This window comes from Leucobacter sp. cx-328, assembly GCF_014530035.1.
Taxonomy (GTDB): domain Bacteria; phylum Actinomycetota; class Actinomycetes; order Actinomycetales; family Microbacteriaceae; genus Leucobacter.
Genome location: NZ_JACVMX010000002.1, coordinates 344,769 through 402,439 on the forward strand (window position 1 = coordinate 344,769; position 57,671 = coordinate 402,439).

The window sequence follows — 57,671 nt, forward strand, 5'->3', positions numbered from 1 at the left end:
AGCCTTGCGCTGCGGCGCGCACGACTGCGATTCATTCGCTTGGTCGACCCGGTGCTTGGTCCGTTACGTCGCCTGTGGCGTCACTCGCTCATGGTGCGCACCATGGCAACGACGGGTGTGCTTACCGGCCTCATCGTTGTTGTCACTGGCGCAATCTTGCTCGCGAGTATCAGCACCGACCTGTACAGCTCTCGCAAAAGTCAGTCGCTCGAAGATGCCGCACGAGCGACGCTTGCGGCGCAGCGTTTCATCGATGCATACGATGCGGCGGATCGCGGCGGTCTCTCCACCCTCTCAGCGTCGGTGCGCCGAACGGTGCAAGACACTTCGGCCAGCCAGATGATTTACGTGCGCCGGCAACCTGGCCAGGCTCCGTTCCTTGAAGCACCGCAGGAGTTCAATACGAACTCTGCGCTGATGGACGCGGTTACGCCCGAGCTCGCGGAGGCGTTGAGCGACGGGAACGATCCGCAATATTTGCAGCCCGTGACGTTCATCAATCAGGACGGGACGCAGTCACCCGGTCTGGTAGTCGCTTCGACACTGGTGTTCCCCGCTGGCGCGGGAACCTACGACCTATACATCGGGTACGACCTCTCTAATACGCAGGAGACGCTCGCATTCGTGCAGCGTACGTTCTTGCTTGCCGCTGTCGGCATGATGCTGCTGATTGGTGCACTGGTGTGGACGATGAGCCGGATCGTGTTCCGCCCGATCCGCTCGGCTGCCGAGGCGAGTAAGCGCGTTGCAAGCGGTGACATTTCCGCGCGTATGCCGCGGCAGAACGACTACTACTTTGATCAGCTCTCGACGCGCTTCAACGAGATGGCAGACACGATCCAGGCGCGTATTCGCGAACTCGATGAGCTGTCTGCGATGCAGCAGCGGTTCGTGTCTGACGTCTCGCATGAGTTGCGGACGCCGCTCACGACGATCCGCCTCGCGAGTGCCGTGCTCCAGGCGCAGCGCGAGAGTTTCGATCCATCGCAACAGCGCGCAGTCGAAGTAATGGAAACGCAGCTCGTGCGTTTCGAATCTTTGCTCGCAGACCTGCTTGAGATCTCGCGGTACGACGCAGGTCACGTGACGCTCGAACGTGAGTCGACCAAGATCGTCCCACTCGTGGAAGAGATCGCTGACCAGCTGCGCCCGCTGTCATCGAGCCTCATTGAAGTGCGCCCGATCGGAGGCTACACGCCGATCGAGGTTGATGCGCGACGTATCCGCCGTATCATCTCGAACCTGGTCGGGAACGCGATCGAACATGGCGAGGGCAAGCCCGTCGTCATCACGATCGATTCGAACGAGAGCGCAGTCGCGGTCTCGGTGCGTGACTGGGGCGTCGGTATGACGTCTGACGCGCTTGAACACGTGTTTGACCGATTCTGGCGCGCGGATCCCTCGCGCAAGCGCACCCTCGGTGGAACGGGCCTCGGTCTCGCAATTGCGTTGGAAGACGCGACTGCGCATCAGGGATCGCTCGAAGCCTGGTCAGCACCAGGAGAAGGCTCAAACTTCCGCCTCACCCTGCCGCGCTCAACCCGAAAGGCTGTTGGCGTCTCGCCCTTGCCCCTCGTGCCGGAGGACGCAGCAGCGGAGGGCACCGTGCAGGTCACCGGTAACTGGCTCAAGCGTAAACTGCGCCGCGTAACGGGAACGTCGAAGGAGGAGCGCGCATGATCCGCCAACGTCGACTCAGCAAATCGGTACTGCCGATGGTGTCGGTTACACCCGTGACCTCTGCGCGTCGGTCGCGCCGCGTTGGACCGGCGATTGCGCTCACACTCGGCTTCGGGTTGCTCGCCGGGTGTGCAGCGATTCCCGCCCACGGCCCCGTCGAGGTTGGGCTTGCCGACCTCGCGCAGGGCGAGCAGCAAGTGCAATTCAACCCGTCTGGCCCACTCGTTGGGTCGAGCCAGGAAAACCTCGTGCGCGGCTTTGTGTTGGCTGCAACATCGAGCACTGACGACTATGCGGTCGCGCGGGAATTCCTGACGCCTGACTATGCCCAACAGTGGGATCCGTACGCCGGAGTCATCGTCGATGAGGGCACGCGTCCGTTCCGCAAGGGAGCTGATGACACCGGACTCCTGTCGGTTTCGCAATCCGCCGAGATTGACGAGTCAGGCACGATGACTCCCGCGCACCCTGGCCCGAGTGTCGACATGCGCTTCGAATTCGAAATGGTGGGCAATGAGTGGCGGATCGCGTCAGCGCCCGCGGGCATCATCGTCGACCGCGCGAACTTCTCCTCGATCTGGTCGGCACATCAGCTGTATTTCGTCGACCGTAACGGGCAGCTCACACCAGAGACGCGGTGGTTCCTCAACCGCGCAGCGTTGCCCACAGAAATTGTGACCGAACTACTCGAGGGGCCGAGCAGTCTCTTCGTCACCCAGGTCGAGAGCGCTTTCCCCGCTGGCACCGAGGTGCGCGGCGATACCGTCGTGGTTATTGATGGCATTGCTCAGGTTGACCTCACCGGTTTCATGCCGCCTACCCACGCAGACGAGCGCAAGATGCTCGACCAACTCCTCGCGAGTCTCCAAGCCGTGCCAGGCTGCTCAGGGGTGCGACTCTCGATTGATGGCGTCGTCATCGCTGAAGATCAAGAGACAGATCAGCAGTCGAAACCTGAGGCACGCGGTCGTCAACTCATTGGCGCGCGCGAGGACGGCTTTGGCCCGATCTCGAATGGGGTCATACACCCCATGGCAAACCTCAGCTCGGCCATCACCGAACTCGAACCCGATGCTGTCTCGCTCGGCAAGAATGACGCACTTGCCGCAGTGCGCCATCGAGGTGGAGTCAGCCTCGTGACGCAGGCAGAAACGATTCCTGTCGACAGCCGTGCACAACTGCTCGAGCCGAGCATCGACGACTGGGGCTGGGTGTGGACGGTTGCGGCTGACGCCCCCGGGCTCGCGCGTCTCACCGCAGACACGGGGGAGCAGAGCGACATTCGTCTGCCGTGGTCTGCCGAGGGTGAGGTTGCTGCGGTTCGGGTCGCGCCCGGCGGCAATCTCATTGCGGCGCTCGTTGAAGACGGGCCAAACAGTGTCGTCCTCGTCGCTGGTGTCACGCGCGATAAAGATGGCAAGCCCATCGGAATCGCTGAGGACGGCGTCGAAGAGATGTGGGCAACGGGCACACCGATCGACCTGGACTGGATCGATAACACCCGTTTCGTGACCCTTACCGGCACCGGCAGTTCGACCTCGAAGGTCACAGTTGGCGGCGTTGGTGTCTTCTCGTACGAGCAGAGCAGCGTGTCAGACGGTATTCAGGTGTCTGGCAGCGGTGGCCGTGCACAGATCCGCGTGCGCAGCACTGCTGGCTTTGTCTTTGCACCGCAGGGCGGGGGTTGGCAGCGCGTCGAAACCGACGTGCTGGCCCTCGCTACACGCGGCTAGTCACACAGAGTTCTCATACCCGTTGATTGTGGGGTCTTGCCAGGACTCAACTTTCGGCGGAGTATGAGGGCATGACTGAAACACGAGGTGTCCCGGCCCACGCCAATGTCGAAGAGCGCCATTCGGCGGTCTTGTGTGCAACCTTCCGTCTGAGCTCAACGCACCCGATGGTGCTTGATGGGCGCGATGTTGCCAGTGCTGTTCGCGAGCTAGATGATGTGGTTGCGAGCTTCGTGAGCGAGGGCGTCTCGCTGCGCGGTTGGTATGACGTGAGCGGGTTGCGTAATGACGCTGACCTCATGGTCGTGTTGCACGGCGCCGCGGTCGAAGACCTGCAGTGGGGCCTGCGCCAGATCCGCCGTACCGGCCTCATCCGTCCGCTCATCCGCAGCTGGAGCGCGGTCGGGCTTGCAAACGAGCCGGCAGCCTTCGACAGCGAACCGCTGCAGTGGCTCTCAGTTTCGCCGGCATCGCCAGGTCTCTTGGATTTCGCCGCGTTCGCCGAGTTCCTTGATCTTCCTGGCTTCGACGAGGACGATGCGCTGCTTTTCCCAGACGATATCGACGAACAGGGTGACGATGGTGACGCCGAAGACTTCGAGACACTCGACGGCGATATCGTGGTGCATCAGTTCGCCGGATACGGCCTCGGTGACTTCCCCTGGCTCCTCGCAATCGAGGCCGAGCGACTCGAAGATCTTTCCGGAGTCGTCGGTGAGCTGATCGCTGACAGCGACGGTCTGCTGCTCGAAGGCCCTCGTGTGACTGGTCGTCTTCTCGAGACCGCCGAAATCATCGAAGTGCTCCAGTAACTCACTCGCTCAGACACTTATCCACGTTCCTGATTTTCCGGGGTGCGGTTCAGTCATACATCGCCCGACAATCGGTGCATGACTGAACCTGCCCGATTTCTTGTGTTCATGCGCGAGCTCGCGCTCGACCTGCTCGCAGTAGTGTGGCCGACGCAGTGCGCCGGGTGCGGGCGCGCGGATCGCGACCTCTGTGGTCCGTGTGCCCGAGAGGTGCGCACCTGCACGGTCGGCAGAAGCGAGGTTGGCGGGCGGTGGCTCACACTGTCGTGCGGTGAGTATTCGGGAGTCGTGCGCGATCTGCTTGTGCGGTTCAAACACGGTGGCGAGTTTGGGCTGCACCGCGCACTCGGTGACCGACTCGCAGGTGGCCTTGCGGAAGCGTTGGCGGTTTCCGCGGCAGCGGCGCAGCACTCAGGGTCGGGAGCTCCAACGGCGCCCCTCATCGTGCCTGTACCCTCCCGGCGGGCGCGTGTGCGCAGCCGTGGCTACGCCCACATGACCGTGCTTGCACAGCGCGCACTGCGTCGGGTGAAACGGGCAAATTGGGCAGACAATGACCTCGCACGCGAAGCCTCGCGCGCACTCATCTACCGCGGACTCGTCACTACACGCGGTCGCACCGGGCAGGTGGGTCTGCGCTCGCAGGACCGCATACGAAACGCGCGGCGTGTACGAGTTCCTGCTCGCTGCGAGCGAATACTACGTGGCCGTCAGGTCATCCTCATCGACGACATTGTGACGACTGGCGCCACAATTTCCGCCGCTGCTGAGGCGTTAATTGGCGTTGGCGCACAGGTGACTTGTGTTTTAGCTATGTGCCGAGCTGAGAGAACCGACAGTGTCGAAAATTAGGGCTGGATTAACTCAAAGTGAACCGAGTAAGGTTCGGGTAAGGCGTTACGGTGCGTCAAACCGAGGCACCCGCCTGAGCTATCACAGGAGGTCACCATGGACGTGCACATCCGAGGAAAGAACGTTGGCGTTACCGATCGTTTCGAGGAGTATGTGAACTCGAAATCGGAGAAGGTTGCCGGTCTGCTTCCGAAAGCGCAGGCGTTTGAAGTCACTGTTTCACGGCTCAGCGACCGTAGTCCCAAGCAGGGCGACCGCGTCGAGGTAACGCTCGTTGGCCCCGGCCCAGTCATTCGTTCTGAAGCTACCGGTGGCGACAAGTACTCGGCATTCGACATCGCCTACGCGAAGGTGCTCGAGCGTATCCGTCGCCTGAAGGACCGCCAGACTGACCGTCGTGGCCGCGGCCGTCTTTCGCTCGGTGACGCAGCCGCAGCAGACTTTGCAGGCGTTGGCGTCACCCCCGCACCGGCTGAGGTAATCGACGCAGTTGCCACTGGCACAGTCCCTGTCGTTGCAACTGATGAAGAAGAGGCATACACGCCCGTCGTTATCCGTTCGAAGGAGTTCCCTGCTGAGAAGCTGTCGGTTGATGCCGCGGTCGATCAGATGGAACTCGTCGGTCACGACTTCTTCCTCTTCATTGAAGAGGTTTCGGGTAAGCCTTCCGTGGTGTACCGCCGCAAGGGTTGGAACTACGGCGTGATCGCGCTCAGTGAAGAAGAGTAACCAGATCAGGTAGGAACCGAGCGGGGTGGTGGATCAATGATCCGCCACCCCGCTCGCCCTGTTCAGGGCCGCAGACAAAAGTGTCGTGGAAATCTGAAGGATCAGTACAGCTTTCTCAGCTGCTTGCAACGCCCCTGGTTGCTAAGCTGAGATGAGTTGTCACATTTTGGCAACGACGGTGCCGTGTAAAGGCGGATCATCGCTATTACCGTACAGGAGACACACGTGGCGACAGTTTTCGAGAAGATGCTTCGGATGGGCGAAGGTCGTGTGCTGAAGAAGCTTCAGCGTCAGGCCAAGCTCATCAACGATCTCGAATCCGGCATTCAGGAACTCACCGATGAGGAACTGAAGAGCGAAACGGCCGAGTTCCGTGCCCGCCTTGAGGCTGGCGCGACCCTTGACGACCTGCTTCCCGAGGCGTTCGCAGTTGTTCGTGAGGCTGCCCGCCGCACGCTCGGCCTGCGCCACTTCGATGTGCAGCTCATCGGTGGTGCGAACCTGCATCTTGGCAACATCTCGGAGATGAAGACCGGTGAGGGTAAGACCCTCGTCGCGACCCTGCCTGCCTACCTCAACGCTCTCACGGGCAAGGGCGTGCACATCATCACCGTCAATGACTACCTCGCGACGTACCAGAGTGATCTCATGGGGCGCGTATTCCGTGCGCTTGGCATGACCACCGGCTGCATCATTGCAGGCCAGGACCCGGCAGAGCGTCGTGAACAGTACAACGCAGACATCACCTACGGCACGAACAACGAGTTCGGCTTCGACTACCTGCGCGACAACATGGCGAACACCGCTGGTGAGCGCGTGCAGCGCGGCCACAACTTCGTCATCATCGATGAGGTCGACTCGATTCTGATTGATGAGGCGCGTACGCCCCTCATCATCTCGGGTCCCTCGTCAGGTGAGGGCAACCGTTGGTTCGCTGAGTTTGCGCGCATCGTGAAGACTCTCGAGCCTGGGGTTGACTACGAGGTCGACGAGAAGAAGCGTACCGTTGGTGTGCTCGAGCCCGGCATTGAAAAGGTTGAGGACTACCTCGGTATTACCAACCTGTACGAATCGGTGAACACCCCGCTGATCTCGTTCCTCAACAACTCGATCAAGGCGCGCGCGCTCTTCACCCGCGACAAGGACTACGTCGTTCTGAACGGCGAGGTCCTTATCGTTGACGAGCACACCGGTCGTATCCTCGCCGGTCGCCGATACAACGAGGGCATGCACCAGGCCATCGAGGCGAAGGAAGGCGTGCAGGTCAAGGCTGAGAACCAGATGCTCGCCACCGTGACCCTGCAGAACTACTTCCGCCTGTACGAGAAGATCTCGGGCATGACCGGTACCGCAGAGACCGAGGCCGGCGAGTTCATGTCGACCTACAAGCTCGGCGTTGTTCCCATCCCGACCAACCGCACGATGCAGCGCAAGGACCAGCCTGACTTCGTCTTCAAGTCTGAAGAGGCAAAGTACGCTGCCGCAGTCGCTGACATTGCGGAACGTCACAAGGAAGGCCAGCCCGTTCTCGTTGGTACCACCAGCGTCGAGAAGAGTGAATACATCTCGCGTCTGCTTGCAAAGGCAGGCGTACGCCATGAGGTCCTGAACGCAAAGAACCACGCTCGTGAGGCATCGATCATTGCGCAGGCAGGTCGACTCGGCGGCGTCACCGTTGCCACCAACATGGCAGGTCGCGGTACTGACATCATGCTCGGCGGTAACGCTGAGTTCCTCGCAGTCCAGGAGATGACCGCACGCGGGTTCTCGACTGACGAAGATCCTGAAGCATACGAAGAAGCGTGGGACGACGTCTTCTCCGCGGTGAAGACAGCTGTCGCTGAAGAGGCAGAGAAGGTCATCGCAGTCGGCGGCCTCTACGTTCTCGGTACCGAGCGCCACGAATCACGCCGTATTGACAATCAGCTCCGCGGTCGTTCCGGCCGTCAGGGTGATCCCGGCGAGAGCCGCTTCTACTTGTCGCTCGCTGATGACCTCATGCGTATGTTCAACTCGGGCGCAGCAGCAGCGCTCATGGGGCGCGACGGCTTCCCCGACGATCTAGCAATCGAGTCGAAGGTTGTTTCGCGCGCGATCCAGAGTGCACAGAGCCAGGTTGAGGCGCGTAACGCTGAGATCCGCAAGAACGTTCTGAAGTACGATGACGTCCTCGACCGTCAGCGCAAGTCGATCTACGGCGACCGCGCACAGATCCTCGACGGTGAAGACATCGCTCAGCGCGTTGTAGATTTCCGCAAGCAGACTATCGACGCAATTGTCGATACTCACGGCGCAGACGGCAATTGGGACTTCGATGCGCTCTGGAACGACCTGAAGCAGCTGTACCCGATCGGCATCACTGCCGACGAGGTGCTTGCTGAGGCTGGTGGATCCGCCGCCCGCATCGACCGTGCGTTCCTGAGCCGTGAGATTAACTCCGACGCAGATGTTGCATACGCAAAGCGCGAAGAGCAGCTCGGCAGCGAGGCAACGCGTGAGTTCGAGCGCCGCGTTGTGCTCACCACGATTGACCGCCGCTGGCGCGACCACCTCTACGAGATGGAATACCTCAAGGAGGGTATTGGCCTTCGCGCGATGGCACAGCGTGATCCGCTGGTCGAGTACCAGCGCGAGGGATACTCGATGTTCGAGGGCATGATGGGCCAGATCAAGGAAGAAGCAACTGGCTTGCTCTTCAACCTTGAGGTGCAGGTCCGTCCCGCTACCGAAGCGCACGATCACGTACACCTCTCGGGTGGTGGCCTCGACGAGGACACCGCTCCCGATGCATCGAAGCTGAGCTACAGCGCTCCCACCGAAGACGGTGAAGCGAAGATTAGCGGCGCGGGCGCTCCCGCCGAGAAGTCACAGGCCGGCGGCCGTGGCGCATTCGGTCAGGCTACCGGCGACGCAAACCGTGCACAGCGTCGCGCAAACAAGAAGAAGTAACGACAACCCACCTAACCCGTAACTGTGGCCGTCAAGTTGGCGGCCACGGGGAGAATAGATATGTCTGATACCCAGAAGAAGCTCACGAAGAATGAGCGTCGTGAGCAGGCGCGTGAGCAGGCGCGCCAGGCTCGTGCTGCTGAGAAGCGTCGTGAGAAGCGTTCGCGCCTGTACATCCAGGGCGGCGTAGTTCTTGGCATTATCGCGGTCCTTGCAATTGTTGGCATCGTTATCTCGACCAGCATGAAGCCTGCAGGCCCCGGCCCCGCCAACATGGCGACCGGTGGCATCATCTTTGGCAAAGACCTCGAGGTCGTTAAGAGCAAGGCGATGCAGGATCCGACCTCGGAGCGTAAGGCGCCCGAGGTGAGCCGCGATGAACTTCCCATCGACATGACGATCTTCGTCGACTACATGTGCCCCGCGTGTGGCGCATTCGAGGGTCAGTACGGCTCGATGATTGAGCAGTACGTCGGCAGTGGTGACGTACAGCTGCAGGTATACCCTGTGACCTTCCTTGACCCGCAGTCGAGCGGCACTCGCTACTCGACACGTGCGGCGAACATGGTTGGTTGCGTCGTTGAAGAGCAGCCGGAGTACGCCTTCAAGCTGCACAACGCACTCCTGAGCGAAGACATCCAGCCTGAAGAAGGAACGACTGGTCTCACCGACCAGGAACTCCTGGATGTGGCAAAGGGTGTCGGTGTAGAGGCGACGAGCGAGCTGAAGAGCTGCATGAAGGAACAGCGATTCCGCGGCTTCTTCGACGCGAACTACAGCACGCTCAACGAGAACGGTGTTCCCGGCCTTGCTGAAGGCGCACTCCTCGTTGCTGACCCCAACACTGGTGCACTCCAGCCCGAGGGCAAGCAGGCACTGATCAGCACCCCCACCGTGATTGTCAACGGTCAGCAGTGGGTGTCGAATCGCGATGGCGATCTCGAGCAGTACATCCTGAAGCTCAAGAGCGAAATTGAGCAGAAGGCCGCGGCGAATGAGACAGCGACCGCCGAATAGCACTATGCTGTCAGAGGGCGATCAGCGATCGCCCTCTGTACGCCGCCTTAGCTCATCTGGTAGAGCAGCGCCCTTGTAAAGCGCAGGTGGTCGGTTCGAGTCCGACAGGCGGCTCCAACGAACCCCCCACTTCGGTGGGGGTTTCGGCGTTTCTGGGGTGCGGGTTTGTATGATTTCGCCACGGTCAGAGATCGAGCGTCGGTAAGACGAAGATCGCCGAAACAGTCTTACCGACGCTCGATCTCATACCGAAGCAGTGAGACCTGGCGTAAGCGGGAAGCGCGCCCAAGGCAAGGGTGGTCGCAAGACCGCCGGAGGTAGCCGCATAGCGAGGACTCCGCACGCACCGATCTACATAGTTGGGGCTGCCGAGGTGAGCCTCGCGGCTCACCTCGCCACTGGACAGTTGCCTCACAGCGCCTGGTATCCTGCGGGCGCAGGCTTTACCTACGCCTGCAAATCGACCGTCGTTATGGCGAATAAGACCCAAAACGTCTTACCGACGGTTGATTTGCAGACGAGGGCAAAACGAGGGCAAAACGGCCCGCCCGCACTCGAGCCAGTGAGCCCCAGAGCGATACGCTGAGGTAATGAACAGCGCCGCTCCTACACCTCGTGCGTCACGAACTCCGGTGTGGGCGGCGCTTCTGCTCTCGGGCTTCGCGGGCGTGCTGGTGGCGGCGCAGTCTCGCATGAATGGCCAACTGAGCGTCGAGCTCGGTAACGGTTACGTTGCAGCTGCGCTCTCGTTCACGATCGGTCTCGTGCTCGTCTCCGTGATCGTGGCGTGCTCGCCAAAGGGGCGTCGGGGCATTGGCCTCGTGCGCAAGGAGATCACGACTGGCAGACTCCCCGTGTGGGCGCTTTTCGGTGGGCTCGGTGGTGCACTCTTCGTGCTCGGGCAGGGCACCATTACGCCGATTGTTGGCGTCGCGCTCTACACAATCGGCATCGTGGCCGGCCAGGTCATCGGTGGGCTCGTGCTCGATACGACAGGTCTCGGCCCGGGTGGTCGCATGCAGACCTCACCGACCCGGCTCACCGGTGCTGTGCTGGTGATTATCGCGGTCGCGATTACTGCGTTCGCTGACGTGCACGACTGGATTGGGCTGCTGTGGTTGGTGCTGCCGGTGCTCTTTGGCGCCGCAGTGTCGATGCAGTCTGTGGCGAATGGGCTGGTGCGATCCGCCGCCCAGAGCGCGTTGACTGCGACGTTTGGTAACTTCATCGTTGGCGCCTCGACGCTCTGCGTTGCGGCGCTGGTCTCGGTACTGCTGAACGGGCTTCCCGAGAGCCTGCCTGTGACGCCGTGGCTGTACTTCGGCGGACCGATCGGCGTCCTCTTCATCGCCATCGCGGCCGCGCTCGTGCGCACCGCGGGCGTGCTCATGTTGAGCATGTCGAACGTTGCCGGCCAGCTGGTGGCTGCAGTCGCGTTCGAGGTGTTCTTGCCGCTCTCGGCGGGTGTGACGGTGTCGTTGCTGTGCGGCGCCGCGATCGCGCTGCTCGGTGTGGTCATTGCTGCACTGCCGAGCAAGCGCGCCGCGGGTTAGCTGCAGCGCGCGACGCGGCGCTACAGCTCGGTCAGCGCGCGATTGAGATCGAGCGCGCGCCGGAACTTCGGCCGATCTTCATCAGCAGGAATGCCACCGATGTAGAGCCAGCCGAGCAGATACTCTTCTGGCGCGAGTCGATGCGCGCGGTGCACGGGCGCGGATCGGGTATGCGGTCCGCTCCGCCAGATCGAGCCCCAGCCCGCCTCGTGGAGTGCGAGGCCGAGCAGGTGCGCGGCACCTGACGCAGCAGCTTCCTGCTCCCAGAGCGGCGCCTTGGGATGCGTGCGCGGACTCACCACGATCGCGAGCACGAGCGAGGCCCGCTGCGCCTTCGACAAGAACTTTGCGGTGCTCTTGAACTCCGCATCGGGGGAGAGGGAACTGGTGCGAGCCTCAGCCGCTGCCTCCGCGAGTGCGAATCCGAGCGCCTCGCGGGCGTCGCCACGCAGCTCGATGAAACGCCACGGACGGAGCGTTGCGTGATCCGCCACCGACGCCAGTGGCTCGATGAGAGCCTGCAGCTCCGCGGTCGTGGGTGCCTGCGGCGTCACCTTTGAATGTGATCGGCGGGCGCGGATCGCGGCAAGCGCCGGCGCGCTTTCGGTAACAACCGCGGGAGACTGTGCGGGGGTCACTCCGCCTCCGGGGTGAACGAAAGCGAAACAGAGTTCATGCAGTACCGGTCGCCGGTCGGGGTGCCGAAACCATCGGGGAAGACGTGGCCGAGGTGCGAGCCGCAGTTGGCGCAGCGAACTTCGGTGCGGACCATGCCGAGCGAGCGATCCTCAAGCAGTTCGACAGCACCCTCGCGGATGCTCTCGTAGAAACTTGGCCAGCCGCAGCCGGAGTCGAACTTCGTGCCAGCGAGGAACAGTTCGTTGCCGCACGCGCGGCAGGTGTACAGGCCAGCGCGTTCTTCGTCGAGTAGCTCGCCGGTCCAGGCACGTTCAGTGCCACCCTGACGAAGCACCTCAAACTCGGTCGCCGAAAGCTGGTTGCGCCACTCTTCGCCACTGCGCTGCAGCGGGTAATCGGCAGATTCGATTGGCTTGCTCATGTGTGTTCCTCCCCGTAGTGATGCATTCAGTGTAGGCGAGAGATGCCAGTCCCTGCCTCACGGATTGTCTCAAATTAGTGTGCGAACTTGCATCATCAGATGATATTCGTCAGACTAATAGATGGTTCAAGTGAGTAAGGGTAGCCTAACCACCCTCTGATCTTGAAAATCATCAGTCTCTAGCAGGGAGTTTCTTGCGCATGTTTGCCCGTTTGAAAGCGCGTGGTGCGGTCGCCGCGGTGCTTGTTTCAGCCTTGGTGGCCGGAGGTGCGTTCGTTGGTGGCGGAGCAGCCTACGCAGCCGAACCTGAGCCCACCGCAGTCAGTGAAGCTCCTGCTGCAAGCACTGAGGAATCGGTTCCCGCTGTAGAGGCCGAGACGGCTCCCGCGGCTGGCGAAACTTCGTCGCCCGAGGTGACCGAGGGTGACGCGCAGAACGAGTCGACGGATCAGGGCAGCGACGCAGCACCGGCCGAAGACGCTGGTGCGGTGACTGACGAGGCTCCCGCTACCGACGCCGAGGACGCTGCAGCTGCAGAAGACAAGGCAGTCACGACTGAGAAGCCCGCAGCGAAGACTGCCGCGCGTGCTGCGAAGGCTGCACTGCCTGAGTCGCTCGAGGCGCTCCGCGAGAACGGTGGCCAGTTGAGCTGGAACTTCCTCGATAGCTGGGCTGGCTATCTCCTTGGTTCTGGCGGTGCAATCACTCCTTACGGTGGTGCGACCGCTGGTGAAAAGGGTCTCATTAACTACCCCGAGGCTGCTTCAACCTCGTACAACCCCAAGACCGGTACTGGTGTGATTAATTACACCGGTGGTGTCGAGTGGAGCAACTCTGCACACGGCTTTGCCATTGCTATGCAGAACCCGCAGGTGAAGGTAGCTGCTGACGGTTCTGCCGTGTTGAGTGTCGAGATGAGCACCACGAACGCAAGCAGCGCAGGTAGCGTGGCACGTGCAGACATCGCTACGCTTCCCGCACTTGGTACTTCAGCTGACGCAGATGACCTTCGCGCATGGACTGCTGTCCCTACAACTTTTGCTGCTTCTCTCCCTCTCGCTGAATTCAGCCGCTACGCCGGTAAGGCTGCTTCGCCGATCACTCTTTCGACCTACGCACCGGAGCTTCCAACGAAGCTTGAGGATGTTCGTGTTGATGGTGGCGAGCTGAGCTGGAACTTCGAATCCAGCTGGGTTGGTTACCTGAACGCCTTCGGTGGCGCTGTGACTACTTACGGTGGAGCGACCGGTGGCGCTAACGGTCTCGTGAACTTCCCAGAGGCTGCATCGACTACGTATAACCCCAAGACCGGGGCCGGCGTGATCAATTACACCGGTGGTGTTGAGTGGAGCAGCCCGAAGCACGGTATCTACATTGCGATGCAGAACCCTCGTGTGACGGTGAACGCTGATGGTTCGGCGACGCTGAGTGCAGAGATGAGCACGGGGGATAGCACTGGCGCGGACTCGACTTCTCGCGTTGAAGTAGCAACGATTGCCGCCCTGGGCGCCGCAGCTGATGCTGATGATCTTCGCACTTGGACTGGTGTTGCGACTACGTTTGTGAACCCGCTGACCCCTGGTGGTCTTGGCCGTTACAACGGTAAGGCTGCTTCGCCGATCACGATGTCGGCATCAATGCCGGAGCTTCCCACGAAGCTTGAGGATGTTCGTGTTGATGGTGGCGAGCTGAGCTGGAACTTCGAATCCAGCTGGGTTGGTTACCTGAACGCCTTTGGTGGCGCTGTGACTCCCTTCGGCGGAGCAACTGGTGGCGCTAACGGTCTTGTGAACTTCCCAGAGGCTGCATCGACTTCGTACAATCCCAAGACCGGGGCCGGCGTTATTAATTACACCGGTGGTGTTGAGTGGAGCAGCCCGAAGCACGGTATCTACATTGCGATGCAGAACCCTCGTGTGACTGTGAAAGCAGATGGTTCGGCAACGCTGAGCGCAGAGATGAGTACCGCGGATAACGTTGGCGCGGAGTCGATCGCTCGCGTCGAGGTTGCAACGATTGCAGCTCTGGGCACTGCGGCTGATGCAGATGCTCTTCGCACCTGGACTAGTGTTGCGACCACGTTTGTGAACCCGCTGACCCCTGGTGGTCTTGGTCGTTACAACGGTAAGGCTGCTTCGTCGATCACCATGTCGACCTCGAGCCTGCCGAAGGCTTGGAAGCCGTCGATCGAGGTTTACCTCGGCGACTCGGAAACGCCTCTTCGCCAGAACGCAACCGTTTACAAGGGTGACGTTCTTACGATTAAGGGTTTGGACTTCGACCCCGAGGGAAACATCGGCGGCCGAGGGATGCCAATCCCGAACCACCTGCCTCAGGGCAGCTACGTCGTCTTCGGAAAGTTTGCTCAGAATTGGAAGCCCTCAGCTGGAGTGTCTTCGAAGGATCGGGCGAGAGGCCCGCAGGGATGGGCGTTGTCAGAAAATGTCATGAAGCAGCTCAGCGCCGAGACCCAGGAATCACTTAAGGGTGAATGGGTTGAACTCGCTGACGATGGCACCTGGACCGCGAAGCTTACGCTTAAGGACCCCGGAACTGCGGCATCGATTCTTCTCGGCGACTACGGCATTTACACGTTTGCAGCAGGCGGCGTCAACAACGCTGATCAGGAGCTGAAGCTTAAGCTCAACTACGTAGACAACGAACGCGCTATGGGCGCGCCCGAGTTCCGCGTCTACAAGGCTGACGGCAAGACCCCTCTTGGAAACGATCCTGTTTACGAAGGCGACAAACTCGTCATCAAGGGCAGTGGCTTTGACCCCTACGCGAACAAGGGCGGTATGGGGGAGCCGATTCCGAAGGATAAGCCACAGGGCACCTTCGTCGTGTTTGGCAGCTTTGCTGACAGCTGGGAGCCTTCGCAGGGAATCAAGTCCTCTGAGCGCACCTGGAATAAGGAAAGTCGTGCCTGGCTCCTCGCTAAGGACACTCTTGAAAATGATGTTCCCGAAGAGCACCGGCCTGCTGTCAAGGAACAGTGGGTTGAACTTGACCCGCTGAGCGGAAGCTTCGAGGCGACGATCACCGTGAAGCAGCCTACGAACCCCCTCGTAAGCGGCAAGTACGGCATCTACACCTACGCAGGTGGCGTCAACACCGCGAACGCTGATCAGGAGCTTCGTACCCTCGTGAACTTCAAGGGAACGAAGCCGGTTGAGCCCGAGGTGCCTAAGCCTGAAAAGACTAAGGGCGGCATGCAGTGGGGCATCAAGAAGAGCTTCACCGACTACGTCGTTAGCGCTGGTGGAACCATCACCCTCGATAAGAAGGGTGTTGCGAGCAAGAACGGCAACATTTTCAACTTCCCGCAGCAGACCGGTGGCAAGTGGAACGCTGCCAAGTCCACTGGCGAGGTTCGCTATGCCGGTAGCGTCTCCTTCAGTGCGCACGGTGGACTGATGTCGCTGACAGTTCAGGATCCGATCATCACTGTCAAGAACAGCAAGACCGCAGTGATGACTGTGATCACGGCTGACGGCAAGCGAATCCCGTTCGTTAACATTCAGCTCGGTGACAAGACGACCGACAAGAACGGGGCCGTCACTTGGCAGAGCGCTAAGACCACCATGCATGATGCTGCGTTTGACCTGTTTGGTCAGTACGACAAGAACGAGCAGTTCGATGACATCACCTTCACCGTAGGCCAGGGCGAGAACATCAAGCCCACCACCCCGACGAAGCCGAAGCCGACCAAGCCCGTCGTAAAGCCCAAGCCCATCGTGGTTCCCCAGAACAACTCGAAGCAGCCTGGTTCGCTGACCTGGGGTGTCTCGAGCGGATTCGCTGGCTACACGACCGGCAAGATCGCCAAGGGTTCGGTCACCTCTGATGGTGTCGGCCGTAGCGGCGGGGCGTACGTCTTCCCGCAGGCATCGAGCAGCTGGAACACCGCGTCGCAGACCGGCACCGTGCAGTTCTCGGGCGTGGTGACCTTCACCGGTCATCACGGTGCGATGGTGGAGTCCTTTAGCAACCCCGTCATCACGGTGAACAGCGCAAGCTCGGCAACCATGAACGCTGGCGGTCGTACCTTCACGCTCGACCTCGGTTCGGCAAGCAAGGTTGTTGGCTCGAACGGTGAAGTTACTTGGAGCGGTGTCCCCGTTGGTGGCGTCATCTCGGGTGGCGGATCAGCCGGCGGTGGCAGCGGCGCAGGTTCGTTCTCGGCCGATCCGCTCTCGTTCACGGTAGGTGCTGCGAACGGAACCAGCTACGGATCGACCGAGCAGACCTCGCCCTCGACCAAGCGCACCGCAGCTGACGCTCCTCCTGCGACGACGGGCATCACGCTGATCACCGACAAGAAGAAGCTCGTTGCTGGCGCAGAGGTTGAGTTTGAGGCGAGCGGCTTCGAGCCCAACGAGCGCGACATTCTCGTCGTGGTCTACTCCGATCCGATCGTCCTCGACGATGCGGCAGGCGCAGACGAAAACGGTGTGGTTCGTTGGATCGGTAACCTCCCCAAGGATCTGAAGCCAGGCGAGCACACGCTCACCCTTCAGGGCAGCAAGAACGCTGGTGTCAAGATCACCGTTCTCAGCAAGGAAGAGGCGAAGAAAGCCAAGGCCTCGGCAGGCAACGAGATCGTGACTGCACAGTCAGCCTCGGTCGAGAAGGCAGCTGCGGGCGACCTCGCAGCGACCGGCAGCATGCTGTGGCTCTGGTGGACTGCAGCGATCGTCCTACTGATCCTCGCAGTGGTGGGTGCGGCACTCGTCGTGCGCCAGCGCCGAACGATCGAATAACACCACATACAGCCTGGGGCCTGCTCGCGACAACGTGAGCAGGCCCCAACTGTTCGATACGATTTGTGTGACCGTCTGGAAGGACTCATCCTGATGAACAACAAGCCCAACACCCTGCGCCGCGCGACCGCGACCGGCACCAAGCTCGCAGTCGCCGCGGCCATCGCTGCAGGCGCGCTCGCGACCCCCGCTATGGCGACCGCGACCCCGCTGTCGACTCACGAGGGCCATGAGGCAAGCGCCGCGACCACGTGCACCGTCGAATCGGCGAACCTGCACTGGGGTGTGAAGTCACGCTTCCGCGCGTACATCAGCGGCACCATCGCCAACGGCGAATGGACCGTCAGCGATGACATGAAGTACGAGACTCCCGACTTCATCTGGGACAAGTTCGTTGGTGCATTCCCCAGCGACTTCGCCGACGGTCTCATCAGCTTCACCGGTGCCGTCCACTTCACCGGTCACGAAGGCGCACTCCAGTTCGATCTCGCTGACCCCGTCATCGAGTTCGACGGCGAAGACGCAGCCTACCTCGCACTGAAAATCGGCGCGACCGACAGCGGCGACGCAAGCGCGGTACAGGCGACCTCGGTGCGCGTAGCCAAGATGGACCTCACGACCTCGCTGTCGACCGAGGGCACCGAGCTCAAGATCGACGGTGCGGTTCCCCGCCTCACTGCCGAGGGCGCAGCAGCCTTCAACGGTGAGTACGGATCGTACGTTGCAGGCGAAGAACTCGACCCCATCAACCTCACCGCAACCATCTCCGGCTGTGAGCTCGGCTCGCACGTGGCCGAAGCTGCGCCTGAAGAGCCCACGACGACCGGTGACAACGCCGAGGTTGCAGAGCCCGCAGCTGCCGAGCAGCAGATCCCCTGGATCCCCATCACCATCGGCGGCATTGCGCTCGTCGTCATCGGCGTGACCGGCGGCATGCTCCTCGGTGGCCGTAAGAAGCAGGCACCCGAGGCACCCGCCTCGTCGGAGACTCCTGCAGAGTAACCTCTGACCGCACAAAAAGGCGGCCGGACCCAGAGATGGGTCGGCCGCCTTTTTGCGTGTAAGGGGCGGATCGCGGCTGCTCGGAACAGAGCGGCGCTGATCCGCCCCCCTACAAATCAGCCGCGATGCGGAAGGACGATGCCCTTACCGGTCACCGGATGCGGAATGACCTCAACCGGGGTCTCGTACACATCAGTGAGGATCTCGGGCGTGAGGATTGCGTCAGGAGTGTCACAGGCCACGATCTTGCCCTTGCGAAGCAGTGCGATGCGGTCAGAGTAGGCGGCGGCGAGGTTCAAATCGTGCAGCACGACGATCACCGCGTCACCCGCCTCGGCGCGTGCGCGAGCCAGGCTCAGCACGGCCTCCTGATGCTTGAGATCGAGAGCCGCGGTCGGCTCATCGAGCATGAGCATGCCAGAACGGCCAGCAATCACGCGCGCAAACGCGGTACGTGCGCGCTCGCCACCTGACAGCGACGGCACCCGACGGCTTCCGAGGTGCGCAATATCTGCGGCCTGAATGCCCTCTGCAATGGCCTCGTTGTCTTCATCTTCACGGACGGTACGACGCCACGGCGCACGACCCATCTCAACCACCTGGTGAACGGTGAAGGGGAAGAGAAGCTGGTTGTCCTGGAGCAGGACTCCGCGGCGACGTGAGAGATCGAGCAACGACCACTCAGAGATCTTCTTGCCGTGGAACTTGACTGCGCCCGCGTCAGGGTCGAGGTCGCCAGACATGAGGCTCAACAGCGTTGACTTGCCAGCGCCGTTCGGCCCGAGGAGCGAGAGTACCTCGCCCGCGCGCAGCTCGATGTTGACGTCGTCGAGTAGGCGACGACCGCCACGAATCAGCGAGACGCTCTCGGTCGCGCAGATGACCTCACCAGCGGGAACGGGCACGGGGAGTGCGATGTGACGGCCGGCCATTATCCCCACCCTCCGTTTCGCTTGCGCGTTCGTCGCAGGAGCCAGAAGAAGAAGGGGCCGCCGACGATGGCGGTAAGCAGACCGATGGGAAGCTCAGCCATGGGCACGATGGTGCGGGCTGCGAGATCCGCCACTGTCATCAGCAGTGCGCCACCGAGCGCCGAAGCGGTCACGAGAGGTAGATGTGCCGGGCCTATGAGGCCGCGCATAAAGTGCGGCACAACGAGGCCAACGAACGAAATGATGCCGGCGAACGCCACCGATGCGCCAACGAGCAGCGACACAACGAAAATCATGAGGATACGGAGCAACTCAACGTTGACGCCGAGGTGACGAGCGTTGCGCTCGCCCAGCGCGAGGAGGTCGAGTTTGCGCGCGGAGAAATAGGCCGCGAGCATGCCGACGAGAATGATCGGCGTGATGACGAGCACCTGCGACCAGCGGCTGCCCTGGAAGCTGCCGAGCTGCCAGAACACGATCTGCTCACGCGACTGGGTATCACCGAGGAAGGTGAGGAGTGCGATGCCTGCGCCGCCAATAGCGTTGACAGCGATACCGGTGAGGACGAGGGTGACGACCTCCGTGCGGCCTTCCGCGCGGCTCATTGCGTAGACAGTGAATGTCGCGGCGAGACCCGCGAGGAACGCGAGGATTGCCGTTGTCCACTCACCGAAGATGGTGAGGCCAAAGACGATCGAGAGGCCAGCGCCAACAGCGGCGCCTGAGGAGATACCGATGACACCGGGCTCAGCGAGCGGGTTTCCAAAGATCGCCTGCATGATGAGGCCAGAAACCGAGAGACCGATACCCACGAGCATGGCCATCGCGATGCGTGGGAAGCGAATGCCCCACAGCGTCGCATCACCAGCGGGATGGGTTGGCATCGGGAGGACGTCAATGCCGATCTTGTGCAGGATCGACCCAAGCACCTCAGACGGTGGGATGGCCAGCTGACCCGTGCCCGCGGAGATGAGTACCGCAGCGATAAGCCCCACCGTCAGCAGGGTGAAAAGTGTGGTGGTACGCAGCGAATGACGCGACACAGCTGTGCTGTCGGACGGCTTTTTTGGCACGAACGTCGCTTTCTAAACTGAGCGGATTGGCTGCAAGGGAGCCGATGTCAACAGAAACTCCAGGGGAATTCTCACTTCATCATATCTTCTAAAGGTTAGGCTTGCTGAGTTGCCTTTCGGAAGGGGATCATGTCCACCACAACCGCTGTTCGTCGACGTTTTACCGGGTCACTCGCGATCGTCGCAGCGCTGACCCTTGGGCTCACTGGCTGCCAGGTTGGCACTGAGGCCGGGACGACCGACGCGACCGTGCGTGAGGAGATCGCTCTTCCGCCGATGAGCGAGTTGACTCCGTTGGCGGATCCCACAAGCTACGTCGGCCCCACGAACGTGGTGGTCTCGGGCCCCGTTGTTGAGCCGATCAGCAATACGCCGGAACCAGAACTTCCCGTAACCGTGGTCTCGAAGGACCGCGGCGGCGATAAGGAAGTCACCGTCACTGATGACTCGCGGATCATCGCGCTTTCGCAGACCGGTGAGATTGCTGAGATCGTCCACACCTTTGGCCTTGGCGACAACCTCGTTGGGCGTGATGTTTCGACGGACTTCCCCGGCTCGGAAGATCTTCCGCTCGTCACCAAGGGCGGCCACGAGATCGACGCAGAGACGATCATGAGCCTGAACCCGACCGTCATCCTCACCGACGGCTCGATCGGCCCGCTCGACGTGCTGTTGCAGCTGCGTGACCTGGGCATCCCCGTGGTAATGGTGGATCGCGCAGTCGATCCGGAGACCTCCTTCAATGCGTCGAAGCAGATCGCTGCGGCGCTTGGCATTCCCTCGGTCGCTGACGAAGTGAACGAGAAGCTTGCTGCAGAAATTGCGGCAAAAGAGGCTGAGGTCGAGCAGCTCGTACCCGCTGATGAATCGAAGCGTCCCCGCGTCGCGTTCCTGTACGTACGCGGTACCGCCGGCATTTACTACCTCTTCGGTGAAGGCTCTGGTGCAGACTCGCTCATCAACTCGGTTGATGCGCTCGACGTTGCACAGGAAGTCGGCCTGACGGGTGAGAAGCCCATGACTGATGAGGCACTTGTTGCGCTCGACCCCGACGTAATCCTTGTAATGACCAAGGGTCTCGAGAGCGCTAACGGTGTTGAAGGCCTGATCAAGGCGCAGCCGAGTATTGCGCAGACCACGGCAGGCAAGAACAACCGCATCGTCGACATCGACGACACCCAGATGTTCTCCTATACTCAGCGCGCCAACGTCATCGATGGCCTCGCGCGTGCGCTGTACGCCCCCGATTCACTCGCGGGATTCGGCGGGAATAAGTAGCATCGTGCGCGGCTGCTATCTCGCAGCCGCGCACTGTACGCTGAACATACGCGACGGGTGTTCCCGTTCACATGAACCGTGCGATGGGGGAACAACCAGTGCCAAGCAATACCGAGCAGAAGCAGGCGACGACGCGTGCACGCCAGGAGTACCCGGCTGACCGCTTCGACGCTGTCGAACGCTCCGGTCGCGTTGGTGCTCACCGCGTGAACCCGCGCCCCCGCTTCGTGTGGCAGACGCTCATTGCGTGTGTGCTCGGAATTGCGGTCCTCACTACCGCTGGCGTGCTCTGGCTTACCCTGGGTTCTGGCTCGACGAGCACTGCGCTCAAGGGCGCGAAGGAAGCGACCGGTTCGACGCAGCAGGTGGCAGGCAAACTCGACCCAGAGGCGACCGTTGCCATTCTTGAAGGCACTGCGAATGACGGTGCACTAGCTGCAGCCGTCGATGTCGCTATTCGGACCGAAAAACTCGGTACCGTTGTCGGCGCAATCACCGCAGACACGAACGACATCAAGATTTCCGCTGTCTTCTACACAGACCCCGCTGACGAAGCAGCAGCAATCGGTCTGGGTAAGGAGCTGGGCGGTATTGCTGCCTACCAGAACGAGGCATACGCAGAGTACGACGCGCGTCTCGTTGTGCTACTCGGCGCAGACTACAAGGGGCCCGGTTCGGATACCGTGCCGCCTATCGCTGGCGCTGCAGCAGACGCCTCAGCTGAGCCTGCGGCCTAGCCCGCGTCGGCATCGACTCTGGAGCCAGCTCCGCAATGCTGGTTGTTCGCTGCCCGCGAGCGAGATTTCTTGCACTCGGCAGGTTCGAGTGCCAGAATTGGAGTTAGCAGTCGAATCGACTGAGTGCTAGAAGTGAGCGCGGGTACCCCCTGCGCCACGGGTTATCCACGAACGTCCAGGAGGGCGAACACATGGCAAAGATGATTGCGTTTGATGAGGAAGCACGTCGCGGACTCGAGCGTGGCCTGAACACGCTCGCTGATGCTGTCAAGGTGACGCTTGGCCCACGCGGCCGCAACGTTGTTCTTGAGAAGAAGTGGGGCGCTCCCACCATCACCAACGATGGCGTTTCGATCGCTCGCGAGATCGAGCTCGACGAGCCCTTCGAGAAGATCGGTGCCGAGCTCGTCAAGGAGGTCGCTAAGAAGACCGATGACGTCGCAGGCGACGGCACCACCACCGCTACCGTTCTCGCACAGGCAATCGTTCGCGAGGGCCTCCGCAACGTAGCGGCTGGCAGCGATCCCATCGCTATCAAGCGCGGCATCGAGAAGGCTGTTGCAGCTGTTTCGGCTCAGCTCCTCGCTAACGCACAGGAGATCGAGACCACCGACCAGATCGCAGCAACCGCTTCGATCTCGGCAGCTGACGAGCAGATCGGCGCGCTGATCGCTGAGGCTATCGACAAGGTCGGCAAGGAAGGCGTCGTCACCGTTGAGGAGTCGAACACCTTCGGTACCGAGCTCGAGCTCACCGAGGGCATGCGCTTCGACAAGGGCTACCTCTCGGCGTACTTCGTCACCGACGCAGATCGCCAGGAAGTTGTCTTCGAGGAGCCTTACATCCTCGTCGTCAACAGCAAGGTCTCGAACATCAAGGACCTCCTCCCCGTTGTTGATCCCGTCATCCAGTCGGGCAAGCAGCTCCTCATCATCGCTGAGGACGTCGAAGGCGAAGCACTCGCTACCCTCGTGCTCAACAAGATCCGTGGCATCTTCAAGTCGGCAGCTGTAAAGGCTCCTGGCTTCGGCGATCGCCGCAAGGCAATGCTCCAGGACATCGCGATCCTCACCGGCGGCCAGGTCATCTCGGAAGAGGTTGGCCTCAAGCTCGAGAACACCACGCTCGATATGCTCGGCACCGCTCGCAAGGTGATCATCACCAAGGACGAGACCACCATCGTTCAGGGTGGCGGCGAAGAGGACGCAATCCAGGGTCGCGTACAGCAGATCCGTCGCGAGATCGAGAACACCGACAGCGACTACGACCGCGAGAAGCTCCAGGAGCGCCTCGCAAAGCTCGCAGGCGGCGTCGCAGTCATCAAGGCTGGCGCAGCTACCGAGGTTGAGCTCAAGGAGCGCAAGCACCGCATTGAGGACGCAGTCCGCAACGCAAAGGCAGCAGTCGAAGAGGGCGTTCTCCCCGGCGGCGGCGTCGCACTGATCCAGGCTGGTAAGGAAGCATTCGCTACCCTCGAGCTCAAGGGTGCAGAGGCTGTTGGCGCGAAGATCGTTCAGACCGCTATCGAGGCTCCCCTCCGCCAGATCGCTCTCAACGCAGGCCTCGAGCCCGGCGTTGTTGCTGATCGCGTAGCAAACCTCCCCAACGGTCACGGCCTCAACGCTGCAACCGGCGAGTACGGCAACCTCATCGAGCAGGGCATTCTTGACCCCGCAAAGGTGACCCGCTCGGCGCTGCAGAACGCAGCTTCGATCGCTGGTCTCTTCCTCACCACTGAGGCAGTTGTTGCAGACAAGCCCGAGCCCGCAGGTGCAGCAGTTGCTGATCCCACCGGTGGCATGGACTTCTAAGTCTTAGACACTTTTGGCGGGGGTCGCACCGATTGGTGCGGCCCCCGCTTTTCTGTAGGCGCCCGACTCTCGAATCCCCTCGCCCCCCAAACCCCGCAAAATTCGCACCCTCACCGCGCACAACCCTGCAACCCGCCCCGCCCCGTGAATGACAAGAACGGCCGGTCGCTCACCGCGCCCGCGACCCAATCAGGGCGCCCAAGAATGGGCGCAGCTAAAGGCCCTCGTCGGCAAGGGCGGCGTAAGTCGCCCGCGGCAGCGCAAAACTAGCGCCACCCTGTGAATGACACGAATCAATGCGCAGCCCACGTCACCGCTGTGTACACGTGTAGCCCGTGGCTACCGTAGATGCACCGAACCGAACCACGCCAGATCATTCAGTAGACGGGCGCCCAAGAAACGTGTAATTACAACAATTGCTCATTTCGTGGCGGCGCGCTGCTCGGTGGGATCCTCCTGCTCATCACCTGCATCGGTGTGAGTTTCATCTCACCCCCGCGAAACGGGCCCGTTCACGCGAAAAGGGTAGTTATTCGCGTGAATAACTACCCTTTTCGGCAACAACGCCCATTCTCGCAGGGTTGCGCCACCTAAACGGCAGAGTCGACGAACCTACCGCTTGATCGAGCCAATCGGCACGGTGTCCTGAGACACGGGAGAGAGTGGCAGTTCCACGTGGAACGTGGCGCCACCACCTGGCGTCTCGCGCGCATCGACCTTACCGCCGTGCGCTTCAACGATTGACTTGACGATCGCGAGGCCGAGGCCTGAGCCACCGGTCTCACGGTTGCGTGAGGTGTCCGCGCGCCAAAAGCGGTCGAAGATCTTCTCACGAATCTGCTCGGGGATGCCCTCACCATGGTCAATGATCTCGAAGCACGCCACGGGAGCGGCGCCTTCGGGAACCTCAGGCGTCGAAATAGCAATTTCGATGGGACTGCCGTTGGGGGTGTGACGCATAGCGTTGCCGATGAGGTTGGTCATGAGTTGTCGCACACGATGTTCGTCACCGAGCACGTAGGGGTCCGTGGGATCTTCCACGACAGTCACCGCGCGATCGGGAGCTTGGGCCCCCGCATCGAGTGCAGCGTCGTGCGCAAACTGGTTGAGCGGCAGCGCGGCGAGCTCGAGTGGTCGACGCTCGTCGAGGCGAGCAAGCGCGAGTAGGTCCTCGACGAGCGAGGTCATGCGGATGGCTTCCTTCTCGATACGGTCCATCGCCTGCGCGATTTGCTCGTCGGTCTGTAGTGCGCCCATGCGGTACAGCTCTGCGTACCCACGCACCGAAACGAGCGGGGTGCGCAGCTCGTGGCCTGCGTCGCCGACGAAGCGACGCATACGGAGAATCGTGTGTTCTTTGTCCTCGATGAAGCCATCGAGTCTGTCGAGCATGGTGTTCAGAGACTCGCCGAGGTGGCCCACCTCAGTGTGTGGGCTCGTCACCATGATGCGCTTAGAGTAGTCGCCGCGTGAGATCTCGAGTGCGGTCTGCTCGACCTCTGCGAGTGGCAGGAAGGTCGTCGTGACGAGCACTCGGGTGAGCGCGGCGCCGAGCAGAATGACCGCGATGCCGAAGCACGTGAAGATCATGACGTACTGGGCGACCATCTGGTTGATGGCGGTTGTCGAAGCCGCGATGAGGAGGGCGCCGCCCGGTTCCTGATCGAAGTAGATCGGGATGGTGACAGCTCGCCAGTGGGTGCCGTCTATTGCTTCGAGCTCGAAGAGGTCGGTGGCGTGGTCGACGACCCAGGAGATGTTGAGGTCAGACGGGACGAGTGGCAGGTGCTTGCCGTCAACGTCGCGGCTGTTGTCGTATCGCACGGTGCCATCGGTGTTGAGGAGCGCCGTGTAGTAGCGCCCGTCAGCGAAGATGACATCGTTTTGGGTGAGCTGCCGAATGTCGGCACCTGTTGCGAGAGCGGCCGTTGGGTCCAGCCGAAGCTGGTTCAGCGTTGCGGTTTGGCTGCTGAGCAGCATCGGGCGGAGCACCCCGAGGGTGCCCACGCCCGCCACGATGAGGCCGAGAAAGAGAATGAAGACCGTAACGCCGGTGATCTTCGTTCGCAGTGAAACATCGGCCCAGCGCTCGCTGAACGTACGAAGAGGGTGCAATTACTTCGCTTCCGCCTTGAGCATGTAACCGAAGCCACGCTTGGTCTGGATGAGGGACTCATCGGTAAGCGGATCGAGCTTGCGACGCAGGTACGAGACATACGACTCGACGATGCCAGCATCGCCGTTGAAGTCGTACTCCCAGACGTGGTCGAGGATCTGCGCCTTCGACAGCACGCGGTTGGCGTTCTGCATGAGGTAGCGGAGCAGCTTGAACTCGGTGGGGGAGAGCTCAACGGGGGTGCCGCCGACGGAGACCTCGTGGGTGTCCTGGTCCATCGAAATGGGGCCGACCTCGAGCATCGACTCTTCGTCGTCCTGGATGGTGCGGCGCAGCACCGCGTTGATGCGAGCGATGATCTCGTCAAGGCTGAAGGGCTTGGTGACGTAGTCGTCGCCACCGACGTTCAGGCCTTCGACCTTGTCTTCGGTGTCGTCCTTCGCGGTGAGGAAGATGATGGGGGCGGTGTAGCCCGCCGACCGAAGGCGCTTGGTGACGCTGAAACCGTTCATGTCGGGGAGCATCACGTCGAGCACGATGAGATCGGGCTCTTCTTCAAGAACTGCAGAAATGGTTTGGGCGCCGTTGCCGACCGCTCGGACACCGAATCCAGCGAAGCGGAGGCTCGTGCTGAGCAACTCGCGGATGCTGGGCTCGTCATCGACGATCAGGATACGGGGGCCCTTGTGCTGAGTAGTCATGTTTTTAGTCTCTGACAATTTGCTATGAGGTTGCTGGAAGTCTGTGACTCCCTACAGAGGTTGCCGGATGCCTGTGACACTTTGCACAAGACATTCGGCAACCTCTGAAACAGGTGGTTCGCCTAGTTGCCGGTCACCCAGCCAGCCCAAGCGGTCGACATCGCGTCGTAGTTTTCGACCCAGAAATCGATGTTTGACACCTTGCCGGTTTCGAAGCGGGTACTTGCGAGCCAATCCGAGAGGAGCGGATCAACTTCGGGCTTCGCATCGACGTTGACGGGCGACATAGAGTTGAGTTCGGTCATTGCGGCCTGCTGATCCGCGCCGAGGTAATAGTTGATTGCGGCGTGTGAGGCCGCAACATCTTTTGCTCCCTTGGGAATGGCGGTCGAGTCGATCGCGACGAGCCATTCGTCCCAGACCGGAGCGATGGGGGCGCCGGCTTCGGCAGCACCGTAGCCGCGGCCTGACCAGACAAAGCCCATCACGGCCTCGCCCGACTCGAGCTGCTGCTGCGCCTGCGCTCCCGTGGTCCAGCCGATCATGTCGTCGCCGAGATCGCGGTACATGTTGAGTGCCTGCTCAATGTGTTCAGGTTTGAGATTCTCGAGATCGACGCCGGCGGCCAGAAGCGGGAACTCGAGGTTTTGTGGATCGACATAGGTTGTCTGTGGGACTGCACGCTTGCCAGGGAACTTCTTGGTGTCGAAGAAGTCGGCAGCGCTCTTTGGCGGGTTATCGCCGAAGACCTCGGTGTTGTACGCGATCACGAAACCGTACATAACGTTGGGGATCATGCACTCGTCAGTGAGCGTGCCCTCTGGCAGCTTCGACGTGTCGATGAGTGAGCGGTCGATCTTCTCGTACATGGTGCCGCAGCCTCTGGCTGAGTCGACCTGGGTCGTGTCGACGATGTCCCACGACACGTTGCCGCTGTCGACCATTGCCTTGAGCTTTCCGGAGTCGAACGCATCCATCTGCATGGTGGCGCCGGAGGTCTGGGCGAGTGGCTGCCAGATGGCCTCGTCCTGCCCCTCTTGGAAAATGCCGCCGGGGCCAGCGTAGGTGAGGGTGGTGCCCTCGAGGATGCCTTCCTTGATCTGTCCCGCGACGGGAGTGCCGAAGTCGCGGTCTGCTGTGGGGGCTGCGTCATTGCCGCCGCCTGAGCACGCCGTCAGCAGCAGGGCTGCGGCACCAAGAGTTGCGAGGAGACTTGTGGTTCTGATGGGGTTCGTCATTGAACTTCCATTTCTCTGTTGCGAGCGAACTCGCTGGAAAGTGGCGGTGCCGAAGCACCGCCACCGGGTAAAGAGCGGGGCTAGAGACCCCAGATTGAAAGGAACTCGTAGGCTACGTGCGCCGCTGCGAGCGACGTCACGTTGGCATGGTCATACGAGGGTGCGACCTCAACGACGTCTGCGCCGACCACCTTGAGGGGAGCGAGACTGCGGATAAGGAACAGGAGCTCGCGGCTCGAGAGTCCGCCTGGCTCGGGCGTACCCGTGCCGGGAGCGAATGCGGGATCGAGCACGTCGATATCAACTGAGACATAGACGGGACGATCACCGAGGCGGGCGCGCATCTGATCGGCGATGCCGTGCAGCCCGGTGGTGAGGAACTCGCTTGCGTGCACGGTCTGGAAGCCGAGCGCCCGATCATCGGAGAGGTCGTGGTGATCGTAGAGTGATCCGCGGATTCCAATGTGCATGCAGCCCTCAGGATCCAGCAACCCTTCCTCGGCCGCCCGTCGGAACGGGGTGCCGTGGTGCGTCGATGCGCCGAAGTACGTGCCAAACGTGTCGATGTGCGCATCGAAATGCAGCACCGAGATCGGGCCGTGCTTGTCGAAGAGCGTCTTGATCGACGGGTACGCGACCGTGTGGTCACCACCGAGAATGACCAATTTCCCCGCGCGCTCGCGCGCAGCAGTGAGGCCGGTCACCATCGCATCAATCGCGGTCTCGATGCCAAACGGCGTGACCGCAAGGTTTCCAACATCGGCGACCTGGTGCTTTGCGAACGGGAACGAGTCAAGTTCAACGTGATGGGGGCGGATCAGATGGCTTGCGCTGCGAATACCCTCGGGGCCGAAACGTGCGCCGGGACGGTAGGTGACGCCCGAGTCGAAGGGGATGCCGATGACACCGGCTGCTGACTCACCGACGTCGGCAAGGCGGGGGAGTCCCGCGAACGTGCCGGGGCCCGCGAAGCGCGGTACCTGCGAGAAATCTACCTGGCCAGTGATCTCGCGACCGTCTGGGCCGGGGGTGCGTACGTAGGGGATGTCGAGACTCATGCGTCTCCTCCTGGGTTCAGTGAATCGGCTTCAACGCGGTGGTCGGCAGGTGCCTGCACCACGATGACGGAAAGGCCCGGGCTAACGGTCGAGACCTTGATGGCGGCCTCGAGCTCCTCCGGGGTGGTCGGCTGAACGACGTGCGCGCCGAAGCCGCGCGCGATCATGCCGAGATCCTGTGCGGTCGTGCGAACGCCGGCCGGCATGATGTTGGTGCGGGCGAACGAGACCTCGATCTCGCGGTAGCCGCCGTTATCCCAGATGATGTGGGTGACGTTCGCACCGAGGTCGCGTGCGGTTGCGAGTTCGGTGAGGGTGAACAGCGAGCTACCGTCGCCGGCGAGCGAGATGATCGGGGTATCGGGCCTGCCGATCGCGGCACCAATCGCCATCGGGAGCGCGGGGCCGAGCGTGCCGTACCCGTAGGGTGCGAGCCAGCGACCAGGCTCGTCGAGCGTGAGGAAGTGGTGCGACTGGTAGGCGACCTGCGCCGAGTCCGCCGTGAGAATCGCGTTTGCGGGGAGCGCGCGCTCGATGGCTGCGATCCATGGGGTGTGCGGATCCGCGGCACGTGCCTCAGCAAGTCCCTGGCGCGCGACCGCTGCCCGTGCCATGCCCGCCGTCGACGCCTCGGGGGCGAGCATGGGCAGCTGCGCGAGCGCGTGCGCGAGGAAGTCACCGACGCGCATCTGCAGCGTTGGCCGGGTCTGGTCAGGGTGGGTGACCGTGGGGTCGATGTCGACGCGCACGATGTCAGCCATCTTAGGCTCGGGGGAACCGGTGAACAGCACCTCGAAGTCCGACAGCTCGGTGCCGAGACCAATGATGAGGTCGGCGTCCTCCACAAGTTCCTGCGTGCGAGGGAAAGGCATGCTGATGCCAGCGTTCAGCGGATGATCGGTCGTGAGCAGCCCCTTCGCATTGCCGGTCAGGATGAGCGGGGCCGCAATCTGCTCCACGAACTCCTGCACCGCAGGGCCGTCATGCCGAGCACCGCCGCCGGCGATGATGACGGGGCGCTTGGCTGCAGCGATCCGCGCCACTGCCTCGTCGATGGCCGCCGCAGTCGCGCCAGGAACCGGGGGAGCCGCCGCCGTTGCTCCTGCGGCGACCGACGCGCTCGCCGCAGGGCGGTGGATCTCGCCGACCTCTTCTTCAAGCATGTCACGTGGGATGCCGATGTAGACGGGGCGCGGGCGCTCGGTCTCCCAGCGGGTGAACGCCTCGTCAATGAGCTCGATCGCGCGCTCTGGGGTGGTGACGGTCTCACTGATGAGGGTGAATGGGCGGAGCACGTCTGCCAGGTCAGGGGTGTCGTGCAGAGTGCCACGGTGGGCACCGAGCTCGGGGCGGGTGACGGTCGATCCGATGATGAGCATAGGGATCGAATCGTGCCAGGCCTGTCCGATCGGTGTGAGCGCGTTGAGTACGCCTGGGCCGGTGATGAGGTAGCACACGCCTGGCTTGCCGGTCGTGCGGGTGTAGGCGTCGGCCATGAACCCTGCGCCCTGCTCGTGGCGAGGGATCGTGACGTTGAGTCCGCTCTTGTCGATATCGCGGAACAGTTCGAGCGTGTGCACGCCAGGGATGCCGAAGATGTGTTCCACACCGTATTCGGTGAGTAGTGAACTGATGGCCTGACCGAGTCGCATGTGACCCCTCCTGCGCAGACATCGTTGTCTGCAATCGATGTGTGACACAACCCCAACTGTTTTGTGTCACGTTACTCTTTGCAGTGATACTAAACACGCAGAGCGGGTTCGGTCAATCATCGATTTGTAACGAAGCCGTATGCTTCAGGTAGACACATCGGGGTAGATCACACGACGAGGAGCGATCGCATGACGGAGCTGACCACCGCGCGACCACCGTTGAATACCGGCACGGACCAGCTCACACAGATCGGATTCCGGCTTCGCGTCGCCCGTGAAGAGCGCGGCATGACAATCAGCAGCGTCGCCGACTTCACCGGGCTCACCAAGGGCTTCATCTCGCAGGTGGAGCGCGGCCTTACCTCTCCTTCCATCACGTCGCTTGCTGCGATCTGTGATGCACTGACGATGCCGATGGGGCGCCTGTTCGATCCGCCCACCGTGCACGTCAGCCGCAATGCAGAACGCGCGCCGTCGCACCTCATGGGGAACGGGCTTGAAGACATCATCCTCACGCCACCCGGGCAGAGCGGACTCCAGGTCATCGAAACCACCATCGAGCCCGGCGGCGGATCCGTGACCGAACCCTACCGACTCCCGGTAGACCGCGAGTTCGTGGTTGTGCTTGAGGGCGTGCTAGAACTGACGATCGAGAGTGACACCTACCTCATCGGGGAGGGCGACGCCGTCACCTTCGATGCGCGCCACGCACACACCTGGAGTAACCCCTCTGAGACCGACCGTACCCGCGTGATGTGGGTGTTGACCTCGGCGTAGCCGGGCACCAAAAGGGCGCGGATCGTGGCGTTGCTGCCGTGATCCGCGCCCTGACATGATCTAGATCTGGTCGGCGTCGAGAATCGTGTACGCGTACCCCTGCTCGGCGAGGAACCGCTGGCGGTTCTGCGCGAAATCTTGGTCGACGGTGTCGCGCGCGATGAGTGTGTAGAACGACGCCTTCACGTCTTTGCCCTTCGGGCGCAGCAGACGGCCGAGGCGCTGCGCCTCTTCCTGGCGCGAGCCGTACGAACCCGAGATCTGCACGGCGACCGAAGCATCGGGGAGATCGACCGAGAAATTGGCTACCTTCGAGACCACGAGGGTCTTGATCTCGCCCGTGCGGAACGCGTTGAACAGGTCCTCACGCTCGTTCACCGGGGTCTGACCCGTGATGAGTGCTGCACCGAGCGAGGCGGCCATCGACTCGAGCTGGTCAATGTACTGGCCGATGACGAGCACACTCTCGCCGGGATGCTTTGCGATGATGCGGCGCGCGATCTCTTCCTTCTCGGGGGTCGAAGAAGCGATGCGGTAGCGGTCCTGATCTTCGGCAGCTGCGTACTGGTAGCGCTCGCCCTCTGGGAGGTCGATGCGCACCTCGAAGCACTCTGCGGGGGCGATGAAGCCCTGCGCCTCGATGTCCTTCCAGGCTGCCTCGTACCGCTTCGGGCCGATGAGGCTGAATACGTCGCCCTCGCGGCCGTCCTCGCGCACGAGCGTCGCGGTGAGGCCGAGGCGGCGGCGCGCCTGCAGGTCGGCGGTGAGCTTGAACACTGGCGCGGGGAGCAGGTGCACCTCGTCGTAGACGATGACACCCCAGTCCTCAGCATCGAGGAGCGACAGGTGAGCGTACTCACCCTTCCGCTTGCTCGTGAGGATCTGGTAGGTCGCGATCGTAACGGGCTTCACTTCCTTGACCTGGCCCGAGTACTCGCCGATGTCTTCGGCCGTGAGGTTCGTGCGGCGCAGCAGCTCGTCGCGCCACTGGCGAGCCGAGACAGCGTTGGTCACGAGAATCAGGGTCTTCGCGCCGACCGCAGCCATCGAGGCAGCGCCAACGATCGTCTTGCCCGCACCACAGGGAAGCACGACAACGCCGGAGCCGCCCTTCTCGAAGGCGTCAACCGCGCGCTGCTGGTAGTCACGCAGCTGCCAGCCACCCTCGCCATCGCTCTGCGCGAGCTCGATGTCGTAGGGTTCGCCGGGGGTGTAGCCTGCGAGATCCTCTGCCGGCCAGCCGCGAGCGACCAGCTGCTGCTTGAGTTCGCCGCGCGCCCACGGCGCAATTACGTAGGTGTGCTCGTCGAGCTTCGTCTCGATGAGGGGTGCGATCTTCTTCGCGCTCACAACCTCGCGGAGGATGGTGGGCTCTTCCGAACGCAGGATGAGCGCGCCAGCGGTCGCCGCAAGCGCCTCCGTCGCCGAGGTGGGCAGCGGGGCAGCCTGCGCAGCGGCGATCTCTTCTTCGGTAAGTGGCTTACGCTCAATTGTGAGACGGCCGTAGCGGCGCATAGTGTCGCCGATCTCGCTCGCGACGCCCGACGGAACCGGGAACTTTGCGAACGTGTTCAGCGTCTCAAGGATCTCTTCGGCCGTGTGGCCAGCCGCGCGTGCATTCCACAGACCGAGCCGCGTGACACGGTAGGTGTGAATGTGCTCGGGAGCACGTTCAAGCTCAGCGAACACGGCCAGCGCGTGACGCGCCTCTTCAGCGTCGGGGTGTGCCACCTCGAGCAGAACGGTGTGGTCGCTTTGAACGATAAGAGGACCGAGAGTCATAACGACCTATTCTACCGGCGACTCCCGAACTTCGGCAGGGCGCGGCGTGGTTCGCTACTTGCCAGGGAGTTCAGCGGGTTCGGCAACCGTAATTGCGGCGACCGGGAACGTACGTTCCACACCAGCCTGCACGTCAAGCGCGCGCACGCGACCGGCCCCAATCGAGATCGGAGTCACCACGAAGTCGCGGCGATCACCGCGAATCTCCACTGTCACGCGCATCGTCAACTTGTCTTTGTGGGCGAGCGCAAGGCGGCCGGGAATGTCACCCAGACCGTCACTCTGCGAGTTCACGCTCGAGACACGGTCGACGAGCGCGGTGATGCTGTCGGTGGGTGCGGGCTCCATGTCGCTCGTCACCGGTGTCGCTGTTGCTGACGCTGCGGTCTCGGCCGTAGCTGCCTCGGTCGCCGAAGCGGCCTGCTGAGCGAGTGCGGGGTCAGTCATAAAGCTCGGTGCCATCGCGGGATACCGGGCCTCGATCAGCGCACTCAGCACGTGATCGGCGCGCAACTGGGAATACAGGGTGCGATTGTCAGGCTCGGTGGCCTCGCCGGGCACGGGCTCCGCGTAGTGCAGCTGTAGGTGGGCGAGCGTGCGGTCGACGAGCAGCGTCGCCGTGAGCGCAGGGTCGCGCACCTCCAGCCGCGCGCGACCGTTGAAGCCATCGTGTTCGTGCACGATGAGGCTGCCGGTGCGCGATGCCGCGGCCGAAATCAGGTAGTCAAGCGGCTGTGGGACGCCCGTGAGTGACAACCGCTCAAACGTGGCGCGGATCGTTGCCTCACTCACACCTCGGTCGAACGCGCTCATCATCGCTGCCTCGGTCACGCGAAGCGTCGAAGCGACGCCGATGTGCTCGGGGATCGTGCACTCCGCAAGCGCTGCCTCGTCAGCTGCCGCGAGCGGACCGGGCACGATCACGCTCAGGTCAGGCTGCACGTAGACGCCGGGAACCGGCGCGGGAAGTTCTTCGGCGGCCTCACGTGCTGCCGCAAGATCTCCCGCGAGCATGGCCTCGCCAGCCGCGGAAAGCTGGCCGTCAACAGTGACGCCAAGTGCGTCCCAGGTAGCAGCAGTGCAGGCAGCCTCGTCGCGGGTCGCCTGTGACACGAAGGGAAACAGCCGCGGCAGATCGGTGAGTGCGGCCGTCACATTCGTGCGATCTGCGAGCGCGTAGGTCAGAACCTCTGGGGCGGGGAGCGTCGCGGCAGCGAGGGTGAGCCAGCGCTCAGCCTGCGGATCCGCCAACCAACGTAGCCCAGCCGCCGCCGGTACGAGCGAATCAGCATCAGACGCGACGAGCAGGCTGGCCGCACGCGCGAGAGCGAGCACGGCGAACGCCTCATCTTCTGTGGTGCCGTGTTGCTCGGCGAGCCCACGAACCGCGGTGGTCTGCGGCTTTCCTGTGCGATTCAGACGCAGCGGTGCCTGAGACAGGGCGCGGATCACCGCAGCAACCTGCCCCATCATCGTCAGCGCCGGCACGTACCAGTGTTCGAGCTCAGACGGCGCCGCAGACGGAGAAGGCTCTGGCGCCTGCTGGCTTGCATCCCAGCCGTGCTCTGCACCGAGTGTTGCTAGGACAGCGTCAACCTCGGGGAGCTGAGCCGTCGGCTGTTCGGGGGAACGGCCGAGGAGGCCAAGCCGTTTCAGCGCCTTGATCTCAGCCGGACGCGCCTTCGCGGGATGCGCAAGCGCTCGCAGCTGGGCATGGTTGAGCGTGCGCAAGACGGTCTGCACCGACTCTGGCCGCAGGAGTGCCTGCGCAAGATCGATGCTGTCGTTGATCTGATCGGGATACCCGACGCGACGGGCGCGCACGAGGCACGTCAGGCCGTCACGATCGAGATCCGCGATCGTGGTAGCAAGCGCCAGGGTTCCGCTCATAGTGCCGAGTTCCTTGTGCCGGTTCCGAGTTCAGAGGCTGTGTCGCGCAGGACTACGCCTTGCGCGACTTCTTCGCTGCGCGGCTCCGGCGAACCTGCGCGGTAGTTACTAGTGCAATGAGCATGGCAAAGCCGGCGGGCAGACCGTAGATAGTCATGCCATACACGTACGGCCAGAAGCCTGCAGCAAGGTCAGCGGTGCCGTTCAAGCCGGCAGCAAGCGTCACAAAGAACGAGATAAGCGCGATAGCGATGATCGCAATAGTCGCGTACGCGAGGACGCGCTCGATCACCGAAGCGGAAGAATTGTCGGTATCCATCCGCACCATTCTACCGGCGATGGGTGAAACTGCCCAGGGCGATGCTGGGAATTGCGCGGTAAGCTTGACGAGATATGCCGGTTGACCGGCAGGTGGACGATTGTTCTGCCCCTTATCCGCGAGACGTTGGTCGTGTGCAGTGATATGACCGATCCGCGCTCCCGCGAATCAGAGACGAAACAGGAGTGTCAAGGCATGCCGAACGGCAAAGTCAGGTTTTACGACGAAGAAAAGGGCTTCGGCTTCATCCAAGGCGAAGATGGCGCGCAGGTCTACTTGCACGCCTCGGTGCTGCCAGATGGCGCAGACGTTCGCGCCGGAACTCGGCTCGAGTACAGCGTCGGCGAAGGTCGCCGCGGCCCCCAGGCGCTGTCGGTACGCGTCATTGACACCCCGCGTCTTGCGCGCCGCTCACGGAAGTCGGCAGACGAGATGGCGATCATCATCGAGGATCTCGTGAAGCTGCTCGACAGCGTTGGCACGGACCTCAAGGCTGGTCAATACCCTGACCGTCCGATGTCGCGCAAGGTCGCGACGATGCTGCGTCATATCGCAGATGATTTTGATGTCTAAATTGAGCGAGGAAGAGCGCATGACCGAAGAAGAAACCCACGTGGCGGAGGCCGGCGCGCTCCTCACCGCGCTGCTTGCTGAGCGCGAGCTCGCTCGCACCGCGCTTGCAGAGATCACCGATGCAGCAACGATCGGCGGCGAGTCTGGCTACGAGGAGCACGAAGCTGGCGTCGTGACGCTCTACTTCGAGAGCTTGCTCGCTGGTTACCCGGGCTGGCGCTGGGCTGCGACGCTCGCGAAGGTCGGCGCAGACGAGCCCGTGACCGTGCTCGAGGTGGAACTCCTGCCCGGCGACGACGCAGTGCTCGCACCCGAGTGGGTGCCCTGGTCGACCCGGCTCGCGCAGTACCGCGAAGCTCAGGTTCGTCAGGCAGAGGAAGGCGCGGCAGAGGCTGCCGCCGCCGAGCTTGCTGACATTGATGATGTCGATGCAGAAGACGATATTCACGACAATGATCACTCTGAGGCTGACTCAGATATGCACGGCGCTGACGTCGATGACGATCTTGATGATTTCGATGACGACGATGACGACGATGACGACATCGAGTCCGATTCAGAGTCGGAAGACGAGGACGACGTCGACCTCGATGACGACGACCTTGAACACTAACTAGGGTCGCTGCAGCGCGGCCTGCGCTGCTGTGCGTCGCCTTGGCGCTCAGTCTCGAGCGCCGAAACCTCAACCCCACGAAAACACCCTTTTCTCTCGAGGTGACCCCTTTCTGGCAGCAGAAAGGGGTCATCTCGGCAGAACGGCCCCTTCTCGTTGGGTTGAGTGCTTTCTAGGCCCGGTTTCGGGCCCCAAAACGGGTGCCCCTGACTTGCTGTGGCTGCTCCAGACGAGCTTTGGCCTGACTCTAGGGAAGTCCTGTGCCCGGCCCAGGCTGCAACCCGCCGGAGCCCAAGTGATCTCGGGACCTACCCATCAATGCGAGTGCGAGCCCCAGTAGAACCCGTGGCACGACCGCTGTGCCTCCCCTGAACGGCCACTGTTGGTCCACCCCGCACCAGTGCTGCCGGGACAAAGAATGGGCCGGCCAAAAGCCGGACTGCCGTATTTGAATCCACCAAACCCCGGCGGAGTGGAGCGAATGCAGGGGAGGTGCGCCAGCGCGATGCCGACCTAAGGGAATCGCTAGCGCTCCCAGACCCAACAAACAGGCCACGAATACAGCAAGGCCCCGGAGTGAAAACTCCGGGGCCTTGCTGTGATCCGCCAATGCACACTGGCGATTCGGTCTGAACGACCGATGCGACGCTATGTCGTCGCTAGCGACCTACGCGAGGCGCTCGAGCACGTAATCAACGCACTCGGTGAGCTTCTGTACGTCTGCGGGCTCGATCGCGGTGAAGGTCGCGATACGCAGCTGGTTGCGGCCGAGCTTACGGTAGGGCTCGGTGTCGACGATGCCGTTGGCACGGAGCGCCTTCGAGATAGCCGATGCGTCGATCGAGTCGTCGAAGTCGATGGTGACAACAACCTGCGAGCGGTGTGCCTCTTCGGTGACGAAGGGGGTAGCAACCGACGAAGCCTCAGCCCATTTGTAGAGGATCTGCGAGGACTCAGCGGTGCGAGCCGAAGCCCACTTGAGGCCGCCGTTGCTGTTCATCCAGCGGATCTGCTCGTCCATCATTGCGAGGGGAGCGAGCGCCGGGGTATTCAGCGTCTGGTTCTTGCGCGAGTTGTCGAGCGCGCCACCGAGGTTCAGGGTCTCGGGGATGTAGCGGTCGCCTGCGGTGAGGCGCTCGATGCGCTCGATAGCTGCTGGCGAAACCATTGCGAACCAGATACCGCCGTCAGAAGCGAAGTTCTTCTGGGGCGAGAAGTAGTACACGTCAGCCTGGCTTGCATCGAAGTCGATGCCACCTGCTGCACTGGTTGCGTCAACGAGAGTCAGTGCGCCGGCGTCGCCCTGCGCACGAACGACGTCGGCCATGACGCCGGTCGAGGTCTCGTTGTGGGGGTACGCGTAGACGTCAACGCCCTCGGTCGCGAGGAGCGACGAGCGCGAGCCAGCCTCAGCTGCGCGAACATCGGGTGCCTCGAGGAAGGGAGCTGCTGCAGCAGCCTTCGAGAACTTCGAGCCGAACTCACCAAAGGTGAGGAACTGACCACGACGCTCGATAAGCGAGTGAACAGCCGAATCCCAGAACGTGGTCGCGCCGCCGTTAGCGAGGAGGATCTCGTAGCCTTCAGGGGCCTGGAAAAGCTCAGACAGCCCCTCGCGGACGCTGCCAACAAGGTTCTTCACGGGAGCCTGGCGGTGCGAGGTGCCGAGGGTGCCGGGCTGGAGCGAACTCAGGAAAGAGATCTGCTCGTCGCGCACCTTCGAAGGGCCACAGCCAAAACGGCCGTCGGCGGGGAGCAGGTTTTCAGGGATGGAGATGTCTGCCATGCGACAATTCTACGCTCATTCCTGCGCACACCACGTCCCTTGCCATAAACTGGGTGATGGTCGCTCCGCACAAAAATGCGGCAGCTGGGCGAAATTGGAGTGCGCATGGCAGATCTCATTGATACGACGGAAATGTATTTGCGCACCATCCTCGAATTGGAGGAGGAGGGCGTGACGCCTCTCCGCGCCCGAATTTCAGAGCGCCTGAACCACTCAGGCCCGACCGTCTCGCAGACCGTTGGCCGCATGGAGCGCCTTGGTCTGGTCAACGTGACCGAAGACCGCCGGCTTGAACTGACCCCAGAGGGGCGCACCAAGGCTGTGCAGGTCATGCGCAAGCACCGTCTCGCAGAGCGCTTGCTCGCCGACGTGATTGGTCTTGAGTGGGAGTACGTCCACGACGAGGCATGCCGTTGGGAACACGTCATGAGTGAGCGGGTTGAGCGCAGGCTCCTCGAACTCCTCGACCATCCGACAGTGTCCCCGTATGGCAACCCGATTCCGGGACTTGAAGAGCTTGGAGCACGCGGGGTGATCCGCGCCCAGAAGCACGTGGTGAGCGTGCTCGAACTACTTCCTGTGAATGGTTCTGAGGTCACAGCAGAGGTGCTGCGACTTGCTGAGCCGGCACAGGTTGACCCTGAAACGCTCGTGAGTTTGCGGCAGGCCGGGGTCACCCCCGGGAACCGCGCAACCTTCTCGCGTGACAGGGGATTCGTTCGCGTTTCAGGCGACGCGACGGAAGTGGCGATTGAGATTCCGGTCGAGATTGCCGCGCACATTTTCATTGCCGAAGGGGTTCGTTAAGTCAGAGCGGCGAGAATCCTTTGGGCACTGGTAGGTCAACGATGGCCAGAAACAATATGGAGCCGATAACCAGGGCATAGAAGGAGACGAAGATGTCGCTTCCAACAGCAGAAGAACACGTGAATGCGGTGCTGGCAACAGCTGCACGGCGAAGCGTTGGCGAGAAAGAATTCATGCAGGCTGTGCATGAGGTTCTCGAAACGTTGACACCGGTTCTGCAGGAACACCCCGAATACATTGAGGCGGGAATTCTCGACCGCTTGGTCGAGCCAGAGCGACAGATCCTTTTCCGGGTCCCGTGGGTAGATGACACGGGTCGTGTGCGAGTGAACCGCGGGTTCCGCGTGCAGTTCAACTCAGCACTAGGCCCCTTTAAAGGTGGGCTCCGCTTTCACCCTAGCGTAAACCTCTCGGTGGTGAAGTTCTTGGGTTTCGAACAGATCTTTAAGAATGCACTGACTGGGCAGCGGATCGGCGGCGGCAAGGGCGGCTCAGACTTTGATCCCGCAGGTCGCTCAGACGGCGAGGTGATGCGCTTCTGCCAGAGCTTCATGACGGAACTCGTGCACCACATTGGTGAAAACATGGACGTCCCCGCGGGCGACATCGGCGTTGGCGCGCGCGAGATTGGCTACATGTTCGGTCAGCACCGCCGCATCACCCAGCGTTACGAAGCAGGAACTCTCACGGGTAAGGGCGTCGGCTGGGGCGGTGCCGAGGTGCGCACCGAGGCAACCGGCTACGGTGCGGTCTTTTTCGCAGAGGAAATGCTGAAGCGCGCGGGCCAGGGAATCGCAGGCCTGACGGCAGCGGTCTCCGGCTCAGGAAACGTCGCGATTCACGTCATTCAAAAGGTCGAGCAGCTGGGCGGTCGCGCGATCACCGCGTCAGACTCCTCCGGCTACATCGTTGACGAGGCCGGTATTGATGTCGACCTCCTCAAACAGATCAAGACCGTCGAGCGCGCCCGTATCTCGGAATATGCGGCCCGCAAGCCAGGTTCGCGCTTTGTCTCCACTGGCAAGGTCTGGGAGGTACCCGTCGACCTCGCGTTCCCGTGCGCAACGGAGAATGAGATCGGGCTTGCAGATGCTCAGTCGCTGATCCGCGGCGGAGTGCGCGCGATCACTGAGGGCGCAAACATGCCAACCACACCTGAGGCGGTTGCCCTGTTCCAGGAAGCGCAGGTGCTCTTTGCCCCAGGCAAGGCCGCGAACGCGGGTGGCGTTGCGACCTCAGCGCTCGAGATGCGGCAGAACGCTGCACGCTCGCGCTGGGACTTCGACACGAGCGAGAACCGTCTGCACTTGATCATGACCGACGTTCACGAGTCCACCTACGAAGCATCGGAACGCTACGGCAAACCGGGCGACTATGTGCTCGGTGCGAATGCCGCTGCGTTCACGACCGTCTCGCAGGCGATGCTTGAGCAGGGCGTAATCTAACGCACCTATATATTGGGCGCTGACGAGGGCGCGGATCCCTCGCGTACGGCCGCCACCCGGTATCAATCGGGCTGGCGGTCGTACGCATGTGGAGCTCGTTTGGCAGGAAACATCGCGTCTACTGTTTTGACGTCGAAAAATCTGTGACGTAAAGATCCGCATGATTATGCGGATCTTTCAACAATTCTGAGCGTTCCGTGACCTCGGCGTGACATATTCGTAATCTTCCGTTACGCTTAAACAGTCCTGCACCGACCGTATTTCGCACAACGGAGTATGGGGAGACAGAAACGTTAGGTAGTTATTTCGTGAACAATCAGAATGCTGGCACTGAAATCGCGCTTGCTTCGCAGCCCACCACGGGCAAGGCAAAGCGAGTAGCAAAGGTAGCCGGAGCAGCAACTCTCGCTCTCGGCCTCTTTGGTGCCGTAGCCCTTCCCGCATACGCAGCTGAGACCACTCAGGACGTAGCGGTTCAGGCAAGTGCACAGAACCAGGCACTCGTTGTAGCCGACTTCGAAGAGAAGGCGCTGCCGATTGTTACCGCGGCTGTACCTACCGAAGAGATTCCCAAGCCTGTAGTCGTTGTCCCTGAGGAAACCGCTACTGAGGAAAAGGCTGCGGCTCCTGAAGGTCCCATGATTCCCTCGGGTGCTGGTGCTTCGGGTGTTGTCAATGCGGCACTTGCTCAGCTGGGCCAGAACATGGACTGCACCGACCTCGTACAGAACTCGCTCGCAGCGATCGGTCTCACCGAGCGTCGCGACCAGGGTGGCTACGACCACGGTGTTGGCAGCTTCGATGGCTACGGCACGATCTACCCGTACAACCCGCTGACCGTAGCGGCAGGCGACCTGCTCGTATGGCCTGGCGCACCTCACATTGCTGTTGCTGTAGACAGCGGCTCGGCAGTGCACGGCGGCTGGGGCGACACCGTAGTGTTCGCTGGCCACCAGAACCACGGCGCAAACCCGGATTACATCATCCGCCTCGGCTAAGTCCGACCCCAAACTACCTGTCAACGGGCGCTCGACCATTCGGTCGGGCGCCCGTTGACGTTTGTGTGTTGGACCCTGCGTTTCGTTGATTGTCGTTGCCGGGGCGCTGCATGATTGCGATAGGGTTGCACTGTTGTGTTCGCCACAGCGGGGTTCAATTTGGGTCTTTGGCTGTGCGGGCGCGATCCACGCCTCAGTAGCTCAGTGGATAGAGCACCGCTCTCCTAAAGCGGGTGTCGGAAGTTCGATTCTTCTCTGGGGCACGCGTACAACATCGCCGGCCGCTGCGATGACGTAGACGTCTGGTCGCAGCGACCGGCGATGGTGAGACTTGCAGCTTAGGCGTTGCCTGATTTGAGCGCCTGCAGCCGCGCGTCTACTTCGCTGAGCTCGCCTAGATCGTCGAGCTCGTTGAACTGGGCGTCGAGCGTCGATGCAGCAAGCTCCGCGCGACCGCGCACCATAGCCTCCTGACGCTTGACCTTCTCCTCGAAGCGGCCAAGCTCGCTCGTCGGGTCGAGCACGTCGAGGTCCTTGACAGCGTCCTGTACCTGTTCCTGCGCCTTGGCGACCTTGCCGCGCGAGACGAGCTCATCGCGTTTAGTCTGCAGCTGCGAGAGCTTCTCGCGCATAGTGGTGAGGCCGGTCTTCAGCTGCTCAACGACCTTCTGCTGAGCAATGATGCTTGGTTCTGCGCTCGCTACCTCCTTCTCGAAGGAAATCTGCTTTGAGAGCGCGACTCGAGCGAGGTTGTCAAATTTCTCTGCCCCTGCGGTATCGCCGCCCGCACGCAGCGTTTCAGCCTGCCCTGAGGCAGCTGCGGCCTTTGTGCCCCATTCGGTGACGGCGGCCTGATCTTCTGCGAGATCGGCTTCCATAAGTCGGAGGTTGCCAATGGTCTGCGCTACCGAGCTCTCAGCGTCGACGATGCTGTTCTTGTAGTCGCGCTCCATCTGGTTAAGCATCTTCTCCGGATCCTCAGCAGAGTCGAGAAGTGCGTTGATATTTGCCTTGGCAAGCTGGGTAATACGGCCAAGGATTGATTGCTTTGCCATGGTGGCTTCCTTTCCAGTTGATCCACCGATGCAGCTCGGAGGAAGTATGAGTGCGAGGCGCTGTCGGCCCGCAAGTTGTTGTGTGTGGAGCGATGTGAGTTGCTTGGTACGCGTTTAGAAGCGACCACCGCCACCTCGCCTGCCGCCACCGCCACCGGAGCCGCGCGATCCGCCACCAGAGCGGCCGCCACCTCCGCCCCAGCCGCCGGTGAACCCGCCGCCAGATCCGCTCCAGCCGCCGCTGCCACTGTTGCCGCCGCCACTACCGCCACCGCCGCTGAGCAGGGTGCCGATGACGCCGCCGAGCACTGCAGTGCCAAGGTTGCTGTTTGCGCCTGATCCGCCGCCCATACCGCCGCCCCAGCCTGAGACGTCGTTGTCTGCCAGTTGACTTGCCGCCCTGGCATACTGAATCGCTTGCTGGGCAGCCTCGTATGAGCGGGCGGGGTCTTGCTGCGCGAGCTGTTCGGCAAGCTGCAGTTGACGCTGCGCCTCTGACAGGCGGGTGCGTGCTGTTGCGCCTATTGCTCCACGTCGCGTGGCGATGAACTGCTCTGCGTTCAGTACTTCGGCGCGTGCGGCCACAAGTGCGCCGTCTCGCGCGGCTTCGGTACGGCGCGTGCGCTCAGAGTTTTCTCGAGCCGATCCGATGGCCGCGTCGATCTGTACGTTTGCTGCGGCTGCGGCTGCGAGGGCAGACACCGGGTCGCCCTGCGTGCCGCGTTCCAGGAGCTGGCTCACCTGCGCAGCGGCTTGCTGCAGGGCCTGACGGTCGGCTTCACCCGCCGAATCAATGAGCTGCGATACCACGGCGAGATCGGCGCGCAGATCTGCCGTAGCTGCCTCGTATTGCGCGGTACTCTCGGCGAGCTCTGCTGCCGCGGTCTCTGGTGAGGCGGAGAGGAGCTTCGCCTGGTCGAGCGCTGCCTCACCCGCACGTAATGACACCGCAGCAGCAGAGGTCTTTCCGGCTGCGAGTTCTGTGTCTGCGGAGGCAATGCACTCGGCGGTGAAGTTGAGGCGTTCCGCTGCCTCGGCCAGGTTTGCTTGGACCTGTGCGACGATTGTGGGCGCGTAGGTGGCGCCAAGCTCCGCTGCACGCTGCCGCGCCACAGTGAGTTGTTCGGTCGTCGCGGCGTGCCCTGAGCTGAGCTGGGCGAGAGTTTCTGGCGCACGTTGCTCGACCTCGCGCAGGCGGGTGAATGACGCGGTGTGCTCATCGAGAGAGGTCTTTGCCGCAGTACAGCGGTCGATGATTTCGGTGAGCCATGCGCGTCGGTCCTCATCCGTGTCGGGCACGTTATCGTCAAGCTGTTGGCGACGGCCGAACGCGGCAGTGAGCTGCTCCTTTGCATTAGTGATCGCTGCGGCAAATGGCTCAGCAGCTGCAGCGCCAAATTGTGCTTCGGCAAAACTGAGTTCTTGCTCGCTGCTGCGGAGGTCATCATCAACCTGCACGAGCAACGAACTCGCGGTTGCTTCGAGTTCTTCAAGCGACGCGGGTGCGTCGGCTGTTTCCGGCTGGGTTTTCTTGCGCCGTTTGCGAGCGACGGTCACGCCGACTGCGACGGCTCCGACCACGACGACTCCGCCGATGACTGCAACCGCGATGCCAGTCCCGTTTGAACTTGGATTCAGCACCGCTTCGTCAATTCCAGTCAGGGTTCGCTCGACGACGCCACTCCAGTCACTCGCCTTGAGCGCCGGACGCACGTACTCATTGGTGATCTTCGTGTACTGCGCATCATCAATGAGCGCTTCGGGCGCATTGAGATCGAACATGCGATCTTGCACGGCAATGCTCAACAAGACTCCATCGTCGCCGAGGTAGTTCTTTTCGGCGGTAGCTGCGCCCCAGGCCGCGGGGTCTGCCGGGTTCTCGAACGCATCGACATAGACCACAAAGAGTTGCACTCCGTGCGCATCGGCGAACGAGCGCACCTGATCTTCGAGAGCGTTCATGTCAGAGCGAACCGCGCCGGTTGAGGTGTCATCGATGATGTACGCGCCATTGAATGCCGGGGGAGCGGTGGCAGCCGCCAGCGTGGCGCCGCCCAAGGCAACTCCACCAAACACCATCAGTCCAAATAATGCAATCAAGCGCCTCATGCGCGGTCCCCCGAATCGCAATGCTACGCGGACACTTCAATGTGGCCGCTGTGTCCACAGTGTAAGAGGGACGCCCGGATTTCACTAGAGCCTTCTAGGTTATTGTTTTGGTCTCGCTATGAATGGTGTGGAAATTCGAGGTTTCCCTGCGAACAACACTGTCGGCCCGGACCTCGCAAAGCTAGGCTGGCCGCATGCGTCGAATGCTTGCGGTGAGTGGTCGTATTGTCGGGGTGGCCGGGCTTGCTGCGGTCTCAGCACTTCACGTGGCCTGGGCTGCTGGATCGTCTTGGCCAGCACAGAACAAGAAGGCGCTCGCTGAAGCCGTGGTGGGTTCAAAAACCGAAATGCCGAGCGCCGGTCCGACGCTCGTCGTCGCTGCGGGTACCGGTGCTGCTGCATTGCTCGCTGCAGGCGCATTCGGTGAAGGAAAGCCGCAACGCGCGGGGGTGCGTGCCATGGGGAGCGTCATGCTTGCGCGTGCCTGCTTCGGCGGGGAGACAGCGCTTGCGGCGCTCGGGCTTCCCAAACCTGGAAAGCAGTTCATGCGCCTTGACGCGGAGTATTACCGGCCATTGACCGCGGTGCTGGGCGTTTCGCTCTGGTTGGGGAGCGCGAAGCGCTGATCCGCTACCAGCCGCCCTGCTCGTCCTGGATCGTATTGCCGCCATCGACAGCGATGACCTGGCCAGTGACGTACGAAGCGCCTGGCGACGCGAGGAACTCGATGAGTGCCGCGACCTCATCTGGGGTACCTGAGCGGCCGAGGGGAGTGGCATCACCCATGCGGTTTTCGTGCTCGGTTGCGGAGCCGGTGTTGATCCAGCCCGGTGCGACGGCGTTGGAGGTCACGCCGGTCTCTGCGAGATCAACAGCGAGGGAGCGCGTGAGGCCCACGAGGCCTGCTTTTGCTGCGTGGTAGCCGACGTCTCCGCGGTAGGCCATGAGCGGACCTGACACGGAGGATACCGTGACGATGCGGCCGTGCGGAGCAGCGGACAGGTGCGGGATCGCGTTGCGTGTGACGAGATACGCGGTCGTGAGATTGCGAGTGAGCGCGTGCTCCCAGCCGACGCGATCGAGCGCGGTGGCAGGCTGCGGATCCTCAGGGTCAGAGACTGAGGTCATTCCAGCGTTGTTCACAAGAACGTCGAGTCGGCCAAACGCAGCAAGTGTGCTCTCGACGAGGTGTTCCGCACCCTCGTCGGTGGTGAGATCGGCGGTGACACCGATGGCGACCGGGCTGCCGAGCGACACCTCGACCGAGCCAAGCTGGGTCGCGAGTTCGTTGAGTTCTGCGGCGCGTTCGTGGATCCGCCCCGTGGTGGCCCCGATCGCCACGCGATAGCCAGCGCGCACGAGCCGTGCGGCAGCAGCGAAGCCGATTCCTGTGGGTGAACCAGCGCCGGAGATGAGTGCTACGCGGTCGTTCTGGGGAGCGGTGTGCGACATTGCCATGGTGTGAGCCTACGCCCTCTGAAGGTAGCTCCTAGGCGCCTTGCGGCGGGTGCACCAAGAATTCAAGTCGCTCCGACAGGTATGCGGCGAGCGTCGGTGCCCCTGTGAGCGCAGCGCCGGCGCGCCAGCGCACGAGGAGCTCACCATCGGCAATGCCCACCGGCAGCGACGCGTCGGCAGCAAACTCAGCGATGCCGTCCTCGGTGAGGGGAAGCGCGACAGCGTCATAGTTGACGGAGGTGCCTGCTGCGTAGCCGCCGCGCAGGGCCGCCGCAGCGATCTCTCGGCGTTCTTCGCGGGAGACTGACGTGTTGTTCGGGCGGCCTCGCTCGGCTGCGCGAGTGACCGTGCCAGCGGCGTAGAGCACTGGCTCGCCGGGTGCTGGATCGTCGGCGCGCAGCAGCAGCGTGCCGAGCCGCCACACCTGACCAACGGGTCGCATGCGGGCTGCGCGAGTGATGAGGAACTTGCGTCGCTCCGGCACAAACTCGGCAAATTCTTCTGGCTGCACCTCTGCCGCGATGAGTCGCGCTCGCACCTCGGTGAGGGACGCGAGGCTGCGCTGAACCAAGTTATCCACACGTTCAGTTTACCGAGCGGCGCTGAGGCGAGACCCTCGTTAGGCTTGTCTCATGAGCAATCAGGTACCAGCCAATCAGGCCTCGGCCCACGAGGCGCCGAGCGCGCCCGCCGGGCAGGAGTCCATCGAGGTCGAGCGCAAGTACGACGTCGCGTGGGACGCGGTCGTTCCCGCTGAGTTCGCCGACGCGGAGCTCGAGGTCGCCGAGCGCGTTGAACACCGCATGGTGGCGCGCTACTTTGATACCCGCGACGGTGCGCTTGGCAAGCAGCGAGTTGCGGTGCGGGTGCGGGAGGGCGGTTCCGACGCTGGCTGGCACCTGAAAGAGAAGAACGAGCTTGGCGCGCGTGAGCTCGGCTGGCCGCCAGCTGCCGAAATGCCCGCGGGGCTGGTTCACGAGATTCGTGCGCGGATCGGCGAGGCCGCCGACGAGGTGATCGCGATCGCTGAGATCGCGACGACGCGAGTCGCGATCCGCCTCACGGACACGGTAGGCAACGACCGCATTGAGCTGGCCGACGACCGGGTGGTCGCCCGCGATGAGCGGGCAGGGGTGACGCGTGCCTGGCGCGAGTGGGAAGCCGAATCGATCGCTGCTGATGGCGCTGCGGGAATTGCGGCGCTTGACGCACTTGAGCCCGTGCTGCTCGCCGCTGGCGCAAGCGTGTCACCGAGCTTTGCGAAGATTGCTCGCGCGGCGGGGCAGCTTGCCGCAATTGCGCAGGCGCAGGGCGCTCCCACCGCGCTCGTTGAAAAACTCACAGCTATGGATCAGGCCGATCAAGAGGCTGCGCGTAGGCTGGACGCATGAGCAAGAAGCCAGTGAACTCGGGCCGTAACGGGAGCAACAAGAAGCCCGAGGTGAGCCCAGAGGCGCGTCGGAAGCAGATCATCGTCGCGCTCATCATGGGTGCGGTGATGGGTCTCATCTTGAGCCTGCTCACACAGTTCTGGCTGTGGCTTCCTGCGGGCCTTGCGATGGGCCTCGCGACGGGCGCAATTATGCGTCCCCCCGCAGAAGAAGACCAGAAGAAGCGCCGCAAATAACGATCACAACAAAATAGTCAATGGCTTTGACTAATCACTAGCGTTCTGCGCGATGATGTGGAAAGATCGTACGCGGTACTGACACCCGCGTAGGAAATAACGCAGGGGTTCAACTAGACAAGGACGTTCATGGAACCCACCATTTTCGAGACCAACCCACCCGCAGCGCATGTGGTTGACGCATCTCTTGCGGACACCAAGCTCGCGTGCTTCTGGCTCGACGATATTCGCGATTCGGCAGCACGCTACCCGAAGCTTGGCGCAGACATCACCGTTGACGACGTCGTCGTTGGCGGCGGCTACGCCGGCCTGTGGACTGCCATCAAGCTCAAGACCGAGCACCCCGAGCGCCGCGTCGCGCTGCTCGAGGCTGTCGAGGTTGGCTGGGCGGCGTCCGGGCGCAATGGTGGCTTCTGCGAGGCGAGCATCACCCACGGTGAGCCCAACGCCGAGGCGCGCTGGCCAAACGAGACCGGCATCCTCCGCCGCCTCGGCTACGAAAACCTCGACGCAATCGAGAAGTTCATCGCAGACAACAAGCTCGACGCAGAGTTCGAGCGCAACGGCGCACTGAGCGTCGCAAATGCCGAGTACCAGGTTGACTGGCTCGGCGAGAGCCCCGACCCCCTCGTCGAGACGCTCGACGCTGAGGGAACCCGCAAGCGCATTAACTCGCCCACGTTCCTCGGCAGCGAGTTTTCACCTCGCGAGAACGCGAGCATCCACCCGGCGAAGCTCGCCGCTGAACTCGCGCGTCACGCGACCGAGATCGGCGTGGAGATCTACGAGCGCAGCGCGGTAACGAAGCTTGATGGGGACAAGTTTGGCCCGATCCGCCTCACGACTGACGCCGGCACCGTGAATGCCGAGCGCGCCGCACTCTGCACCAACGTCTTCCCGTCGCTGCTCAAGCGTTACCGTCTGCACACCGTGCCGGTCTACGACTACGTGCTCATGACCGAGCCGCTCACAGACGAACAGATGAAGTCGATCGGCTGGGAAGGGCGCGAAGGCCTTGCCGACATGGCGAACCAGTTCCACTACTCGCGTCTCACCGCAGACAACCGCATCCTCTGGGGCGGGTACGACGCGGTCTACTTCACCGGCGGCAAGATCAAGGCCGAGTACGAAGATCGCATGGAGAGCCACCGTCGCCTCGCGAGCCACTTCTTCACCACGTTCCCGCAGCTTGAGGGCTTGAAGTTCACACACCGCTGGGCTGGCGTCATCGATACGAGCACCCGTTTCTGCGCGTTCTTTGGCGAGGCCTTCGGCGGTCGCGTGCAGTACGTTGCTGGCTTCACCGGCCTCGGCGTTGGCACGACGCACTTCGCAGCTGATGTCATCGTTGACCGTCTCGAGGGTCGCGTCACTGAGCGCACCGAGGTCGAAATGGTGAAGAAGGTGCCGCTGCCGTTCCCCCCTGAGCCAGCGGCTTCGATCGGCATCAACGCGACCCGCTGGGCGCTCGATCGCGCAGATCACAACCAGGGCAAGCGCAATGTGCTGCTCAAGACCCTTGACGCGCTCGGCCTTGGATTTGACTCGTGAGCGCCGAACTGCTTCCCGAGGGCAAGAACCTCGTGGTCAACGCGACAACCACCCCGATCGAGCTCGAAGCGGTTACCGCTGAAGACACCGTGTCGGGTTCGCCCCATCAGGGCATCGCAGAGCTTGGCACGATGGGCTCGGCCGACGTCGGAATCTGGGAGCTGCGCGAAGGCGTAGTCACCGACACCGAGGTTGACGAGCTGTTCGTGGTGCTTTCTGGCGGGGCAAGGATCGAGTTCCTCGATGCCGATAACAACGTCATCGACGAACCAATTGACGTCGCTCAGGGCGACGTGATGCGCCTCGTTGGCGGCTCGCGCACGCGGTGGACTGTGGAAAATCACATCCGCAAGGTGTATATCGCCTCAGAATAGGGCTAAAGTCTTTCGAGGAATATTTCAGCTCCACCGAAAGGAACACAGGGGATGGCCTGGAAGCAGCACGGTGACGGAAAGCACGTCGCACCCGATGCAATCGTTCTCCCTGAGGAGCGATTGAGCTGGCCCAAAACCATTGGTTTTGGCGCACAGCATGTTGTCGCAATGTTTGGCGCTACCTTCCTGGTACCGCTCATCACGGGCTTCCCGCCCAGCGCGACGCTCTTTTTCTCGGGACTCGGCACGATTCTCTTCCTGCTGCTGACGGGTAACCGTCTGCCCAGCTACCTGGGATCTTCGTTCGCCTTCATCGCCCCGATCATGGCAGCCCTTGCTGGCGGCCCTGAGGGTGACCTGTCGCGCGCATCGTTCGGCATTCTGTCGATCGGTGTGCTCATGGCGATCGTCGGCGTCGTGGTGCAGAAGTTCGGCACTGGCTGGATTAACGCACTCATGCCGCCCGTCGTCATGGGCACGATCGTGGCCCTCATCGGCTTCAACCTTGCGCCAGCGGTGAAGAACAACTGGAACGCAACTGAGAACTCGGGATGGGTCGCACTCATCACGATCGTCTCGGTGCTGCTCATCACGATGCTCTTCCGCGGCCTCATCGGCCGTCTGTCGATCGTGCTTGGCATGGTCGTTGGCTACATTGCAGCAATCTTCTTCGGTGAGATTGATTTCACCGCGGTCAAGGACGCGGCATGGATCGGCCTGCCCGAGTTCCACCTGCCCGCGAACCCGTTCAGCGATCCCACCCTGTGGGGCCTGCTGCCGATGTTTATCCCCGTTGTGCTCGTACTCATCGCTGAGAACGTCGGCCACGTGAAGAGCGTCGGCCTCATGATCAACCGCGACCTCGATCCGGTAACGGGCCGCGCACTGTTGGCTGACGGCCTGTCGACGATCCTCGCTGGCTTCGGCGGCGGATCGGGCACCACCACCTACGGCGAGAACATCGGCGTCATGGCGGCGACTCGTGTGTACTCGACCGCTGCGTACTGGGTTGCTGGCATCATCGCGATCCTCCTGGGCTTCTGCCCGAAGGTTGGCGCTGTGATCTTCACGGTTCCCGCAGGCGTTCTTGCCGGCGTGACCGTCGCACTGTACGGTCTCATCGGCCTCATCGGTGTGAAGATCTGGATCGATAACAAGGTCGACTTCTCGAAGCCGATCAACCAGTTCACCGCTGCTGTCGCGCTCATCGTTGGTATTGCAGACTTCGGTCTCACCATCGGCAGCGAAGCGAACCCGATCGTCTTCAACGGCATCGCGCTCGGCACGATCGCAGCAGTTGGCGTCTACCACCTCATGCGCCTCGCGGCGAAGGTACGCGGCGGCGAACCAGACGTAGCCGATCCGGTTGTGACCGGTGGCATCGTTGTGAACGCCGACGAGAAGTAGTCGGAACTGCGTGAGAGGCGCGGTACCCCGTTTCATGGGGTGCCGCGCCTCTCTGCGTATGCAGTGTAAATCGGTCAGATCGCCTCGAAACACACCGCTTGTATGCTGCGAAAAGGGCCTGATACCGCTTATGGTGTGGTTGTGTGGAGTGTAGAACGTCGTGATTCAACCGATCCAGCAGGTTCGGTAGGTCAGCGTGCCTTCCACACCGGTAGTGAGGAGGCCGCCATGCCCCAAGAACAGACGGCCGAGCAGCTGACTGAACAGCTCGGTGGACCAGTCTCAGTTGTCGACGCCAATTCGCGCGAGCACGCGCAGTGGCGTGCACAGCTTGGCAAGATCGGCGGCGACAGCCCGCTCCTGCACTTTGATGATCACCCCGCGAACCGCATCGAGCTGTCCTCGACGCACCCGGGTGGCCTGCCGCAGTTCATCAGCGGCAACAAGATCTTGCTGTCTGCACTGATTCGTGATGACCTCGCGCTGCGTCATGCCCGCTTCGCAGCGGCCCGCGTGACTGACAAAGCCGTTGAGATGCGCACCGTGCGCGGCCTCGAAACCGTGAACCTCGCAGTAGGTCTCGCAAAGTGGAGCTTCGAGGGCACCGACTTCTGCGCACCGGTACTTCTGCGCCCGCTCGCGATCCGCCGGTATGGCCGCGATTTTGAACTCAAGCTGAAGCAGTTCCCCGTGGTGAACTCTGAGCTGATCCGCGTACTGCATGAGCAGTTCGGCATCATGCTTGATGCGCGCACGCTCATTGAACTCTCGCAGACTGAGGGCGTGTTCAAGCCGCAGCCCGTGATCGATCGGCTCCGGCAGATGGTTGCTGGCGTCGCGGGCTTCGAGGTGCAGCCGCGATTGATCGTGTCGTCGTTCCACAACGTCTCGCAGCAGATGGTTGCCGACGCGCGTGACCTCGACATTCCCGTGCTCGACGCGATCTGTGGCAGCGAGCCTGCTCAGCAGGCGCTGCGTGATGGCTACCGCCCGGTCGACGCGTCGTCGCCCGACCACCGCGCGCCAGACACCGACCGCAACCTCTACGACTCTGATGCTGAGCAGGACGACGTCCTGGCACAGATCAACGCCGGTCACTCGCTCGTCGTGCGTACGCTGCCGGGTACCGGTGGAACGCAGACCGTTGCGAACGCGATCGGTAACCTGGTTCGTGACGGCAAGCGCGTGCTCGTCGTCTCGCCGCGACGCGCGACGCTCGACGGCATTGCACATCGCCTCTCGCGCGCATCGCTGACGGGCCTCGCGGTGTCGCCGCGTCGCCTGCGCCGCAATCTGGTTGAGGCAATTAGTCGCAATGAGAACGCTCAGCCTGAACAGCTACGTGACGTCGACGAGGCACTCGTGCGCCTGCGCGGGGTGCTGCTCGACTACGGATCCGCGCTCAACACGCAAGATTCACGCTTCGGTGTCTCACCCGTTGAGGCACTTCGGAAGCTCGCGCTACTCTCGCGCAGTGAAGAGCCGCCAGCGACGACCGTTCGCCTGGACGATCAGGCGCTCGGCCAGCTCGCGATCGACCGCTCTTCGGTCGCTGACGCGCTGACCGAGGTTGCTCGTCTCGGCCAATTTGAATACGGTCCCGAAGATTCGCCCTGGTACGGCGTCTCGTTCGATACGACCGAAGAAGCACGTGCGGCATACGCCCTCGCTGTTGACCTTGCTGAGTCGCAGCTGCCTCGCCTCGTCTCGATGGCGAACGAGGTTGTCGGCCAGACCTCGATGCGTCCCTACGAAACCGTTGCCGAGCTCGGCGTCTACTTGCGTCTGCTCATGGGCGTGCGCGATACGCTCGACCGCTTCACCCCGCAGGTGTACGACCGCTCGCTCACCGAGGTCATCGCGGCACACAGCCCGCGCAGCGCTTCGGGCGAGGAAATGACAAACGCGAACAAGCGTCGCCTGAAGAAGCTTGCACGCGAGTACGTCCGACCCGGTGTGAGCATCACCGACATGTACTCGCGCCTGGTGCAGATTCAGCAGCAGCGTGTGCTGTGGCAGCGCTACTCGACGGTGGTCGGTGCGCGCCCCGAGGTCCCGCTCGGTATCGCTGACGTCGTCGTTGCGTTCCAGTCGGCGTACGAAGACCTCGACAAGCTCGACCGCATCCTCGGGACATCCGCTGAGTCGGGCCGCCTGAAGAACATGCAGCTCGGCACACTCGCGCAGCGTGTTGCTGACCTTGCGCAGGAATCTGAGGTGCTCAAGAACATCCAGGAGCGCACGACCATCGTCGAGCGCCTGCGCGGCGCAAACCTGCAGCCGCTGCTCGACGATCTGTCTGCGCGTCACGTGCCCGCAGACAAGGTCTCGGCAGAGCTCGAGCTTTCGTGGTGGCAGTCGGCGCTTGAGCGCATGCTGCAGACCAACCCGTCGCTGCTCAGCGCCAACACGAGCGTTATTGAGCGCCTCGAGGCAGACTTCCGCCTCGTCGACGACGCACACGCCGGTGCGAACGGTGCGCAGCTCGCTGCCCTCCTGTCTGACTCGTGGCGCGTTGCCGTGCTCGATCACAAGCAGGAAGCGCTTGCGCTCCGCGGCGCACTCCGGAGCGGCTACGCGTCGGTCGGCATGCTGCAGCGTCACTCGCCAGCGTTGCTCTCGGCGCTCGCTCCGGTCTGGACGATGTCGCCCTACGAAGTGTTCCAGCTGCCAGAGTCGATGCGCTTCGACACCGTGCTGCTCGTCGACGCTGGTGCGACCACGCTCGCTGAGAACCTCGGTGCGATCCGCCGCGCAAAGCAGATTGTCGCATTCGGTGATCAGATCACGCAGTCACCGTCGCCGTTTGAGATTGCGGTCGCAGGGTCGGGAACGACGCGCGATCCGCTCCCCGAAACCTCTGAGGAATCGGCCTTCACCGAGCTTGCCTCGGTGCTTCCCTCGCTTTCGCTCACGCGGAGTTACCGCGCCGGCGGCGAAGACCTCACGAACCTCGTGAACTCGCGCTTCTACAACCGTGAGATTCAGTCGTTGCCGTGGGCCGGCAGCTACCTCGGGCACTCGAGCCTGAACTACGAGTTCGTGCCGCACGGTCAGGGCCTGCCCGATCAGCACACCGGTGCGGTCGAGAGTACCGATGCCGAGGTCGATCGCGTGGTGCAGATGGTGCTGCAGCACGCAGACGAACGCCCGAGCGAATCGCTTATGGTGATCACTGCGAGCGCAAAGCATGCGGTGCGCGTGAACCAGGCTGTACTCAAGGCGTTCGCAAAGTACCCGCAGTACCGTGACTTCCTGCTCGGTGATCGAGCAGAGCCGTTCGGTGTGCTCACCCTCGAACAGGCGACCGCGCAGAGCCGCGACCGCGTGATCTTCTCGATCGGTTATGGTCGTACCCCGCACGGCCGCGTACTTTCAAACTTCGGCTCGCTCGGTCAGCCCGGTGGTGAGAAGCTCATCGCCGTCGCGATGACCCGCGCCCGCCGCGCAATGACGATCGTCAGCTGCTTCAAGCCTGAAGACCTCGACAGCGACCGCCTCAAGCACGGTGTTGTTGAGCTTTCTGAGCTCCTCGCCTTCGATGCACCCGCGGCCGCGCCCCAGGTGCTGCCGTCAGAAGCCGATCCGCTCGTGAGCGACCTCGCGGTTCGCCTCGAAGAACTCGGTCTCAACGTCACGCTCGATTACCACGGCGTGATCCCGCTTGCGGCATCGTTCGGCGATGCCGTCATCGCGGTCGACTTCGACCTCGGTGAGCACCCCGAAAGCCTCCGCGAGGCCCTGCGCCTGCGCCCCGCTGTGCTGCGCCGCCTCGGCTGGCACTACCAGCGGGTGCAGCGCTTCGACCTGTTCTCGGATGCCGGTGCCGTTGCAGAGCGCATCGCGCGCGTGCTGGGTCGCGACGAGGCATCGCGCCGTGCGGCGGAGGCTGCTGCTGGCGCTGGCGGATCGGGCGCAGACAGCGCTCCTGCCGACACCGGCAAGAGCGGCGACACCATCGACGTCTCTGACTCGACCGTGACCGGCGTTGTCGAGCCCGTGCGTGCGGCTGGTGCTGGCACTGGCGCTGCGTTTGGTTTGAATGCTGGCGATGCTGCTGCTGGCGGCGACGCGCAGGACGCAACCGAGACTCAGGCGTACTAAGCGTGGCTGAACGGAAGAACCGGCGGGCGTCCCGACCGGCACCTGAGGGTGTCGATCCGCGCCCGTCAGAACAGCCGATCACTGAGAAAGCTGGCGAGGATCGCCCCGAAGCATGGGGCGATGTTCCCGCAGCGCGCGCTCGTTCTGCGTCAGAGGAGCAGTTGTTGCGGGATCGTCCGCCACACTGGGGGTAGTCGGGGAACGCCCGGCTGCCAGGCCGAGGAGAATCGTCGTTGATGCCGGGCACCTGCTTGGCATCGAGGTGCTGGGGGCGTCGCGTGGGCACTCACCCGAGACGATGGCTCGCGCCGAAGAGCTTTAGACCGACGACGAAGACGAACCCGAGCTGCTCGGGCGCGAATCGGTGCGGTAGAAGCCTGAACCGTTGAAGGTCACGCCAATCGACGAGCCGAAGACCTTACGCAGCTTGCCGCCGCACTCGGGGCACTCGGTGAGCGCAGCATCAGAGAACGACTGGTAGGCGTCGAAAGCGTGCTCGCAGTCGGCGCAGCGGTAAGCATAGGTTGGCACGCTGCAAGTTTAGCGGGTTCGGCTGAGCCAGCGCGGAGAGCCTCGCTGCAAGCGGAACCCGCTGCAGAAGCTACCGCTCGAAGCGAAGCACCTGGCGCTCGGTTACGGCGCCGGCGATTGGCGCATCGTGCGGCTCGACCGGAACCGCTTCGAACACTTCGTCGTCGAACACGACCGCGAAAACCGGGGGAGGCGTCGCCAGCCCCGCGAGGCAACGGTCGAAGAAACCGCGTCCCCAGCCGAGACGGTTGCCGCGCCCGTCGACGCACGCCGCAGGGATGAGCATGAGGTCAGTTTCCTGCGGCGCAGTCGCCGGGAGGAGATCGCCCACCGGCTCGGGAATCCCGAACGCTCCGGGAGCAAGACCGCCATCGGGAGCCGACGTCAGCACGCCCCAGTCCATCTGGCCATCCGGACGTACGCGCGGGAGCAGCACCTCGATGCCCTCCGCGACCGCCCACGCGTTGAACCCCGCCGTCGACGGCTCATCTCCGACACTGACAAAGCTCGTCACGCGGGTGACTGGAGTACCCCGCGAGGCAGCGACCTCGCGCACGAGGCTGATGAGGGAGTCAGTGTGGGCGGATCCGCGCCCCCTGCCCGCAGCCCGCAACGCCCGCACGCGGGTACGGAGCGCGCGCTTCTCGTCGGCGATCGAGGATGTCATGGGATCGAGCCTAGTCGCGGCAGTGCGTGACAGAACTGACGAAACCGGGAACCTGCGGCGGAAATTCGGGTGCCGAGCGTTAAGCTGTGCGGTATGACTGAAAACCGAAACGCAGACGCAAAGCGCGTTGTGAAGGCAGTGATTCCCGCGGCTGGTCTTGGCACGCGATTCCTTCCAGCGACGAAGGCGATGCCGAAGGAAATGCTGCCGATCGTGGACAAGCCTGCGATCCAGTATGTAGTCGAAGAAGCCTCTGAGGCCGGTCTGACTGATGTGCTCATCATCAGCGGTCGCAACAAGAACAACATCACGAACCACTTCGACGGCGTCCCCGAGCTCGAGCGTGCGCTCGAACAGAAGGGCGACATGAAGAAGCTTGAGAAGGTCAAGCAGTCGAGCGAGCTCGCTGAGGTGCACATGCTGCGCCAGGGCCAGCCCCTCGGCCTCGGTCACGCGGTTGGCCGTGCGCGCTGCCACGTGGGCAACGAGTCGTTCGCTGTACTGCTCGGTGATGACCTCATCGATGCACGCGATACGCTCCTCACCCGCATGGTCGAAGAGCACGACGCCCGCCAGGCGACCGTGATCGCGCTCATGGAGGTTCCTGAGGAATCGATCCACCTGTACGGTTGCGCCGCTGTCGAGCCGACCGATGATCCCGACGTTGTGCGGATCACCGACCTCGTCGAGAAGCCCAGCCGCGAAGAGGCGCCCTCGAACCTGGCAATCATCGGCCGCTACGTGCTGCGCCCCGAGATCTTCGACATCATCGACGACCTCGAGCCCGGCCGCGGTGGCGAGTACCAGCTCACCGATGCACTCAACGTGCTCGCGCAGGGTGGCGGCGAGGCGCCGGTCTACGGCGTTGTGTTCCGTGGCCGTCGCTACGACACTGGCGATCGCGCTGACTGGATCAAGGCGAACGTGCTCCTCGGTGTCGATCACGACGAGCTCGGTGCAGAGCTCCGTGACTGGATCATTGAGTTCGCGGATCGCATCCGCGGCGAGTAACTGCAAATTCGCATGCCAGCACATCGACCCCGCGTGAAGCC

48 protein-coding genes and 2 tRNA genes (2 of these 50 cut by a window edge) are annotated in these 57,671 nt (G+C 62.5%); 31 read left to right on the plus strand and 19 right to left on the minus strand.

Features of this window, described 5'->3' with window-relative positions; all coding sequences use genetic code 11:
• The 9 genes from mtrB to ICL81_RS04235 form a co-directional block, all read left to right on the plus strand.
• Positions 1-1,680, plus strand: the 3' portion of a protein-coding gene (gene mtrB / locus ICL81_RS04195) for an MtrAB system histidine kinase MtrB (protein WP_188033704.1). The gene continues 30 nt to the left of window position 1, outside the view; only the last 1,680 of its 1,710 coding nucleotides appear in the window; the start codon falls outside the window, past its left edge; its stop codon occupies positions 1,678-1,680.
• Positions 1,677-3,413 (plus strand): LpqB family beta-propeller domain-containing protein, encoded by a 1,737-nt coding sequence (locus ICL81_RS04200; protein WP_188033705.1) that lies wholly within the window; start codon positions 1,677-1,679, stop codon positions 3,411-3,413. The genes mtrB and ICL81_RS04200 overlap by 4 nt, the downstream gene beginning before the upstream one ends.
• 71 nt (positions 3,414-3,484) lie before the next feature.
• Positions 3,485-4,225, plus strand: coding sequence for a chlorite dismutase family protein (locus ICL81_RS04205; protein WP_188033706.1), 741 nt, complete (start codon positions 3,485-3,487; stop codon positions 4,223-4,225).
• 78 nt (positions 4,226-4,303) lie between these two features.
• Positions 4,304-5,077 (plus strand): ComF family protein, encoded by a 774-nt coding sequence (locus ICL81_RS04210; protein WP_188033707.1) that lies wholly within the window; start codon positions 4,304-4,306, stop codon positions 5,075-5,077.
• 96 nt (positions 5,078-5,173) lie between these two features.
• Positions 5,174-5,806: a ribosome hibernation-promoting factor, HPF/YfiA family gene (hpf, locus tag ICL81_RS04215; RefSeq protein WP_188033708.1), complete on the plus strand. Its 633-nt coding sequence runs from the start codon at positions 5,174-5,176 to the stop codon at positions 5,804-5,806.
• A gap of 225 nt (positions 5,807-6,031) precedes the next feature.
• A complete protein-coding gene (gene secA / locus ICL81_RS04220; RefSeq protein ID WP_188033709.1) occupies positions 6,032-8,755 on the plus strand; it encodes a preprotein translocase subunit SecA in 2,724 nt (907 codons plus the stop codon).
• A gap of 60 nt (positions 8,756-8,815) precedes the next feature.
• Entirely contained in the window at positions 8,816-9,772 is a 957-nt protein-coding gene (locus tag ICL81_RS04225) for a thioredoxin domain-containing protein (protein WP_188033710.1), read from the plus strand.
• A 41-nt stretch (positions 9,773-9,813) separates the two neighbouring features.
• A tRNA-Thr gene (locus ICL81_RS04230) sits at positions 9,814-9,889 on the plus strand.
• Positions 9,890-10,362: 473 nt separating this feature from the next.
• A complete protein-coding gene (locus ICL81_RS04235; protein ID WP_188033711.1) occupies positions 10,363-11,325 on the plus strand; it encodes a DMT family transporter in 963 nt (320 codons plus the stop codon).
• A gap of 20 nt (positions 11,326-11,345) precedes the next feature.
• On the opposite strand, the gene ICL81_RS04240 is transcribed toward ICL81_RS04235, so the two are convergent.
• Together ICL81_RS04240 and msrB are read right to left on the minus strand one after the other, a co-directional pair.
• Positions 11,346-11,963, minus strand: a complete 618-nt coding sequence (locus ICL81_RS04240) for a nitroreductase family protein (RefSeq protein ID WP_188033712.1) — start codon at positions 11,961-11,963, stop codon at positions 11,346-11,348.
• Positions 11,960-12,385, minus strand: coding sequence for a peptide-methionine (R)-S-oxide reductase MsrB (gene msrB, locus ICL81_RS04245; RefSeq protein WP_188033713.1), 426 nt, complete (start codon positions 12,383-12,385; stop codon positions 11,960-11,962). The genes ICL81_RS04240 and msrB overlap by 4 nt, the downstream gene beginning before the upstream one ends.
• A 200-nt stretch (positions 12,386-12,585) precedes the next feature.
• Between msrB and ICL81_RS04250 the strand changes: the two genes are divergently transcribed.
• Together ICL81_RS04250 and ICL81_RS04255 are read left to right on the plus strand one after the other, a co-directional pair.
• Positions 12,586-17,148, plus strand: a complete 4,563-nt coding sequence (locus tag ICL81_RS04250; protein ID WP_188033714.1) for an HtaA domain-containing protein — start codon at positions 12,586-12,588, stop codon at positions 17,146-17,148.
• A 93-nt stretch (positions 17,149-17,241) separates the two neighbouring features.
• Positions 17,242-18,150 carry an HtaA domain-containing protein gene (locus tag ICL81_RS04255; protein ID WP_188033715.1) on the plus strand — a complete coding sequence of 303 codons (909 nt, stop codon included), beginning with the start codon at positions 17,242-17,244 and terminating at the stop codon, positions 18,148-18,150.
• 116 nt (positions 18,151-18,266) lie between these two features.
• Here ICL81_RS04255 and ICL81_RS04260 read toward each other — a convergent pair whose 3' ends face one another.
• Positions 18,267-19,082, minus strand: a complete 816-nt coding sequence (locus ICL81_RS04260; RefSeq protein ID WP_215394743.1) for a heme ABC transporter ATP-binding protein — start codon at positions 19,080-19,082, stop codon at positions 18,267-18,269.
• Entirely contained in the window at positions 19,082-20,125 is a 1,044-nt protein-coding gene (locus ICL81_RS04265) for an iron ABC transporter permease (protein WP_188033717.1), read from the minus strand. The genes ICL81_RS04260 and ICL81_RS04265 overlap by 1 nt, the downstream gene beginning before the upstream one ends.
• Positions 20,126-20,284: 159 nt before the next feature.
• On the opposite strand from ICL81_RS04265, the gene ICL81_RS04270 reads away from it, so the two are divergent.
• The 3 genes from ICL81_RS04270 (at position 20,285) to groL (ending at position 23,981) form a co-directional block, all read left to right on the plus strand.
• Positions 20,285-21,433 carry a hemin ABC transporter substrate-binding protein gene (locus ICL81_RS04270; protein WP_188033718.1) on the plus strand — a complete coding sequence of 383 codons (1,149 nt, stop codon included), beginning with the start codon at positions 20,285-20,287 and terminating at the stop codon, positions 21,431-21,433.
• A gap of 98 nt (positions 21,434-21,531) precedes the next feature.
• Complete coding sequence (locus ICL81_RS04275) at positions 21,532-22,170, plus strand: LytR C-terminal domain-containing protein (protein ID WP_188033719.1); 639 nt, start codon at positions 21,532-21,534, stop codon at positions 22,168-22,170.
• Positions 22,171-22,361: 191 nt separating this feature from the next.
• Positions 22,362-23,981, plus strand: a complete 1,620-nt coding sequence (gene groL, locus ICL81_RS04280) for a chaperonin GroEL (RefSeq protein WP_188023385.1) — start codon at positions 22,362-22,364, stop codon at positions 23,979-23,981.
• Between the two features lie 612 nt (positions 23,982-24,593).
• Here groL and ICL81_RS04285 read toward each other — a convergent pair.
• The 5 genes from ICL81_RS04285 to ICL81_RS04305 form a co-directional block, all read right to left on the minus strand.
• A complete protein-coding gene (locus tag ICL81_RS04285; RefSeq protein ID WP_188033720.1) occupies positions 24,594-26,096 on the minus strand; it encodes a HAMP domain-containing sensor histidine kinase in 1,503 nt (500 codons plus the stop codon).
• A complete protein-coding gene (locus ICL81_RS04290; protein WP_188023382.1) occupies positions 26,097-26,798 on the minus strand; it encodes a response regulator transcription factor in 702 nt (233 codons plus the stop codon).
• A gap of 122 nt (positions 26,799-26,920) precedes the next feature.
• Positions 26,921-28,036 (minus strand): extracellular solute-binding protein, encoded by a 1,116-nt coding sequence (locus ICL81_RS04295; protein WP_188033721.1) that lies wholly within the window; start codon positions 28,034-28,036, stop codon positions 26,921-26,923.
• A gap of 80 nt (positions 28,037-28,116) precedes the next feature.
• Positions 28,117-29,094 (minus strand): agmatinase, encoded by a 978-nt coding sequence (gene speB, locus ICL81_RS04300; protein ID WP_188033722.1) that lies wholly within the window; start codon positions 29,092-29,094, stop codon positions 28,117-28,119.
• Complete coding sequence (locus ICL81_RS04305) at positions 29,091-30,746, minus strand: thiamine pyrophosphate-binding protein (RefSeq protein ID WP_188033723.1); 1,656 nt, start codon at positions 30,744-30,746, stop codon at positions 29,091-29,093. The genes speB and ICL81_RS04305 overlap by 4 nt, the downstream gene beginning before the upstream one ends.
• 189 nt (positions 30,747-30,935) lie before the next feature.
• Here ICL81_RS04305 and ICL81_RS04310 point away from each other — a divergent pair, with 189 nt between their 5' ends.
• Complete coding sequence (locus ICL81_RS04310) at positions 30,936-31,523, plus strand: helix-turn-helix domain-containing protein (RefSeq protein WP_188033724.1); 588 nt, start codon at positions 30,936-30,938, stop codon at positions 31,521-31,523.
• 60 nt (positions 31,524-31,583) lie between these two features.
• Here ICL81_RS04310 and ICL81_RS04315 read toward each other — a convergent pair whose 3' ends face one another.
• Genes ICL81_RS04315 through ICL81_RS04325 form a run of 3 tightly spaced genes read right to left on the minus strand, consistent with a single transcriptional unit; the run spans position 31,584 to position 35,514 of the window.
• The gene (locus ICL81_RS04315) at positions 31,584-33,305 is read right to left on the minus strand and encodes a DNA repair helicase XPB (protein WP_188033725.1); all 1,722 of its coding nucleotides are present in this window, start codon (positions 33,303-33,305) and stop codon (positions 31,584-31,586) included.
• Between the two features lie 54 nt (positions 33,306-33,359).
• Positions 33,360-35,195, minus strand: a complete 1,836-nt coding sequence (locus ICL81_RS04320) for a helicase-associated domain-containing protein (RefSeq protein ID WP_188033726.1) — start codon at positions 35,193-35,195, stop codon at positions 33,360-33,362.
• Between the two features lie 52 nt (positions 35,196-35,247).
• The gene (locus tag ICL81_RS04325; RefSeq protein ID WP_251381742.1) at positions 35,248-35,514 is read right to left on the minus strand and encodes a hypothetical protein; all 267 of its coding nucleotides are present in this window, start codon (positions 35,512-35,514) and stop codon (positions 35,248-35,250) included.
• A gap of 195 nt (positions 35,515-35,709) precedes the next feature.
• On the opposite strand from ICL81_RS04325, the gene ICL81_RS04330 reads away from it, so the two are divergent.
• Positions 35,710-36,087 (plus strand): cold-shock protein, encoded by a 378-nt coding sequence (locus ICL81_RS04330; protein WP_188023374.1) that lies wholly within the window; start codon positions 35,710-35,712, stop codon positions 36,085-36,087.
• 19 nt (positions 36,088-36,106) lie between these two features.
• On the plus strand, positions 36,107-36,700 hold the full coding sequence (locus ICL81_RS04335) for a DUF3027 domain-containing protein (RefSeq protein ID WP_188033728.1): 594 nt from the start codon (positions 36,107-36,109) through the stop codon (positions 36,698-36,700).
• Between the two features lie 667 nt (positions 36,701-37,367).
• Here the strand turns inward: ICL81_RS04335 and serC are convergent.
• Complete coding sequence (serC, locus tag ICL81_RS04340) at positions 37,368-38,486, minus strand: phosphoserine transaminase (protein ID WP_188023372.1); 1,119 nt, start codon at positions 38,484-38,486, stop codon at positions 37,368-37,370.
• Between the two features lie 105 nt (positions 38,487-38,591).
• Here serC and ICL81_RS04345 point away from each other — a divergent pair, with 105 nt between their 5' ends.
• From ICL81_RS04345 to ICL81_RS04360, 4 genes are all read left to right on the plus strand, one after another.
• Positions 38,592-39,293 carry a metal-dependent transcriptional regulator gene (locus ICL81_RS04345; protein WP_188033729.1) on the plus strand — a complete coding sequence of 234 codons (702 nt, stop codon included), beginning with the start codon at positions 38,592-38,594 and terminating at the stop codon, positions 39,291-39,293.
• A 92-nt stretch (positions 39,294-39,385) separates the two neighbouring features.
• Positions 39,386-40,738, plus strand: coding sequence for an NADP-specific glutamate dehydrogenase (gene gdhA, locus ICL81_RS04350; RefSeq protein ID WP_188033730.1), 1,353 nt, complete (start codon positions 39,386-39,388; stop codon positions 40,736-40,738).
• 308 nt (positions 40,739-41,046) lie between these two features.
• Positions 41,047-41,736 carry a hypothetical protein gene (locus ICL81_RS04355; protein WP_188033731.1) on the plus strand — a complete coding sequence of 230 codons (690 nt, stop codon included), beginning with the start codon at positions 41,047-41,049 and terminating at the stop codon, positions 41,734-41,736.
• Positions 41,737-41,926: 190 nt separating this feature from the next.
• Positions 41,927-41,999: transfer RNA gene (locus tag ICL81_RS04360), tRNA-Arg, on the plus strand.
• A 75-nt stretch (positions 42,000-42,074) separates the two neighbouring features.
• Here the strand turns inward: ICL81_RS04360 and ICL81_RS04365 are convergent.
• Positions 42,075-42,791 carry a PspA/IM30 family protein gene (locus ICL81_RS04365; protein WP_188033732.1) on the minus strand — a complete coding sequence of 239 codons (717 nt, stop codon included), beginning with the start codon at positions 42,789-42,791 and terminating at the stop codon, positions 42,075-42,077.
• A 114-nt stretch (positions 42,792-42,905) separates the two neighbouring features.
• Positions 42,906-44,900: a TPM domain-containing protein gene (locus tag ICL81_RS12090; RefSeq protein ID WP_188033733.1), complete on the minus strand. Its 1,995-nt coding sequence runs from the start codon at positions 44,898-44,900 to the stop codon at positions 42,906-42,908.
• Between the two features lie 194 nt (positions 44,901-45,094).
• Here ICL81_RS12090 and ICL81_RS04375 point away from each other — a divergent pair, with 194 nt between their 5' ends.
• Positions 45,095-45,526: a DUF3995 domain-containing protein gene (locus ICL81_RS04375; RefSeq protein WP_188033734.1), complete on the plus strand. Its 432-nt coding sequence runs from the start codon at positions 45,095-45,097 to the stop codon at positions 45,524-45,526.
• A 4-nt stretch (positions 45,527-45,530) separates the two neighbouring features.
• Here ICL81_RS04375 and ICL81_RS04380 read toward each other — a convergent pair whose 3' ends face one another.
• Together ICL81_RS04380 and ICL81_RS04385 are read right to left on the minus strand one after the other, a co-directional pair.
• Positions 45,531-46,358: an SDR family NAD(P)-dependent oxidoreductase gene (locus ICL81_RS04380; RefSeq protein WP_251381744.1), complete on the minus strand. Its 828-nt coding sequence runs from the start codon at positions 46,356-46,358 to the stop codon at positions 45,531-45,533.
• A gap of 31 nt (positions 46,359-46,389) precedes the next feature.
• The gene (locus ICL81_RS04385) at positions 46,390-46,938 is read right to left on the minus strand and encodes a hypothetical protein (RefSeq protein WP_188033735.1); all 549 of its coding nucleotides are present in this window, start codon (positions 46,936-46,938) and stop codon (positions 46,390-46,392) included.
• 52 nt (positions 46,939-46,990) lie between these two features.
• Here ICL81_RS04385 and ICL81_RS04390 point away from each other — a divergent pair, with 52 nt between their 5' ends.
• From ICL81_RS04390 to ICL81_RS04420, 7 genes are all read left to right on the plus strand, one after another.
• Entirely contained in the window at positions 46,991-47,749 is a 759-nt protein-coding gene (locus ICL81_RS04390; protein ID WP_188033736.1) for a CYTH domain-containing protein, read from the plus strand.
• Positions 47,746-47,985 (plus strand): HPP family protein, encoded by a 240-nt coding sequence (locus ICL81_RS04395; protein ID WP_188033737.1) that lies wholly within the window; start codon positions 47,746-47,748, stop codon positions 47,983-47,985. The genes ICL81_RS04390 and ICL81_RS04395 overlap by 4 nt, the downstream gene beginning before the upstream one ends.
• Positions 47,986-48,114: 129 nt before the next feature.
• On the plus strand, positions 48,115-49,536 hold the full coding sequence (locus tag ICL81_RS04400; RefSeq protein WP_188033738.1) for an FAD-binding oxidoreductase: 1,422 nt from the start codon (positions 48,115-48,117) through the stop codon (positions 49,534-49,536).
• Positions 49,533-49,910, plus strand: a complete 378-nt coding sequence (locus ICL81_RS04405) for a cupin domain-containing protein (protein ID WP_353055413.1) — start codon at positions 49,533-49,535, stop codon at positions 49,908-49,910. Before ICL81_RS04400 ends, ICL81_RS04405 begins: the two co-directional genes overlap by 4 nt.
• Before the next feature lie 51 nt (positions 49,911-49,961).
• Positions 49,962-51,317 carry a uracil-xanthine permease family protein gene (locus ICL81_RS04410; protein ID WP_188033739.1) on the plus strand — a complete coding sequence of 452 codons (1,356 nt, stop codon included), beginning with the start codon at positions 49,962-49,964 and terminating at the stop codon, positions 51,315-51,317.
• A 228-nt stretch (positions 51,318-51,545) separates the two neighbouring features.
• Complete coding sequence (locus ICL81_RS04415) at positions 51,546-55,421, plus strand: DEAD/DEAH box helicase (protein WP_251381746.1); 3,876 nt, start codon at positions 51,546-51,548, stop codon at positions 55,419-55,421.
• A gap of 2 nt (positions 55,422-55,423) precedes the next feature.
• Entirely contained in the window at positions 55,424-55,615 is a 192-nt protein-coding gene (locus ICL81_RS04420) for a hypothetical protein (protein WP_188033740.1), read from the plus strand.
• 124 nt (positions 55,616-55,739) lie between these two features.
• Here the strand turns inward: ICL81_RS04420 and ICL81_RS04425 are convergent, their stop codons facing one another.
• Both ICL81_RS04425 and ICL81_RS04430 read right to left on the minus strand, forming a co-directional pair.
• The gene (locus ICL81_RS04425; RefSeq protein ID WP_188023339.1) at positions 55,740-55,952 is read right to left on the minus strand and encodes an FmdB family zinc ribbon protein; all 213 of its coding nucleotides are present in this window, start codon (positions 55,950-55,952) and stop codon (positions 55,740-55,742) included.
• Between the two features lie 70 nt (positions 55,953-56,022).
• On the minus strand, positions 56,023-56,619 hold the full coding sequence (locus ICL81_RS04430; protein ID WP_188033741.1) for a 5-formyltetrahydrofolate cyclo-ligase: 597 nt from the start codon (positions 56,617-56,619) through the stop codon (positions 56,023-56,025).
• A gap of 93 nt (positions 56,620-56,712) precedes the next feature.
• Here ICL81_RS04430 and galU point away from each other — a divergent pair, with 93 nt between their 5' ends.
• Both galU and ICL81_RS04440 read left to right on the plus strand, forming a co-directional pair.
• Positions 56,713-57,630: a UTP--glucose-1-phosphate uridylyltransferase GalU gene (gene galU, locus ICL81_RS04435; protein WP_188033742.1), complete on the plus strand. Its 918-nt coding sequence runs from the start codon at positions 56,713-56,715 to the stop codon at positions 57,628-57,630.
• A 12-nt stretch (positions 57,631-57,642) separates the two neighbouring features.
• A protein-coding gene (locus ICL81_RS04440) for a GNAT family N-acetyltransferase (protein ID WP_188033743.1) crosses the window boundary here: on the plus strand, positions 57,643-57,671 show its start. The gene runs 577 nt beyond the window's last position; 29 of the gene's 606 nt are visible here — the first part of the coding sequence; its start codon is at positions 57,643-57,645; its stop codon lies beyond the right edge, outside the window.

Excerpts from the sequence above, each read along its gene's own strand:
- ICL81_RS04345 (WP_188033729.1), top strand. The coding sequence starts at position 38,592 with ATGGCAGATCTCATTGATACGACGGAAATGTATTTGCGCACCATCCTC.
- serC (WP_188023372.1), bottom strand. The coding sequence starts at position 38,486 with ATGGCAGACATCTCCATCCCTGAAAACCTGCTCCCCGCCGACGGCCGT.
- ICL81_RS04225 (WP_188033710.1), top strand. The coding sequence starts at position 8,816 with ATGTCTGATACCCAGAAGAAGCTCACGAAGAATGAGCGTCGTGAGCAG.
- ICL81_RS04330 (WP_188023374.1), top strand. The coding sequence starts at position 35,710 with ATGCCGAACGGCAAAGTCAGGTTTTACGACGAAGAAAAGGGCTTCGGC.
- ICL81_RS04410 (WP_188033739.1), top strand. The coding sequence starts at position 49,962 with ATGGCCTGGAAGCAGCACGGTGACGGAAAGCACGTCGCACCCGATGCA.
- ICL81_RS04335 (WP_188033728.1), top strand. The coding sequence starts at position 36,107 with ATGACCGAAGAAGAAACCCACGTGGCGGAGGCCGGCGCGCTCCTCACC.
- ICL81_RS04315 (WP_188033725.1), bottom strand. The coding sequence starts at position 33,305 with ATGACTCTCGGTCCTCTTATCGTTCAAAGCGACCACACCGTTCTGCTC.
- galU (WP_188033742.1), top strand. The coding sequence starts at position 56,713 with ATGACTGAAAACCGAAACGCAGACGCAAAGCGCGTTGTGAAGGCAGTG.
- ICL81_RS04305 (WP_188033723.1), bottom strand. The coding sequence starts at position 30,746 with ATGCGACTCGGTCAGGCCATCAGTTCACTACTCACCGAATACGGTGTG.
- ICL81_RS04415 (WP_251381746.1), top strand. The coding sequence starts at position 51,546 with ATGCCCCAAGAACAGACGGCCGAGCAGCTGACTGAACAGCTCGGTGGA.
- ICL81_RS04325 (WP_251381742.1), bottom strand. The coding sequence starts at position 35,514 with ATGGATACCGACAATTCTTCCGCTTCGGTGATCGAGCGCGTCCTCGCG.
- ICL81_RS04320 (WP_188033726.1), bottom strand. The coding sequence starts at position 35,195 with ATGAGCGGAACCCTGGCGCTTGCTACCACGATCGCGGATCTCGATCGT.
- ICL81_RS04250 (WP_188033714.1), top strand. The coding sequence starts at position 12,586 with ATGTTTGCCCGTTTGAAAGCGCGTGGTGCGGTCGCCGCGGTGCTTGTT.
- ICL81_RS04235 (WP_188033711.1), top strand. The coding sequence starts at position 10,363 with ATGAACAGCGCCGCTCCTACACCTCGTGCGTCACGAACTCCGGTGTGG.
- ICL81_RS04375 (WP_188033734.1), top strand. The coding sequence starts at position 45,095 with ATGCGTCGAATGCTTGCGGTGAGTGGTCGTATTGTCGGGGTGGCCGGG.
- msrB (WP_188033713.1), bottom strand. The coding sequence starts at position 12,385 with ATGAGCAAGCCAATCGAATCTGCCGATTACCCGCTGCAGCGCAGTGGC.
- ICL81_RS04295 (WP_188033721.1), bottom strand. The coding sequence starts at position 28,036 with ATGACGAACCCCATCAGAACCACAAGTCTCCTCGCAACTCTTGGTGCC.
- ICL81_RS04210 (WP_188033707.1), top strand. The coding sequence starts at position 4,304 with ATGACTGAACCTGCCCGATTTCTTGTGTTCATGCGCGAGCTCGCGCTC.
- ICL81_RS04390 (WP_188033736.1), top strand. The coding sequence starts at position 46,991 with ATGAGCAATCAGGTACCAGCCAATCAGGCCTCGGCCCACGAGGCGCCG.
- ICL81_RS04400 (WP_188033738.1), top strand. The coding sequence starts at position 48,115 with ATGGAACCCACCATTTTCGAGACCAACCCACCCGCAGCGCATGTGGTT.
- ICL81_RS04430 (WP_188033741.1), bottom strand. The coding sequence starts at position 56,619 with ATGACATCCTCGATCGCCGACGAGAAGCGCGCGCTCCGTACCCGCGTG.
- ICL81_RS04270 (WP_188033718.1), top strand. The coding sequence starts at position 20,285 with ATGTCCACCACAACCGCTGTTCGTCGACGTTTTACCGGGTCACTCGCG.
- hpf (WP_188033708.1), top strand. The coding sequence starts at position 5,174 with ATGGACGTGCACATCCGAGGAAAGAACGTTGGCGTTACCGATCGTTTC.
- ICL81_RS04255 (WP_188033715.1), top strand. The coding sequence starts at position 17,242 with ATGAACAACAAGCCCAACACCCTGCGCCGCGCGACCGCGACCGGCACC.
- ICL81_RS04380 (WP_251381744.1), bottom strand. The coding sequence starts at position 46,358 with ATGGCAATGTCGCACACCGCTCCCCAGAACGACCGCGTAGCACTCATC.
- ICL81_RS04260 (WP_215394743.1), bottom strand. The coding sequence starts at position 19,082 with ATGGCCGGCCGTCACATCGCACTCCCCGTGCCCGTTCCCGCTGGTGAG.
- groL (WP_188023385.1), top strand. The coding sequence starts at position 22,362 with ATGGCAAAGATGATTGCGTTTGATGAGGAAGCACGTCGCGGACTCGAG.
- ICL81_RS04200 (WP_188033705.1), top strand. The coding sequence starts at position 1,677 with ATGATCCGCCAACGTCGACTCAGCAAATCGGTACTGCCGATGGTGTCG.
- ICL81_RS04205 (WP_188033706.1), top strand. The coding sequence starts at position 3,485 with ATGACTGAAACACGAGGTGTCCCGGCCCACGCCAATGTCGAAGAGCGC.
- ICL81_RS12090 (WP_188033733.1), bottom strand. The coding sequence starts at position 44,900 with ATGAGGCGCTTGATTGCATTATTTGGACTGATGGTGTTTGGTGGAGTT.
- ICL81_RS04290 (WP_188023382.1), bottom strand. The coding sequence starts at position 26,798 with ATGACTACTCAGCACAAGGGCCCCCGTATCCTGATCGTCGATGACGAG.
- ICL81_RS04395 (WP_188033737.1), top strand. The coding sequence starts at position 47,746 with ATGAGCAAGAAGCCAGTGAACTCGGGCCGTAACGGGAGCAACAAGAAG.
- speB (WP_188033722.1), bottom strand. The coding sequence starts at position 29,094 with ATGAGTCTCGACATCCCCTACGTACGCACCCCCGGCCCAGACGGTCGC.
- ICL81_RS04365 (WP_188033732.1), bottom strand. The coding sequence starts at position 42,791 with ATGGCAAAGCAATCAATCCTTGGCCGTATTACCCAGCTTGCCAAGGCA.
- ICL81_RS04310 (WP_188033724.1), top strand. The coding sequence starts at position 30,936 with ATGACGGAGCTGACCACCGCGCGACCACCGTTGAATACCGGCACGGAC.
- gdhA (WP_188033730.1), top strand. The coding sequence starts at position 39,386 with ATGTCGCTTCCAACAGCAGAAGAACACGTGAATGCGGTGCTGGCAACA.